The organism is Bermanella marisrubri, assembly GCF_012295615.1.
GTDB classification, from domain to species: domain Bacteria; phylum Pseudomonadota; class Gammaproteobacteria; order Pseudomonadales; family Oceanobacteraceae; genus Bermanella; species Bermanella marisrubri.
The window spans coordinates 1,205,001-1,262,671 of sequence record NZ_CP051183.1 but is presented as its reverse complement, the minus strand read 5'-3'; the positions used below and the strand labels follow the sequence as shown (position 1 = coordinate 1,262,671).

The following is a 57,671-nucleotide window of genomic DNA, read 5'->3' as shown; positions in this document are numbered from 1 at the left end:
AGATAAACGGCCACGAGTCCGATTACGCATACGTGCAGCGTGACACATCAAATGCTCTAAAGCGGGGAAAATAAAACCACTGAATTGGATTTCAGCAATAGGACGCAAACCCTGCGTCGACATACCCACCGCGAGACCACCAATCAATGCTTCCGCCAATGGCGTATCCATGACGCGTTTAAAACCAAATTTTTGTTTCAGTCCATCTGTCGCACGGAATACGCCACCGTTGCTGCCAACGTCTTCACCCAGCACAACAACATTCTCATCGTGCTGCATTTCCCAATGGATTGCCAAGTTCACCGCCTCTAGTAAAACGGTGTCCACTAATTCATGAGTATCTTGAATTGCTTCGGCCATAACGAGACCTCCTTAAGGGCATCTCTAATGCGATGAAGACATGCGATCGATTTTATCGATAAGCAAATCCAGTTGTTCGTTCATAACCTCTGGCCATTGCTCGTATAAATAATCGAACATAGCCGCAGGTTGTTGAGGTTCTCGTGCGAGATACCGTTTCACTGCAGCATCGACAGATTTGGCACATTGCTTTTGCCAATCCTGTTCCCGCTGTTCATCCCATAGATTTAAACTTGCAAGCAAACTCTGCAAACGTTTAACCGGGTCTTTTAGCCACGCTTCTTTCACTTCATCATTGCTACGATAACGCGTCGCATCATCAGCCGTAGTATGGTCACCCAAGCGATAAGTCACGGCTTCGATGAGTGTTGCCCCTTTGTGCTGTTGAATGCGCTGACGAGCTTCTAACAAGGCTTGATACAACGCCATAGGGTCATTGCCATCAACTTGTACACCATGAATCCCTGCACCAATCGCTTTTTGCGCTAAGGTCTTAGCACCACATTGAATTTCTCGTGGAACAGAGATGGCGTATTGATTGTTGTTCACCACTACGATCAACGGCAATTGCCAAGCACCAGCAACATTTAAGCTCTCAAAGAAATCTCCTTTGCTGGTACCGCCATCTCCAATTGTGGTAATCACTAGATTATCTTGTGCTTTAATTTTCAGCGCTGCTGCTGCGCCAGCTGCATGGGTTATTTGAGTAGCGATAGGCACACAAAGTGGCAAATCTTGCTTAGGACCAGTTGTACTTCCTCGCTCATCTCCTCCCCAATACGCAAGAATATCGCTCATATCATAGCCACGCATAAGTAGCGTGCCATGATCACGATAATAAGGAACAAAAACATCTTCATTTTGTAAGGCAATGCCAATTGCTGTTGCAAAGGCTTCTTGGCCCAAACTTGAGGGATAAGTTCCCATTTGACCTGTACGCTGAAGTGCTATGGCTTTTTGATCAAACACACGAGTCATCACCATGTGTTTGTACATATCACGGAGCCATTCGTCCGTGGCAAAATCTGGGCGAGGCTGAGTCCATTCTCCGTGTTCATTTAAGAATTGAATCCAATCAATTACAAAACGAGCAAGTGGTACATGCCCCTGCTCGGTAACTCTCGATTGCGATAGTTTCATATGGCCTCCTGCATAGTGGTGTCATTGCCATACAAAACATGTTCCGCCATCTCATCAGCAATCACCTGTGTCGGGATATTTTTTTGTTTAGACAAGATGAATATTTTGTTCAGTGTGTCTTTTAATTTTAAAACTTGATGATCAATTTTATCCAGTGATAATCCACGAAAATTTGAAGACGCATAAATTAGTCCACCGCTGTTAATCACATAATCTGGGGTATAGAGAATCCCTAGGTCATGCAATTGCTGACCGAGGCCATCATGAGCCAATTGATTGTTAGCACAGCCCGCTATGACCTTACATTTTAATTGCTTGATCGTATTATCATTAATAGACAAGCCCAAACCACAAGGGCTAAACACATCGCATTGCTGGGAATAAATTTCATTTACCGATACCGCTTTCGCATCAAAGTGCTTAACTGCGTAATCGACTTTTTGCTCATCCACATCACAAACAATGATTTTCGCACCTTGCTGATGTAGAGATTCTGCTAACACCATACCGACATGGCCAAGGCCTTGAATAGCAACGGTTAAACCTTGAACAGATTGATTAAACGCTTGTTCTACTGCTTCTGCCAGACCCAAAACAATACCTTTAGCAGTAGTCGGACTTGGGTCACCAATATTACTGGAACTAGCAACGAACGGTGTTTGACGACGAATGATATCCATATCACTGACACTGGTACCAGAGTCCATGGCGGTTATGTAACTACCGTTTAAACTATTAATAAATTTTCCAAAAAGAGAGAATAACTCGGCTCTATCAAAATCTCCTTCAGGCATCATGATGACAGACTTACCACCACCTTGCGGTACACCAGCCAACGCTGCTTTATAACTCATACCTTTTGCCAAACGGATTGCATCATCAATGGCTTGTGTTTCATTTTGATATCGAATGAAACGACAGCCACCCAGTGCTGGGCCTTGACGTAAATTATGTAGGGCGATGATGGCCTTTAACGGACCATTACTACTAAAGTGCAGCTCTTGCACCTTGTCTTGGGACATGAGATCGAACATAGCGTACTCCTTTTTGAGGCTTCGCCACGACTATGATTTCCCTTTTGGGGATACTATGAGTCTAGTTCTAATCTACATTTTTTTAGGGAATTGGCTACTGTGAGAGTAACTTTTTTAGTGCATATAAAAATTGGATATATCAGACATGGTACTTATCTATATCTTATTGGACTCTAGGGGCAGACTCACGAATACACAAAGCCCACTTGGTTTATTTCTTTTAAAACTCAGAGATCCATGATGGAACTCTACAATGGATTGTACAAGTGACAGACCTAGGCCGGCACCAAACCCTTCTTTATGGTTTTGTCGATAGAAGCGCTCTTTCAACTTACTCATATCCTCTTCCGGAACTCCGGGTCCGTTATCAGAAATACTAATTTCAACCAAGTCTTTTTCGGTACTTAGGGTTACGTTTATCTTCCCGTTTGTTTGCGTGTAGTTAATTGCATTATCGACCAAGTTACGCATAAGAATCTCCAATAAAAACTCACTTCCTTGAATAGAGAGTCTACGATACTCACTAACGAGCTCGATATCTTGAGCTTTATTTTCAATTTTCGGCAACATTTCAGATAAAACATTTTCTGCAATACTGACTAAATTAACAGGTCCGATGGGGATAGACTCTGGGTTAATTTTAGAAAGCGTTAATAGCTGCTCCAATAACCGAGATATACGTTTTATACCCGACTCCAAATTTCGTAATGCATGAGAACGTTGGTCCTCGTCATTGGCTTCTAGTGCGTTCTGAGCATGAATCATAATTACAGATAAAGGCGTACGTAACTCATGGGCTGCATCTGCTGTTAGGCGTTGTTCACGGTCTATAGCGTCTTGCAACCGTGAGAAAACCTGATTAACTGCCGTTAGAACAGGTTGTATCTCCGACGGTATATGCAGAAGCTGTATTGGCGAAAGGTTTTTAGGGTCACGCTTGCCTATATGCTGCGCCAATAATTTGAGTGGATTTAAACCCACAATAACAATCAAAATTATTAATAAGAGTAAAATAGGCAAACTGATCACACCCGGAAGTAACGTTTGCCTCGCTATATTATAGGAAAGCTCATCACGAATAATTTCACTTTCGCCAACATGCAACCAAAAATCCCAATCGCTATCATATAGACTGAAAACCCGCCAGCTTTCACCGTCCAAGTCTGTTCGACTGAACCCAGCATCTTGAGGTGCCATTGGTTCGAGTGGTGCAGAATTTGACTTTATTAACAACTTACCCTCTAAATTGAATATTTGATAAGCAATCTTACGCTGATAAAACAGCGCCTTGACATCGTCTGGATCTACTTGACTACTCAATGCTTCTTCTAGGCCATGATAAACAATAGGTAGGTGACTATTGTTTTGATCAATAGTAGAAACACTTTCCCCTAACAGGTTAAACAATATATTTGAGCTATGGGCTAATTGTGCATCAAATAATTCTTCGATTTCGTGAATAGCCTGATCACGACTCGACCAATACACAACGCCATGATAAATAACCAACACACTAAGAATGGCAATAACAAGAAATCGACTAATGGAGCGAAATGGCATTCATTGCTCCTCGCTCTTTTTAATCATATAACCCACACCACGGACGGTTTTGATTATCGCGACAGGTAGCTTCTTACGTAAATTGTGAATATGCACCTCTAAAGCGTTACTTTCAATCTCGTCATCCCAGCTATAAAGACTGTGTTCAAGCTGGCTACGAGTCATCACTTTATCTTGGTGTGTCGCAAGCGCCTCAAGGAGATTAAATTCTCGACGGGAAAGACTGATATCTCTATTTTCGAAACTTAAAGTGCGTGCCTGTAGGTTAATGTTGAGTCCCTGAACTGTAATGTTATTACTACTCTCTCCCACACTACGTCGTAAGAGAGCCCGCATCCTTGCTAACAATTCGTTTACATCGAATGGCTTGGGCATGTAATCATCGGCCCCTAGATCCAAACCTTTGATTTTATCTTCGATTTGATCTCGAGCCGTGAGGATCATCACGGGCGTTGCAGATTTTTTGCGAACATGCTGAAGAAAATTTAGACCGTCACCATCGCTTAAACCCAAGTCTAATAAAACTAGGTCATAGCTTTCTTGTTCGAAGGCACTCATACCGGCTTTTATCGTATCAAATTGATCACAAGCATAATTATGATTTTTGAGAGACTGCTTTAAACCATCAGCTAACGCTTGATCATCTTCTAGCAATAGAATTCGCATGAATTTTTTCTACTCCTGAACCCAATAATCAATCTCTTGCTCTTTAAGAAAATGCGTCGCATCGGCACCTTGCAACATTGCTAACGTTGAAAATAACCCGGCTTCTACACAAGTATTGGCTGCAACCGTGATGCTTTTGGGCGCTGACGTAAAACTTTGACCCGTTTTAGGATTTAGGATATGGCTGTAGCGAATGCCATCTTTCAACAAATAACGGCGAGCATCACCGCTGGTTGCGAGTGCCCCACGAGAAAGACGAATCACGGCAGAAGCACCGCCTCCGACTTTTTCTATTCCGACCTGCCAAGGAACAGGCTTGCCTTTTTTTAACGACGACTCTTCAACTATACGTGGACCATTACATGCCAAATCACCACCAAAGTTAACTAGTATTGGCGCGTTGACTTGTTCGCGGGCTAACTGTAAGCAACGATCCACTGCATATTCCTTCCCGATACCACCCAGATCGATTTCCATCCCATCAGGAACAGTTAGGAAGTCTCCGTCAAACTTTAGCTTTTTGAATCCGATAAATGGCAATAGCTTTTGGATTTCATCATCACTGGGGACTCGATCACCGCCATCAAATGACCAAACACGGCGTAAAACTCCAGAGGTAATATCAAATAAGCCGTCACTGAGTTCATTGCATTGCTGCGCAAATTGTATTAGACGTTTGAATTCATCATCTAGCTTTACGGTTTGATGCTGATTAATTTGATAAAGCAGATTATCATCGCGATAACGACTAAATTTGTGTTCAATACGCCAAGCTTCTTCAGCAACCTTATCGATAACGGATTGGGCCAGAATGCGATCGAGAGTTTCTACATGTACTTCACAGGGACTGGCCATGGCTTGAAAGCGACCAATAAAACCAGTGGACGTTTGCTCGATATTGATTGCTTTATCCGATACAGCCATATAAAGATTTTCCTTAAGGGCACCTCTAATAAGTCAATTTGACTCTGCAAGACGCCTGTAGTGCTTTCATTCAAGGAAGGCTTCGCCGCGTAATGACGAGTCCTTTCCCAGAAGCCTGACACCGGAGGAAAGTGCTACAGGCCTTGCCCTTTGGGGCCTTACTCGTGTTCCAATCTCTGTGTTGTGGTATTTTGATTTAACCCGTTAGACCTTCAATACCACGCCTTGATCTTGAAACACGATCAAGGCCAGAGCTTAAAGTGACTTATTAGAGGTGCCCTTTAATCAAAAGCCATGGCTCGAACCAAGTGACGCCATGGCTTTTCAATTTACTACAAGGATGAAATCACATCAAAACTTATAGTTGTATTGCAAGATAAAGGCATCCACTGAGGACGCATCATTGTCACCGCTTTGCTGATACAGTTCTGCGCGAATACTATTTTGATTACCACCAGGTGTAGTAAAGCCATACTTCAAGCCAACGGTGGTGGCTGTCATATCCGCTAGGCGATAATCCGCACTGACTTCAGCTGGCAAGGCTTCGTTTTCAGACAAACTATAGCGATAGAAGTCGGCCTCGCCCTGCTGATAATAACGAACATGCGGTTCCCAATAATTGGCTGAAGTCATATTGAAACGATAGCGCACATCAAAGGTATGACTAGTAATACCCCAATCATCATTCAAGATGCGATACGACACATCCAGTACATCTCCACTGATATCACGCTTAACACGAGCAAATAAGGTTTGCTTGCTGCGAGCATCCGGACGATTCTCATAGATGTAACGGCCATTCAAACCATTTGTAGCAATCAAGTCACCATTACTATCCAATACCGATACAATTTTATATGGATCATTGTGATACCCGTCACTCTGTGAGAAGCCTAAATTCACTTGCGCCAAGGTATAACGATCAATCACCTGGGTCACACCAAATAAGACTTCTGCCATGGTGCGGGTTTCTGAATCACCGTCTCGTAGCTGTGTCATGCTATTACTGCGCATATCGGTTAATGCTACCGGTGTACCGCCAACAGGCTTAATTTGGTTAGACTCAAACGACAAGCCCAAGCTCAATGTGGTATTGCGCTGGTTCAAATCCGTCAGCCACGTACCACTGCCACCCAAGGAGAAAAAATCATATTCATTGGAGACATTGGCCGTCCACATTAGGCGATTCAAGCGATTAATAGGCTGCAAATAATTAGCACTAAAGTTGATGCGAGTATCTCTAAACGTATCGTCTAAAGGTACTTCACCCACACCTGTGGTATAGCTACCATTGCCACTAGGGCGAGAAAAGGTTTGTATCTCATCTGACTGAGCAGCGCCGTTATGACTGGCGCCCGTTAGACTGTCTAAAACCAGTTTAAAACCCACGGCACTTTCATCATCAAATTCTTTCTTAATGCTGATGGCAGGTTCAATGGCACTGACTCGGTCTTGCTCATTGTAAATTAGAATTGCCACATCTGTATCCCAACCAGCAATACCAGGTGAAGCCTGCGCTAAACTCGTTGCCCCTAATAAACAACCTGTGGCGGTTTTAAGAGCGGTCTGAATATTCTTAAATTTCTTTGACATAATTTCGATCCTATCATTCACCCATTAGTTGCAACCGCAACCGCCGCCGCCAAATGTCTGGCCACCAGAACTGGCCTCTTTACTAAAGTAAATATGATCATCAAAGGCCGCATCCATGGGCGCTGAATCCAGTGCCATATCTTCGCGGGCAAGTACATCCCTTTCCCATGGTTTAACACCCATTGACGAACAGGCCGACAATAGAGTGAATAAGGAAAGAACTAATATAACTTTTGAGCTGCGTTTATTCATACCGTCCACTCCTAAGAGGCTTCTTTCAGCAATTCTTGAATACTGGTTTCATAGCTATCAATATCCGATTTCTTAAAACCAACATGGCGATGGCGTACTTCTCCATTACGATCAATGACAAACGAGCTAGGCATACCAATCAATTTGTATTGATCAGCCAACTCTCCATCAGGGTCAGAAAATACGCGAAAGTCAGCGGGTACATTTTTTAAGAAACGCTTTGCGGCTTCTATATCACTATCCAAGTTAACACCAACGATGATTAGGCCATCTTTTTTGTAACGATCTTCCATTTCATTTAACCAAGGAAATGACTTACGACAAGGGCCACACCAAGACGCCCAAAAATCCAGATACACGACTTGCCCCTGATATTGCTGCAGATCGAATTTCGAAAGCCACTCTTCTGCCTGGCTGGATAATGAAAGCGTAAGCAGCAAGGCTACGCTAAAAATTTTTTGCCGAAGAAGCATTTTGTTTTCCTCTACTGGATGCTCTGATTTCAGTATGGCTATGCAATCTTAAGGTTTCCTTAACATTCGCTGATTTATCCTGAAAAAACTGAAAAAGTGAGGACAGGACATGAAGCGGTTTCTGCTATTAATTATGATTCTTATTTCGGGCCTAGCTATTAATAGTCATGGGACCGAAAGTGAGTTTTTACCGGTAGAGCAAGCCTTTGCTTATGAGTATTCCATTGAGAACAATACCATTAGTATCCAATGGGATATTGAGGATGGTTATTATTTATATCTTGAGCGCATCCAACTTAAACAAGGCGAGACGCCTCTCAATATCCGTTTTCAGCAGACACCTAAAACGAAAGTGGACGATTACTTTGGAAAAACAGAGGTGTTCCATCACCAGTTAAATGCTAACGCTAGTCTAACAGGGGCTGAACCGCTTAAACTCAGATTTCAAGGCTGCGCCGAAGCAGGTTTGTGCTATCCGCCAGTCAAAGTGAACATGCCAGTTTCTAACTTTCATTCAAGCGATAGCTTGGCAAAAAATAGCGCAACGATCAGTGCCTCAGACGCAGGTTCTGAAATGGATCAAATTTCTCAAATTCTTTCGGGCAATAGTTTGCTTTGGCAAATTCTTGTATTTTTTGCGCTAGGAATTGGCTTGGCATTTACGCCTTGTGTCTTTCCGATGATCCCTATCCTTTCCAGTATCATCGTAGGTCAGGGTGAATCCATTACCACCCGTCGAGCCTTTTTCATGTCGCTCACGTATGTCATTGCTATGGCCTCGACTTATGCCATAGCCGGTACTGCCATGGGTTATTTTGGTGCTGAAGCCAATGTGCAAATGTATCTGCAAAACCCATGGGTCATTACAAGTTTCGCCGCAGTATTTGTTGCTCTGTCTTTGAGTATGTTTGGTTTATACGAGATCGTCTTGCCTCGCTTTATTCAGGACCGCTTGACCAATGTTCAGAACGCCCAACAAGGTGGCAGCTTAGTCGGTGTTGGCATTATGGGGATGTTATCAGCATTGGTGGTGAGTCCATGCGTGAGTGCGCCTTTAGCTGGCACTTTGGTTTATATCTCAACCACGGGTGATGCCCTGCTTGGCGGGCTCGCACTACTTGCTTTGGGTTTAGGCATGGGCGTACCGCTTTTAGTGATCGGAACCGGTGGCGGTCGATTTATGCCGAAATCTGGTGTATGGATGAATACTGTGAAAAGCCTATTTGGCATTGCTCTTTTAGCGATTGCCATTTGGCTGTTAGGACGAGTGATCAGTGCGCAATTCGTACTTTTACTATGGGGTATTCTATTGATCGCTACCGCGGTGTACTTCGGCGCACTATCTAAAAGTACCGACAATGGTTCCCGCACTCGCCAAGGAATTTTCCTAGGGCTTCTAATATATGGTTCAACTATGGTGGTTGGTTCGGCTATGGGCAATAGCGATGTATTTCAGCCATTAAAAATGCATCTACACGCTGATACAGCTTCGACCAAAGTTGAGAGCCTCATCGTCAAAACCGATGATGTAAATAAAGTTAACCAGGTCGTTAATGGCAACAATGGTAAGTGGGTTGTTATTGATCTTTACGCAGACTGGTGTGCCTCTTGTAAGATCATGGATAAAGAGATTTTTAAGCATCCAGAGACACAATCACTGTTACAAGAACTTGCTGTGGTCAAACTGGACATCACCAGCAATCAAGAAGCACATCGACAGTTTTTAAATGAACATGGCATCTATGGGCCCCCTGCCATCGTTTTGTATAAAGATGGCCTCGCCCAACCAAAGCAGAATTTAATTGGCGAAGTTTCTCGCCAAACATTTATGGTTCATATGCAAACATTGCTGTAACAAAGCCTTGTTAATATGACGTTTCAGTAGGAGGGAGTTTTATGTCGAAACAACATTATTCAACGACACTCAAAGCTATACATTGGGGCACATTGTTATTGGTCATCGCGGCATTCTTAAGCATTGAGTTTCGTGAGTTTTATGAAAAAGGCACGGAAACCCGTGAGCTATTTAAGTTCGTACACTTTCAAATTGGTGGTTTGCTTCTATTACTCACCATAGCTCGCTTGGTGATTCGTAAAGTGCAAGGAGTGCCTGATATGGTCAGCATGCCTAAATGGCAAACAGCTGTGGCCCATGGTGTGCATATTGCTCTTTATGCATGCTTAATCGCCATGCCCATTTTAGGTGTATTAACGTTAGTATTTGCAGGGAAAGATACCACGGTTCTGGGTATGGAAATGCAAGGTTGGGTTGCGGCCAATAAAGACTTTGCTCACGATTTAGAAGAAATTCATGAGTCCATCGGCGAAGCCTTTATGTGGATTATCTTTTTGCACGCCGCCGGTGCATTAGTGCATCACTTTGTGCAAAAGGACGATACCCTCGTAAAAATGAAGTTCTCAGGACGTTAATTTTCAGCTGTGATAATATGCTGCCATGATCAAGCAACTACCCCGTTGGGTTGAACATGGCGCTTTCCTATTAAGCCTGATGGCAGGACTGATTAATGCCATCGGCTTTATGGGTTTTAAACATCAAGCCATTACGCACGTGTCTGGATTGGCCACACAATTCAGCCTGTCGGTTGCGTCCCATAATCCTTCTATACATTTATTATTGATCTTGGTGAGCTTCCTAATCGGCGCGTTAATCAGTGGCCTACTCATCAAGCACACGTATTTCGAACAACACCAAAACTACAGTATTCCGCTACTCTTAGAAGCCATTCTATTGGCCTTAGCCATGTTTGCGCTGCTGGATCATTGGGTCATCGGATATTACTTTGCATCCATGGCCTGTGGTTTACAAAACGCCATGGTGACTACTTTTAGCGGTGCGATTGTGCGTACCACACACCTAACCGGCATTATGACGGACTTAGGTATCATGCTAGGACATGCTCTGCGAGGAAAAAATCTCGATAGGCGCAAGCTGAGATTATTTAGTTTGATTATCTTAGGTTTTATAGCGGGTGGAATTATTGGTGTTTACGCCTTTCAGGTAATGGCCCTTTGGAGCTTTAGCATCGCCATCGTACTCGCTTGTACCATGGCGATGGTGTATCACTTTACCATTCACGTTAAGCAGAAATCGGCTTAGCGTCTGCCTCATCTTTCACCTGCTTATTTTTTGGCGTAAACAAGGTGTAAAGAACGGGAACGACAAATAGAGTAAGCAAGGTGGAAACCACAAGGCCGCCAATAATCGCCCAGCCCATAGGTGACCACATACTCGAACCACTCAGAGTTAACGGTAACAGACCACCAATAGTGGTTAGCGTGGTTAAAAGAATCGGCGTCATACGGGTTTGCGCACTTTTTAAAATCGCATCATGAATATTGGCGCCGTTGGCTTGCTCTTGGTTCGCATAATCCACCAATATAATGGCGTTATTCACGACAATCCCCACCAGCGATGTTAAACCAACAAACGCGGTAAACGAGAATGTATAGCCCGTTAAAAACAACGCAAAGAATGCCCCCGTCGCTGCGAAAGGAATCGCCGTAAATACAATCAGCGGCTGCATAAATGAACGGAACTGAATGACTAACACCGCAAAGATACCCAATAGCGCAATGATCAAAGCTTTTGCCATACCGCCAAAGCTTTCTTCACGGTTTTCTTGCTCACCACCCACACTGATAGATACGCCCGATGGCAGATTTAATTCACCCACTTGCTGCAACACTTCTTGCGTCAATGCGGCTGTATTGAATCCACTTTTCACATCGGATGTAACCCGCGCCATGCGGCGAGTATTATGATGCTGAAAACGCGCCATACCACTTTGCATTTGCAGATTCGCGATTTGTTTTAACGGCACCAACGCACCCGAGCCACTGGTGACTTTTAATTGTTCAAACACCGATAATAAAGGTCGATCACTTTCTGATGAGCGCAAAACAATATCGTATTCATCGCCCTGCTCATCTTTATAGATACCCATATAACTGCCCACTAGCGCGGCTCGAATATCTTGGTCTAGCTGACTCAAGGAAATCCCCAACATGGCGGCTTTGTCGCGATTGATATTGAGTTTTAGATCCAGCTTTTCTTTGCCAATGGGATTATCGACGTTCACCGTACCTTGCGTATTGCGCATGATGGATTCAACTTGAGCCGCGCCTTGACGAACACTTTGCCAATCGTGCCCGACGACGCGAATACTGATGGGCGCTTCCGATGGTGGGCCTTGATGAAATTCTTTAACAAAGACACGGACGCCCGCTGTGCGATTCAAGTCTTTCCTTAGCTGCTCTACAAAGGGTTCGACTTCAGATAAGTCAGCCTTGCTTAAATGCACAAATAACTGTGCAAAGTTCGGCGTTTGACGGTCAGGCGATACATTATAATAAATCCGAGGATTACCACGCCCCACATTCACCACCACATCTTCAATCAGCGCATAGCCAGCCAATTGATCTTCAATATCAAACGCTGCTTGTTCGGTTTGATAGAAACTCGCTCCCTCAGGTAATTCGATATTGACGAGAATCATAGGCTTCTCGGCTTTCGGGAATAAACTGACACCAATGAACGGAAAGAGCATTAGAGCAAACACAAAGGTCGCAATCGCAATACCAATCACTGTTTTAGGACGAGCCAATGCGGTTTTCAATTTTGTGGCATACATGCCTTTGGCGACACCATCAAGAAAGTCGCTGGCTTTGGTAGTTTTTACGCTGTTTAGATCACCTTGCTTGCTTAAGACTTTTTTCATAATCAATGGCGTTAAAGTCAAAGCCACCAATAGCGAAGCCAGTAACGTCAAAACTACGGTCACAGGCATGGATCGAATAAAGGTACCCGAACCATTTTGCATCAATAACATAGGCACAAAAGACAGGATCGTTGTAAGCGTACCACTGGCAATAGCCATGGAGACTTGATCACTGCCCAGTGCTGAGGCTTGTTGTGCACTATAGCCATCACGTTTTAAGCGCAGAATATTTTCCACCACCACAATGGCATTATCCACCAGCAAACCAAGGGCGATAACCAAACCCACGATGGACATTTGCTGAAGCGCATAGCCCGTAAAATCCAACCAGCCAATGGCAATGAAAATGGAGATGGGAATAGCCAATACCACCACGACGCTGGGTCCACGACCTAATACCCAAAGACAAGCCGCTGCCACCAAAACCAAACCTTGAATCAGGTTACTGAAAAAACCATTCACTCGGGTTTCAACACTGGTACTTTGATCGTTTACTAATGAAAGTGTTAAATCATTGGGCAGCGTGGTTTCGTATTCGGCAACATAACCTTTGATCGACTCAACCACGTTAAAGATATTCGTCCCCTGGCGTTGAATCACATTAAGAAAGACCGCAGTTTCACCTTGATAATAACCACGATAACTAGGCAGCCCATCGGTTAACTGAATACTGGCGATATTGTCTAAATAAATGTTTTTGCCATTTACCGATGCAATTAATACGCGCTCTAGTTGCTCCACACTGGAAAAATCACCGCTTGTGAGCACGCTAAAGCGTCTATCACCGGCATGCACATGACCACCAGGAATATTATAGGAAGCGGACTCCACTGCTTGCTTCACTTGAGATAAACTCAAACCCAACGCGTGCATGGTGCCCGGATTCACCGATACCTGAACTTCCAAGTCCGCCATGGCATCTAGATCCACTCGTTTAACGCCGCCTAAACGCTCTAAGGCATTTTCTAAACGCTCACCATAGCGACGCAGTTCCACATAATCGCTAGAGCGACTGCTTAGTGCATATTGCAAAATGCCTACTTCGCTGGGTGAAATCTTTTTGGTTTCTAGTTTTGCAATACTGGAAGGTAATTCATCACGCACATTATTAATGGCGGTGACGACATCATCGTATTTTTCATCAGGATCGGAGCCATATAAAAACTCTACCTGCATACGCGCCAAACCATCTTCGATATTGGTTTTGATAAACTTGATGTCTTCTAATTCATTAATAGATTCTTCAATAGGATCAACCACCAAGGATTCCATATCTTTAGGTGTCGTTCCTGGATTCACCACCAAAACAGATACAGCAGGAAAATCAAATTGAGGGTCTTCTGCCCTTGGCATCGTTAAATAAGCAACCACACCGAGCAAAACAAAAATAATAGCGAGCAACCAAGTAAATTGATGATTACGTAAAAAGAATTGAGATACTTTCATGGCTTAAACTCACTCTTTCACTAAAAAAGATTGGGTTTGCTCGATCTGTTTAATCGCTAAAGCATCACCAGGATTAATAAACGAACCGCCTTTCACCACGAGCAAGTCACCTTTATCTAAACCACTGCGCACAAAGCCGTAATCACCTTGTAGGTACGCAAGCTGAATATTCTTCAACACGGGCTTTTGATCTTTTACAACGTAGACTTTTGCATCCATGCCCGAAGCTGAAATAAGTGACTCTAGCGGTATTTTCACTAAGGCCTCATTCTGACTTGGGGTAATCACAGCATGGGCAATCAAACCACTGTACAAGGGTTTATCGGTAAGAATCTGTAACTGAACTTCAAAGGTTTGTGTACGCACATCTGCACGGCCAGCCATTTCGCGAACACGCCCTTCAAAGCGTTGGCTAGGGTAAGCGTCTAAACGAATTTCGGCTGAATCATTCAGCGATAAACGCATACGGTCACGATCAGTGACATTCAGTTTTAACATCCAACCCTTTTTGTCATCTGCAAATACAAAAGCGGCAACGCCTGGGTTAATGTATTCATTGACCTCTAGGCTTCGTTGCAAAATTCGACCATCGGCTGGAGCTTTGATTTGAGCATGCCGACGATTAAAGTTAGCTAAACGTAAATCCGCTTGTGCGACAGAAACTTGCGTCTCCGCTTGGCGAACTTGTTCATCCGAAGCAAGGCTATCCTTACGTAAAGAGTTAATGCGATCTCGTTGGCGCTGGGCATCGGCTAACACACTTTGCGCCTTGCTCACTTGCGCATCCATCTCTTCCAAGGTCAGCGATGCTAGTACTTGACCTCTTTTCACTGACTGCCCTGCTTTTACGCGTACCTTTTCAACATAACCAGGCACTTTAAACGCAAGCGTTTGTTCAGATACCGGCCTCACAACACCACTACCGTATATGGCTTTTGCAGTCGCCACATATTCGACCGGCTTAATCAATACCGGAGTGCCCAACGTTGGCACTGATGGATCATTGGTGCTTGCCTCTTGCGACACAGTTTGTTCGGCCTTAACCGCCAGAGTTGTCGCCTGCTCAGAATTCTCATCACTTAAGCTGGCCGCGGAAACACCAGATAACAAAGAAAAGATAACGGTATAAATTGAAGATTGCATATTCATGGCTCGCTCAGCCTACTTATTTATTATGTTTACACTGAACACATACTAGAATCAGATGTTTACAGTGTCAACAATTCGTTTATTATATGTACTATGAATGACGTAAAGAAGATCTCTTCCAGCTGCCGAATATTTGGCAAAAAACAAAATTACCATCATGGTGATCTCGCCTTCTCCCTCATGCAAGCGGCATTACAACGCATTGCAAAAGAAGGCGTCGATAAGCTGAGCTTGCGCGCTGTAGCGCGTGACTTGGGTGTTTCGCAAACCGCTCCCTATCGTCACTTCAAAGATAAGCAAGCATTGTTAGTTGCATTGGCCAAGCAAGGCTTTGAGGAATTAACACAGACCACACTACAAGCAACGCAATACGGACAAAAAGACAGCTTAAAAACCTTAATGGCTATTGGCATGGCCTATGTGAACTTTGCCCGACGCCATCCTGAGCAATATAAACTCATGTTCGGCCCTTCGATTTCAAACCGCGCCGAACAATTAGAAATGATGGAAGCCGGGAATCAATCATTTAACGTCATTTTGAATGCAACTGAAAAAGCCGTGGAAGAAGGTGTACTCATAGATGATGATTATCAGCTATTAGCAAGAAGCTGCTGGTCAAAAGTGCACGGCATGGCCATGCTTTGTATCGACGGCTTTTACAAAAAACGCAGTGAAAAGGATCTTCAAAATCTTTTTATGAAAATGCAGTGGATTAACTTACGAGGGATCAGTAAACACCCCCTCTCCATTAACCCACCTGAAGAGTGGGTCGCACTCACCGAGCAGTATTTGAAATTGGCGAGTGCCTAATTCGGTTTGTGTGAAAGCTGTTTAAACTTTCACACACAAGGTTAATCCATCTGCGATGGGCAAATGGCTTAACTGAATGCGGTTGTCCTGCTGACGTTTTTTATTGAACGCACGAATGGCCAAAGTATCCTCATCGTTTTTCTGATGATCAATCACACTGCCACCCCACAGAGTATTGTCTACGAGTATCAAGCCCCCTGGGCGTAGTAAGCGCAAACATTTCTCAAAATAATCATCATAATTGGCTTTATCCGCATCAATAAACGCCAAATCATAACTGCCCTGCTCGCCGCTTTTTAGCAGCTCATCCAATGTGTCGTTAGCGGGTGCCAAACGTAAATCACAAATGTCATCTACACCGGCTTTCTGCCAATAATCCTTTGCCATGTTGGTCCATTTTTCATCCATATCACAGCACACCATTTGCGCAGGACGCTGCATATTCATGGCCATGATAATCGAGCTATAACCGGTGAACGTGCCTACTTCGATGATTTTACGTGCATTCATGAGCTTGACTAACAAACTCATAAATTGGCCCTGCTCTGGGGCGATCTGCATGCGCGCCATTTCATCTTTAGCGGTTTCTTCGCGTAGCTGCTTGAGCAACTCCGGTTCACGCAAACTGGTATCGAGCAAATATTGATACAAATCTGACGTCATTGAGAGCGTTTGATTCGACATGGATCACCCGTACATTTTGACAAAGGGATTGCTGCGTTTTTCATGACCAATAGTACTCATAGGGCCATGACCCGGAATAAACTGCGTTTCTTCTGGCAAAGCAAAAAGCTTTTGCTGAATAGCGTTGATTAAGGTTTGATGATCGCCCATAGGGAAGTCCGTACGACCTATGCCACCCATGAACAAAACATCACCCACAATAGCGAGCTGCGAGTTTGCATTGTAGAAAACCACGTGTCCCGGCGTATGACCAGGGCAATGCAAAACGCTTAAGGTTTCATTGCCGACTTTGACTTCATCACCCTCTTCTAGCCAGCGGTCTGGGCTAAAGCTTTTTGCTTGCGGAAAATTAAACATAGCCGCCTGCTGCGGCAACATATCAATCCAAAACTGCTCTTCCTTTTGCGGACCCACGATAGGCACCTGGTGCTTTTCTGACACATCTTGTGTCATACCCGCATGGTCAATATGGCAATGGGTTAACAGAACTTGCTTTACTTGCACACCTAAATCGTCAACGGCTTGCTCGATTAAGTGCAAGTCACCGCCTGGGTCCACCACGGCGGCTTCTTTGGTTTCACTGCACCAAATAATGCTGCAGTTTTGCTGGAAGGGAGTAACAGGAACAATGCGATATTCTAAAGCCATAAGTACAACGAATCTGAGATTAAGTTGCACTTATGGTAGCAGCTTCTTTTATGCCACCCCAAACTTTGCGTTAGGGGTGTTTGAAGCAGCATAAAAGCCTAGCCCATTAAACAAATAGTGATTCCATTTGCTGCTTAGCTTCATCCAAACCTTTCGCTTTGGCTTCATCACCCATGTTAAGGCCTTCTGCATAGATGATCTCTACATTCTTAAGGCCAATAAAACCAAGAATCGTTTTAATGAAACCCGTTTGTGTATCCGTTGGTTGGTCTTTATGAATACCACCACGGGCGGCTAAAACATAAACTGGTTTATCAGCTAGCAAACCTTGCGGGCCATTCTCGGTATAGCTGAAGGTGATACCCGCACGGGCAATGTGATCGAAGTACGCTTTAAGCTGAGATGGCACCGCAAAGTTATACATGGGTACGCCCATCACGATAGCATCTGCGCTCTTTAGCTCTTCAATTAAAGCCATGCTGTTTTCATGTACTTGGGTTTGCTCTGCTGTGCGCTGATCCGCTTCTGTAGCAAACGCCGTGATGATGTTGGCATCCAAGTGCGGCACAGGATCAGCAATTAGGTCACGTACAATGCGCTCACTGCCTGGATTCTGAGCCAACCACTGCTGTGCGAACTTGTCTGCAAGCTGAGTTGATTGGCTGTTTTCGGTGAAGATACCGCTGTTGATTTGTAGAAGTTTCATATTTGGCTCCAACGCTGTTCGTTTAGGTTGAAGTCATAATACATCCTATATTTCGATTGAACTTCTGAATTATTAGCTAAATTAGATCTACTTTTTTGATTATATATTCACGTCAAAGAAAAGAGGCTATTTGCATCACTTGTAGCAAGTTACTACAATTGTAGCAACATAAAGATGGAGAAGTATTTATGGCTACTACCAGCATTCGACTAGACCAAGAACTTATCGAAAAAGCTACGATTATGGCAAAAGCCCTAAACCGGACACCACCCAAGCAAATCGAGCATTGGGCAAAAATTGGCGAAATGATGGAAGACAACCCGGATTTACCCTACGAGTTTGTTCGCCAAGCGATTATTGCACAAGCAGAGCGTGATGCAGGAAAGCTAGAGGACTACGATTTTGGCTAAGGCAAAAAGCGTTTTACAAACACCGACATTTAAGAAAGCGGTGAAAAAGCTAAAGCCCAATCAAAAGAAAGACCTAGATGCGGCGGTCAGAGAATTAATCGAAGAGCCAACGCTTGGTAATCAAAAGAAAGGTGACTTGGCTTTTCTGCGAGTTTATAAATTTAAAATGAACAAACAACTCACCTTACTGGGCTATAGCTTTGATGACGGCGCGCTTGTGCTTGAGCTATTAACACTTGGTACCCATGAAAACTTTTATCGGGATATTAAACGGCAGAAGTAAAGCTCGCCTCCCCCAGAAAAACACTCAAGTAAACATTCTCAAGAAAACACACAACACATCCTACCTTTCGCAATAAGCCTAAGAATTTATAATTAATTCTTCTACCAATCTTGGCACTATATTCTTACTAATTTTTTGACCACGACTGTTTTTTCACTATAACCCCTAATATCCAATCGTTTGCTGGGTAAATCCATTGTTTACGGATTGATCAAAAACTGAACCCTGCTAGGATTACAGGCCATCAGATTCTGATGTACTGATGACTCGTTGATGCTGCACTTAGGTTCTCTTCAGAGTTCGTATCATTAGAATTAAGTACAAGAGTGACTGAGTGTTTCATCCTTCATTTTTTATAAGGACATACTCATGAAACGACCACTACACTCCATTTTATTATGTCTGATATTTCTGTTTTCGATACAGGCACAAGCAGCGTATTGGCCTTGTACCGATACAGTAAAATATCGCATCGATAACTATCACCCTTCCATTTTCCCTTCTGTACAACAAGCCATCATCGCGCAAGCTCTCAACAAATGGGCACCGTATTTTCGCGTTAACTTCCAGCAAGTATCCTCTGGTCCAGCACGCTTGGTTTTTCGCTGGGATACCTCAGGGTTTTATGGTTCAGCGGGACAAATGACTCAGTTGGTCAGAGGGGATGACATTAACGACAGTAACCCAGGGTTAATAAAACTAAACCTAACCAAATCCTGGAGCATTAGTTCTGGTTCCACCCCTTATCATCACTTAGAAAGTGTACTCTTATTTGGAATTGGCCAAGCCATGGGCTTGCCAACACGTACCTTTCCTGGCCCTGTGATGTATTACAATTACCAAGGTGTGAATAACGTACTCACGCTTAACGATATCCATTGGTCTCAATACCTTCAGGCGAAATTAGCTAAGTGCAACCCTTACTGGGAATATGATCAAGGTAATGACGGTCAACACTTTACTCAAACCAACGCAAACTCAACATCGCTAAACAATTGGAGCATCAGCAATACTGATGTATACCTTTCAGGAAACTTCACAAACGATTTTGGCCAAGAGCTATTAATGATCAAACCTGGCGTACAAGCTGTTTTGGCAAACCGTTATATCAGCTCAGGATTAAACCAATGGACCGAGATCTATACGCAGAATTATCCGTTTGGCAGTCACTGGTGGGGGAATGCTCAAGACCAACACGTAGCAGGGGATTTTAATGGCGATGGTTTTGACGAAATATTATTAGCCAATCCAAACGGGCAATACAAAACCTTTCAATATACCAATGGCTATTGGCAACAAATTCAAGCAGCCGTAAACGGCGACATTGATAATGGAGATCGTCTGTTAAGTGGCGACTTTAATGGCGACGGTGTCGATGAGCTGATGCAAATCAAACCCAGTCAGGGCAAACATGCCACCATGCGTTACAACTCACAAACACAAAACTGGGACATCATTAATCAAGGACAATCAGGTTCGATTTATTGGTGGACTCTCAGCCCAAGCGATCAATATCTCACAGGTGACTTCAATGGCGACGGCCGTGATGAATTACTGGCATTGAATCCAAATGGTTGGCATCACACCATGTATTGGACTGGATCCCAATGGGCCTATTTAGAAGGCGATGGATCAGGCACCATTGCATGGTGGCAAATTTCTTCGAGTGACAAGTATGCGGTTGTGGATGTACAAAACGATGGCTACGATGAGCTGGTGGCGATCAATTCAAATAACGGTTGGTCACACACAATAAAATACCAAAACGGTCAATGGCAATTCATGTCAGGTAATGATGGCGATAGCGCTATTGGCTATTGGGATATTTCAGCTAATGATTTGATTGTGCCAAACGTTCCTAGAGATGGAGAACTCATGATACTGAACTCATCCGGTTGGTGGAAAATTGTTGGGTATTAATAAATTACAGCTAACAAATCATAACCCGTAACACAAAGCCCCCAATTATTTTCGGGGGCTTTGTGTTAGCAAATGGCTATGCACTGACTTCTCTTCTTTCATGTTTGATATCTAATACCACTGCCAATATCGACAACAGCACCACACACAAAGCAACAAACGCGGCAAGCTGCAATCCGAAAACAGTGGTAGCAGTATTACCAGACAACAAACTACCGCAATAGCTATCTTCAATTACATGGGCAACCAAAACGCCACCCATTACCGCGATGGAAATCGCTGCCGCCAACCGAATAGATTCCTTAAACCAAGTTAGCCATAACGCTATTAAGCCCAAGGTTATATTGGTGGTCAGTTGCCATACCTCGTGCAGGCGTGCATGGGCGGGCCATTCCGGGTTAAACACATGAGAATACAATTGTGTTTTTATGGAGACATCTTACTTTGGCATGCAGACACCTTTAAGTTTTCTAAAGGCATTCGCATTATCGGGAGAGATCCACCCAAAACCTATGATAAAACCCACTATTGGATAAGCTGAATTTCTGAAATACATATATCCTCGAACCGCTTCCCTTTATAGACATCAATAATGTTGAAATCCAAGCCCTTCCTTATATCAATCGGCTCTTCAAACATCACTACTTGAGGCTGATCTGTATCTTTCAATCTGAAGGCTTGCTTCCATTTCACATCCTGCTCTCTATCTATCCGGTCGTCCATATAGAACTCGATATTTCGTACCCGAGCGTTGTTGGCAAACACATTGTCGTTTTTTCCGTAACCATTAATGATCTTTAATCCCTTAACCATAACTGGTTCCCCATCAATACTTTTCGCGTGACTGATTTCTTGAGGATCATATTCACCATCATCATTAAACGGCACGATTGAAAAGGTTTTGCACTCCAACATTTTTCTATTACTACACCATGCTGTTCTTCTGCTGCCATCAAAACCAAACCGCCAATGATAGTCACGGTAGTATTTTGAATCTAAACAGTCATTGTCACCGTTTTTCGAATGCATGGCTAAATCACTTCTCCAAGAGAATGCAATGTTATCCTCACTACTAGGAGACCAATTCTGCTTATTTAAGACAGCTCGACCCGTTTCATCCAACTTCCATCCAGCAGGATTTAATTCAATGCGAGAAGCAACATCCTTTGGCAAGGTAGCGACTGCTTCAAAATCTTTTACCTTTCCACCAAACCACGTGTTTGCTGTTGTGGTTATATATTCAAAAACCCTTTGATTGCTATATCTAAGACCAAATGACCAAGTTTCATCCTTATAAAACCAAGGAAAGTCATAGTAGATAGAGACTTTCTTGGTCTCATTTGCGCCAAAGGAAATGGATTTAGTTAGCCAAACCGTAGCGGTATAAACCGGGTTTGCTTCATTCAAAGCAACATGCTCTTCCACCCACTTAGCCGCCGTTTTTCTGTTTACTAGGTTAAGATCGTAAGCGCCTTTAGAATATTTAAACCCATTAAACGTTTCTGCCACATCATTTATTTCCAGATTAGGTCTAAAAACTTTGTAATCTTGCGCAACGTACCGATCAGCATCAGAATCCCAATCTGCCTTCCATCTCGTATCTTGGGGGAATGCAATCGTCACATTGTGGGGAACATCGTCGTTATTGGTCAGCCAGAAATGTCCTTTCACTTTTACTCGTTGCCCAACATCAAAGAATAACCGTTCTTTATCTAAAGAGATCGGAGCGGTCGTTTTCTTAAGGACAATGTTCCCGGATTCACTAATATCATTGCTAATATAGCCCCCAAAATTGGATACTGAGTTATGGGACACTAGCAAACAGACAATTATGAGTACTATACGCACAACCATTTTACCTTCTAATATCTTAGGGTAAGTGTAGTAACAACCAACTTACTACCTTTTTTGACGCCGCATTAAGGTGTGAGCAGCGCTTGGCTATACTTGAGCGAAGCGAAACTGCCAAGTGTTGCGAATCCCTCTTAAATGCTTTGTTAAATACTAGGAGAGCAGCCCCTATTAATTCATTAATTGGGCACTACTCTCCTGAATAATTACTAGTAACTAAGCTTATGCCAACGAAGCGTCTCCAGAATAAATCATCAATTTAATTTTTTTAGATAAAGAGGCTTGAATTATATCTTTACTTTGATAATGAACTTTCGAATACTCAGTTCTAATTGACCAACACAAAATATCTAAAATTGCGTTAGAAACCGCAATATAGTTATTCACAAACTGTGCAGAGGAATCAGCATCAAAGTAAGGAAAGTGACCTAAAGCGCCTACATTTTGCATATTTGACTCTGTTGCAGTATGAACTGAAGCACAAAGTGTAGAATATAAATCCTTCAACCTGTAGTACTTCTCTTTGATCTCTTTAGTTTTGAATACTTCAGCATCCCCTGACTTATCAATGACTTCATAAGTGTTTTTGATAGAAGTAATGTCAGAATGTACAGTACTTCCAAATGCTTTTAAGAAGTTTTCAATAGAACTTCTTAATATCTGATCACTTCCTTTATAGCACCCATGAAGCGAAACAAATAGAGAGCTTCCAAGCTCTGAAATTGACTCTCCTAGATATTTTACGAACGTTGAATCCATGTTACTTTTGAAAGGTCCCATACCTTTACATATGGAATGAAGCTCCAAAACCGAAAAATAAACCTTGTGAGTTCTTTTTAAATTGTTAAAGTACTCAACATTATCTTCATTTGGTAGTCGGTATTCACTTACAAATTCTTTTAAGCACTCAAAATCGTCTTGTATCAATCTCGTCGACATGCTTTACCTCGAAGAAAGCTCATTTATAACAGTATTCCAGTTGAAGTCATTACTATCCCGATCGCGTAATATCTGTTTTGTTTTTTCCTTATTACCAGCTAAAACAGCCAATGCCTTAACTAAAACATTTAGACCTTCATCATCTAAGTCAACTGTAGCGCAAATTACCCTACCAATAACATCTGCTCTAGAACTCCTGCTAAACCTAGTTAATTCAATACCTAGTACAGTTTTTGAAAAGTCAGCTATATCTTGATTACGCTTAAAAAGATCTATATCTAGAAATAGAGCGGGTAACGCCCCAACTAAAAAATGTTTATTAGGATTTTTAGATTCGTACTCCCCAACAGCTTTTTTAGCGTCAGACTTATCGGTAGCCAAATTTTCAATAAGAGACGCCGCATTTCTGAAATCTATTTTTGAGTAACTATCCATAAGCCATGAGAGTTCTTCTAAAAAACGTAAAAGCGTCTTTAGTTCTTTTTTGTCTTTCATCTTAGTTCTCCAAACCTAATTTCTGTAGTGCTTCTCTAGTAATATCTGCTATCGCCATTTTTAATTTTGAATCATCGGTATCCAAAATTAATTCTTGGTTACCTTGTCGTCTCGCTATTTCCGTTCGCTTCAGTAATGATTTTTTGAATCGCTTCCCTTTCCAGAAAGCAGCCGAATCAAGGTACTCTTTGGCATTTTTGTAAACCGTTTCTCTTTCATCTGAAATTGTCAACACCACACCAAGGCACTCGATTCCAAGCGAGTAATTCTCTTTAACTCGATTTATCACATTTCTTAAGAGGTCAACACCAGTAACTGATAGAGGTTCAGGTTTAACAGGAACCAAATAATAATCAGATGCGATTAAAGCAGCGGACATCCAAGTAGAAGGCGTTGGTGGAGTATCAATGATAACTAGGTCATATAGCCCTGAACTTTTAACAATGTCTATATATCTTTTTAAGCGATGCTCTCTACCTTGCCCTCCTGTCATATCCAAACGATAAAGCTCAAGTGCACCGGGAAGTAAAAACAAGTTGTTTTTGCGTACCATTGGCTTAATTTCTTCTAATGCAAGAGGTTGAGCCGGCAATTCCCCCTTCACAGAGCTAGTTTGAACTCTAGGGTTATCATCAAAGATATCAACAATCGTATGCCCACCTTTTTCTAGGTAACCGACATAATCTGAACCATGTACTAACGCCTGAGTAGCATTAAATTGAGGATCTAAATCTATAATTAGCACTCTCAATCCATGTCTAGTTGCCATACAGTCTGCAATATTTATAGACAAGGTTGTTTTTGCAACACCACCTTTCATATTTACAAAGCTGACTACCTTCATATTATTCTATATTCCTTCAAAAAAACGATGCTCAAAGCCAGTGCCAGTATCTCATAAGTATATGGAAAGCAACATGATAGAAAACAAGAATACGAGCCGTATCAATTACATAAAAATGGACAGGGATGCTTCAGAGTTTGCGCGAGTACGCATATATGAGTTTGGTACTCACGGTAGAATTAACATATACCGCCTCAGGCACCGGCGGCGAAGCCGTCCAGCCCACGAAGTGGGCGTTGGTGCCCTGACTGGTTATATGGGTTAACTGTTGATAATGCGTTCATACTCTTCTCTAGCATCATCGTCGATTTTTACATTGGTAGATTCGGCCCAGTGAGTATTTGAGCCTCTCTTTTTAATTCCGGAGACCCAATACTCTTCTCCAGTTTCTTCATCCATATGATTGCCAGAGATCCCACCTTTTTTGATGCGAGAAAGAGCCTTATCTTGGTAGTAAACAGTTTTACCTGATTTAGAAAAAGTAACCCAGCCAATATGCGCTGCAAAGTCGTCAATATATCCTTCTTTGTTTTCGATATACATGACTCGTTTACTTTGTCCTTGTGTAAGCTGGTTCGTCATTTCTTATCCATATAACAGCGTGTTATACGACCTAGGTACTGTTAATAAACTATATACGGCTTGGAGGTGGGGATGAATTTCCCTTTCTTCTCAATGACTTACCGCTATATCCATTAGCCGAGTTAATGTTATCCACAACAATAGCACGCCGGTTTTAATTTGAAAACGCCCATTCGCATAACTCATCAACAGGGCCACATAATTCTATACCCTTGTGCATAGTTATCTCTAGGGCCCATGAATCGGGGCTTCTCAGGAATCGTTCAAAATAATGATATGCGGCCTAGGTGCTGTTAACCTACTGTATAAAATTCCACTACATTTAAAATTAGTTGAAATTCGAAGCTATTTATCTCCGATTCATCAACACTCCGAAAAGAAATGGAGAGTCGATTCATTAGCTAAAGAATGCGGCATGTCACGCTCTGGCTTTTCCGCTCACTTTAAACGCTTATTAAACCCAATGGCGAGAATCTAGCTTACCAACGGTTAAAATAGCAACATGAACCATTGATTTACTTGGCGCAAGAATTGGGATATGAATCAGAAGCGGCTTTTTCACGCGCGTTTTAGCGAATTATGGGAGTGCCTCCCTGGAGGGTTTAGGTGATTGTGTCAGCTACCCATCAGAGTATTGAAGAAATAATCGAATAATTATTGCGCTCACAAGGCCAATCAAGAATAGTATGCCTAACACTAATTGCTTATTTTTTAAACAAGGCGATGGAGTGCTGTTGCCGATTCCTTTCATTGCAAATACTGTACTGTAATTATGTACAGCCAAAGGTTTACTCTGGGTCAAACGAGTGATATCGTTGAGGAAACTATATGGAACAAATAAGCATGAGCCTTCCTGACAAAACACATGATATTTTAAACAAATTGCTGGAAGTTTATGACCAGAAACAAATAGCAGAGAAACTAAACCCAATTACCGTAAATGATTGGTGTCGAGAAACTATCAACAGGGTTCTCAAAGGCAAAAGTGAAAAATGCTTTAACGAAAACGAGCTATTTTTTCTAGAGGGCTTGCTTCCCGAAAAACCACCACACTACGACAACCCTGATTTCACGTTTATAGACCTGTTTGCAGGTATTGGAGGAATTAGAAAAGGTTTCGACAATATAGGTGGAAAGTGTGTTTTTACCAGTGAATGGAACAAATATGCAATAAGAACTTACAAAGCGAATCATTTTTGTGACCCTAGAGATCACAAATTTAATGAAGATATTCGCGACGTTACTCTTTCGAACATTGATGATATTTCTGAACGAGATGCTGATGAGCATATTAGAAAGATCATACCTCATCATGAGGTTCTTCTAGCCGGCTTTCCCTGTCAGCCTTTTTCTTTAGCTGGTGTTTCAAAGAAAAACTCACTAGGTAGAAAACATGGGTTTGAATGTGATGCTCAAGGAACATTGTTTTTTGATGTGTGCAGGATTATTCGTGCCCGAAAACCAAACGCGTTTGTGTTAGAAAATGTTAAAAATCTTAAAAGTCATGATAAGGGTAAAACCTTTAAAGTCATCTTAGAGGCTTTGGATGAGTTAGGTTATGATGTAGCTGATGTAGATTACTCTGGTAAAGATCCCAAAATTATTGACGGTGCAAACTTCTTACCTCAACACCGAGAACGTATAGTTTTAGTCGGTTTTAGAAAGGATCTGAACCTAACCAATAGATTTACTCTAACTAATTTACCGAAACCAAGAGAAGTTCCATCTCTATCTTCCTTGTTAGAAAAATCTGTAGACGAAAAGTACGTACTCACACCCAGACTATGGGAATACCTGTATGAATATGCGAAAAAACACCAAGCCAAAGGCAACGGATTTGGTTATGGACTAGTTGATCCAAAAAATAGCTCGGCAGTGTGTAGAACTCTATCCGCTCGTTATCACAAAGATGGGTCCGAAATACTGATTGATCGCGGCTGGAATAAAAGAACTGGAGAAACTGATTTTTGGAACCAATCAAATCAAAAGCGTCGTCCTAGACGCTTAACCCCTAAGGAATGCGCAAGATTAATGGGATTTGAAAAGGTAGAAGAAAGCCCTTTTATCATTCCTGTTTCAGACACTCAAGCATATCGACAATTCGGTAATTCAGTTATTGTTCCTGTTTTTGAGGCCGTTGCAAAACTAATGAAACCATATATCCAAGAATCGATAAAAATAAAACCTAATAAATCTGCTGCCTAAGTCTCGCAAAAACTAAGTATTATCGTATCCATCTTTTACTCTAAAACTAAGAGTAAAAGATGGGTATTATCCCTATTCTCGTGTACTCCCCCTCTCTCGCTTTATCGTCAAAAAACGGTCTAATATTGCAAGCTTATAAAAATATCAGTAGATTGTAGTATTTTATTAAGGAAGCATGAGTAAAATGGAGTTCAGTGATTTAGATTTCTTGAACATAGAGAGCATGAATGATGTTCATGATAAATTAAAATCAAATGATTGTACGATTGCTCTAATCAAAAAGCTGCCAAAAAATAATAACGATAAAAATCAAGTCTACTTTCATCATGATACAAGTGCTTTAAACTCTGTATATGATATGACTTTCGACGAACGCGAAGCTAGCACAAGCCTCACTAAAAGAGCATCAAATCCAGGACGATTAATACCTCAGGCTATATTCAATGAATTCTATTGGCTAAAACGCGACGGCAGTCGTGAAAAAGTTAAAGAATGCAAGGCGATAACCTATCACCAATATCCCGAGACTCGCTTATCAGGGTTTCAAACCATCCATGGAAACATGCCAAAGGCGATGAGCGTCGAATACACAAAAAGCGATGCTCTCAAACCACGCTACCTAGTTTTAGGCGCAACTGACAATGGTGTAGCGATAGCAATGATGATTGTTGATCCATTAGATAAATTCTATAGCGACTTTAAGACTCTGAAATTTTTTCAAGGATCTAAAATTTGTAAGCTACTTGAGATTGAACATGTTTCCAATAACACAGAGAAACTTAAAAACCTGCTTTCTCAAAAAATTGCCAATCAGAGTCTCAAAGGTTGCCGCCTACTAAGTTCAGGGGAAACAGCCCCCTTCACTGGAACTCAAGTGCACGGGTATACACTCGAGCATGCTTTAGGGATTATACCCAATAGTAATCATGATGGTGATATTTTGGGCATTGAATTGAAGTGTTTTACCCGAACCAAACTATCACTCATTACAACAGAGGCCGATGGTGGCTTGTACCATGAAAATTTTAACAACTTCATGAAGAAATATGGCTATCTTAAAGGCGAAGAGTATAGACTTACAGGCCTTCACAGAGCCTATAAAATAAACCCAAAGACAGAATTAACCTTGAAAATCATATGCTTCCCGGTTACAAAAGGCTTAGAAGAAAAAGATATCACGAGAAAAATCTATGATCCTAGCATCCCATTTTCAAAACAAATGAATGGTATGCAGGTCATTCTTGAATACTCTAACGGCGATATTGCAGCCTCATGGTCTATTGAACACCTAATGAATAAATGGGGGGCAAAACATAATGAAGTTGTTTACGTTCCAGCAAAAGTCGTTGAAAATACTATTGCAGAAGAAAAAGAAGAAGGTTTTTTAAAGCGTGTTGTATTTCAAGACAAGGTTCTCTGGTGCTTCAGATCAACTGTAGAGAATCTAATAAAAGCAATCCATGACGGAATTATATATCTCGATCCAGCTCCAAAATATAATGAAATGGACGCTTCCAAAAATAAAAGGCGAACACAATGGCGTCTAAATAATATCTATCAAGCCTCTGAAACACTTTATGAAAAAACTGAAACTATTATGTTAAGTAATGAACGATAGGTGGGGTTTGCGGCTTTAAACATTCTTCGATTAAAGCCGCTTGTCTTTTTAATTGAGCTAGTCGTCGAGATCTTCAGAATGATCCGCCAGCTTTTCCCGCTTGATTCGATAATCACCAAACAACCAATAGGACATGGCTTGGCAGGTGAAGTAGCAAATAAACCCAGCGGTGATGATATCTGATAAGAAGTGCCCACCTTGTACGATGCGGCCCATGCTCACGATGGCGCCGATGACAAGCCCTGCTACGAATAAACGACGCTTGCGGAATACCCATGCGAAGGCAATAAACCAAAAGCCCATGGCAGCGTGGCCGCTGGCAAAACTTTTGTGGTTGCCTTCTACATCGTTCATTTTAAAGGCGGGAGCGAATTCGTGTTGGCCGCCGAAGTTTTGTGTGTTTTCTGGCCGTGGGCGATCCCAGTTATCTTTTAAGATGGGGTGCACAATAATGCCGGGGCCAATCAATAGGGTCAGCAACAAAAACGTGGTGTATTTACGGGTGCCGTGCATGGCTTTGATAAACCAAGGGGCTGCCAGCATCAGTAGAAATATTGGGATGATGAAATGCGGCATGTAACGGAATACCACATAAATGAATTGAATGATCGGGTCATGATCTAGTGGGAAGCCTACGCCTGGCTCGTAGAATAGCTCGCTAACCTTGATATCCACTTCTGGGAAGGTGACACACAATATGGCGAATACAACAAATAGGGGGATTTCCCAGTGGCGTTTTACAAATTCCATTCATCTCTCCTCAATCGGCGGCGATATTGTGCCATAAGACACGCCTAAATAAAGAGGAATCGGCTGTAAACACTATAGCGGTGCGGTAATGCCTAAAATGAAATATTGGGAGCCGGATAAATCGCCATCATTCCCAGCCACCGAAGCTTGGCCTGCTTGCTTAACGCCTGCACCCATCATCCAATCAAATGCCAATGGCGAACGACGCAATAAGCGAATGCCGATGTCCCATTGCTGGTAACTAAAGACCTGCTCGGTTTCCTCTTCGCTTAAATACACCCACTGACCGCCCTCGCGCGTGATATGAAAGCGAATGGCGTGATTGCGGTTGAGGGCAATGCGGGAATAGAAGTTGGGGAATACCCAGTGATGCTTGATGCCTTTTTTAGGTTCGCTAATCAGGCCAATTCTTGGGTACCAAGTGCGTACACCAAAACCGCTGTCTCGCGCGGCACCCAATACCCATGAGGCTCGAGATGTCACGTGATAGCGCATCTGCCAATGAAATTGTATTTCATAACGGCTTTGATCAGTTAGAGATTCATCACTGTAGTAAGTGGGTTCTAAATGCCATTGATAGGATACCTTGCCGCGTTGGCGTGGGTTATAGCGTATGGGTAAAGAAGCGAAATAAAAGCGGCGCACACCATCGGCGGTACCAGATAATTCAAACTGGTTTTGTTCGAGGCGCAAGCCTGCGTAAAGGCGGCCCGGGCGGGATTGTATATCGGCAAATGGGAAAGCCAGCACCGTGCGAGATTGCTCGAGATTTAACCCGTCGATGCCGCTGAATTCTTGTTGAGAACCTTGCTCGTAGGAAATCTCGATGGCTGACGAAGCCAGTGCGACAGGTGCAGTACTGATGAATGCGTACGAGGCAATAACCCGCAAAGTAGCCAGCAAAGCGATGCTCATCCATTTGCGCCCCTTTACTGCTCGCACCCCTAAAACCATGTCCCCCTGTTTACCCCCACCAGCCGATTCATTGCTCTACCCTATCTACTGAGTGTAGCAGTATAATTTGGGGGCACGTTTTAGCAGTTACTTAGCCAAACAAACTGATAAGGCTGAAGTTGAATACTGCCGTAGAGGTTGTCGTATTGGGTATCGCTTAGTAGGTCCACCCATGGTCCTGCTTCGGGCAAGTTTAAGCTTGCCAACGAAATGGTTTGCGGCTCAGTGGAAAAGTTATACAAGCAAAATATTTTTTGTTCGCGGTCGATGCTTTGACGCCAAAAACCAAAGACTTGATCGCAAATATGCAAAATGAATTGCTCGGCGTTGGGATGAAACGCTTTTTGTTTTTTGCGCACGGCCATAAGAGCCAGCATTTGATTAAATACTTGATGATGATGGGTTATGGGGTTGTCCAATTTTTCCACTAAATCGGGCTGCTGCCATTTGTAGCGGTTAATGGTGCGGTTGTGGTTAGTGTGCTCTACCCCTTCGTGATAATTATGCGTGCCCATCAAAGAATGAATATAAATGGCAGGCACCCCTTCAAGCGCGAGCATGACACCATGGGCACATAAGAACCGTGGGATTTGCCATTTGTCTGGTCCTTCTAACGTGCCCTGAAGTGCATCGTACAAGGTGATGTTCATTTCATAAGGGCGGTCTTGTCCGTCTGCTGTAGAGCGCCAGGAAATTAAACCACCAAAACGTTTAATGCAGTGCACCATTTCGTTGATTTCTTCATCCGCCAGCAGGCCTTCTGCTGGACGTAGACCAATGCCATCGTGGCTGGCCAAGAAATTAAAATAGAAGGTTCCCATTTGCGGTGCAGGCATGCCGATGAGCCATTCTTTCAAGTGCTGACACTGCCCGCTTAGCAAACCTTGAATTAATAATGGCGGCAATGAAAAGTTATAAACTGCATGGGCTTCGTTAGCGTTACCTAAGTAGGATAGGTTTTCTGCATTGGGCACATTGGTTTCAGTGATGATGATAGCGTCTTTACTGTAGTGCTCAATGAGCGTGCGGAATAGGCGCACCATTTCGTGGGTTTGCGGTAAGTGAATACAGTTTGTACCGGCGATCTTCCATAAAAATGCGACGGCATCCAGTCGGAAAATACGCACTCCGTTTTCTAAATATAAATGAATGGTTTTCACCATTTCTTTTAGCAGTTCTGGATTTTCGTAATTTAAATCCACTTGGTCGTGACTAAAGGTACACCAAACTTTCTTTTTACCAGACAAGGTTTGTACTTCCCGCAACAATGGCGAGATCCGTGGACGCACCACTTGGCTTACATCAAAATCTTCGTCTGGTGTGATGAAGTAATCTTTGCCGGGTGATTTATCTTGCTTAAAGTTCTCAAACCAAAGACTTCGACTTGAGCAGTGATTCACTACCAGATCCGCCATTAAGTGAAACTCTTTGGCAATAGTTCTGATGTCTTGCCAGTCCCCTAGGCTTTGGTTCACCTGAGAAAAATCGATCACGGAAAAACCATCATCAGAACTGTATGGAAAGAACGGTAAAATATGCACGCCATTGACGATGCCCGCTAGGCGGTCATGACAAAACTTACGCAAAGTTTGCAATGGCGCTTCGTCTTCTTTTTGTATGGAATCACCATAGGTGATGACCCATACGTCTTCTTCATCCCAGCGGTTGCCATGGCTATCGACATCATATTGCTTAACGTCCAGCCCCATAATGGAAATGAGATCACTAGCAAGCGCCTGTGTATCCACGTCAGGATAAATACAATCAAGATGGCCTTTTACCTTGTAAAAGAGTTCTTCGCTGGCAGACATACCACTTCCTTTATAAATACGATTTCATATCCGCTTCGACGGCCGCTTTAATGTCCCCGAGCACATCGGGCATGGCACTGGTGACACGGTTCCAACTGGGGATAAACGGTTTTTCCATTGGGTTATCTAAGAAGTTTTTACCGGCTGTAAGAATATTCTTGGCGAACATTTCTACTGCTTTTTCTTCTGCGTGAATATCCAGTTTTAAACCGTTCATCATGGCATCATTGTAGTAAGTTTCGATAAAGTCCAAAGCGATACGGAAATACGTCGCTTTAATAGAGCGGAAGGTTTCTGTATTGAACACCACACCATTGGTCGCTAGTTTACGAAACAGGGCTTTCGAAATATCGATGGACATTTTACTTAAGCCTTTTGCCGCATCTTCCGCACTGAGCTCTTGGTGTTTATGGTCATAGGTTTCAGCGATATCCGCTTGGCATAAGCGGTTATTGGCATAGTTTCGATTTAATTCACTGAGTACACCGATTTCTAAACCCCAGTCGCTGGGTATACGAATATCATTGATTACATCAGTTCTGAATGAAAACTCCCCTGCCAATGGATAACGGAAGCTATCGATGTAATCTAGGTAATCGCTTTGTCCTAGGGTTTTCTTTAACGCGCGGATCAATGGCGTTACTAATAGCCGACTCACTCGGCCATGAATTTTGTCGTTAGCAACACGTGCGTAGAACCCTTTGCAGAATTCATAATTGAAAGCTGGATTAGCAACCGGATATATCAAACGGGCTAATAGGCTGCGATCATAGGTGAGAATATCGCAATCATGTAGGGCCACGCTTTTTGCCGAGTCCGAAGCTAATACATAGCCTAAGCAATACCAGACGTTACGACCTTTACCTGCTTCCATAGGCGCTAAGCCTTCCGCCTGCAGTTTTGCGTCGATGGCGCGCAAACGTGGGCCGTCGTTCCATAAGACTTTGAATTTTTGATTCAGTGGCTGAAAAAACTCTAACGCTTTTTTGTATTGCTCTTCTGTGGCTTGGTCTAAACCAATGACGATTTCGCTTAGGTAGTCGACTTTGCTGAGTTCATTGACGATGTTCCCCAACGCTGGGCCTTCTAATTCACTGTAGAGTGATGGCAATACAAGTGTCATGGGTCGTGTTTTAGAAAAGCTTCGCAGCTCGTCTTCCATTGCCTCTAGCGGGCGCTGATTCAAATTATGCAGTGTGGTAATGATACCGTTTTGATGAAAGTCAGCCATGGGAGCCTCTTATGATTCTAATAATGATAGGTTATTCAATAAGCATTCGATTTTTTGTCGCCAACCGGCAGGACCGTATTCGTCGCTATACAGTGTTGGCTGTTGAGTATTTAAATTTGGGAAGTCATTCACCGGCGATTTAATGCAGATGGGATAATCGCTGTAATTCAGCATGGCGATGTCGTTGTGGTTATCACCCAGTGCGATGATTTTGATATCGCTTTTTTCAGGAAATAACTCATTGACGTTTTCTTTTATAAACTGCAAAGGTGTAGATTTATCGCACTGGCCTTGCAAGTGATAGAAGCGCCCGCCTTTCACTAAGTTAAAGCCCGCTTCCAAACAGGTTTGCCTTAGCTCTGTGAGCTTGGCTTCTGAATCTTGCCAAATGAATGGCTCTGAAAACGCTTTGTGAGAAGACTGTCGCGCTTTGCTTTCGTCTAGCCCGGTAAGCTCCATGATCTGCTGTAAAGACCAATCGGAGTAACCGCTAAACTGCCATGCTTTTTCAGCACGTAAACCATAAAGGAAATCGGTGACGTCTTGTCGTTCGCGACCAAAGACCAAACAGGTCTCGTCACCCATGATGCGTTTTTCAATCCCTTTCAAAGATTCGCTTGATAAGCGACGAACATATTCGTTCGGTAACACTAAGCCTGATCCATTCTCCACAATATAAATACTGGGGCGTAGTCGTAATTCGTTAACGATGGATGCGACTTCTGCTTGTGATTTACTGGTATTAACGATGATGGGAATGTGCAGTTTGGTGAGGGCTTGAATCGCGGTAAGTGCTGGAGTGTAGTCATAACTGTGATGGTCCAACAATGTGCCATCCAAATCGGTGCTGACAATGAATTGAGTGCTATTCATGCTCACCTCCTTTTTCCTGTTGCGATTGACCCAATACCTTTTTGGGCTTTTGATCCACCAGCTCGGTAAACTCGTGTTGATTATTGAGTTTTAAAATCCAGCGTGCATAATCTTTTAGATTTTGTAAGCCATGCTCGGTTAAGCGCTGATAATGACTAATAAATCGCTTTATTTGTTCAGGGCTTTGAATGCGGTCTAAACTGCGGCTTTCTGCTATAGCCGCTTTTTTCAGTTTTTCTTCTTGCAGCAAGCGCCACTCGTATACACAGTCAAAGTCAGGCGCTTGCAGCACAATGAGATCTTCAAGTAAGGCATACAATGCTTGATACTCACTCGCTAGTTTTTCATTAACATATTGGCGCCATTGATGATCAGTATCTTCTTTGGCTTCTAATTCGTTTACGTCGGTTTTTAGTTCGCTGTCGCTTTGCGCAGGCAGTCCCACACACCAGCCTTCGAATATCACAATATCAACCGCACCATGAACTTTTTCCCAATAGGTTTTGCTGCTGCGATCGTCCATAGCTTTATCAAAGTGCGGCACGTTAGTGATTTTTTCTTGCGATAAGCCGGTTAGCGTATCCATGGCGAGTTGCACATCATGTGTGCCGGGCACACCTCGGGTTTTTAAGAGAGGATGGACGCTTTCAGATAATTCAGTACGTTCTTGGTGAGTGAGGTAAAAGTCGTCAATGGACACCAATGTGACGGACAATGGGTATTGCTCTATAAGGGCTCGTAAGAATTCGGCGGTAGTACTTTTGCCACTGCCCTGTGTGCCTTGCAATCCGATATACCAGGTTTTGCCTTTGTAAAACTGTTCGTGGTGCTGACAAATAGACTGGGCGAGTGGTATTAGATATCGGCGAATTCCCTCTTGGTAATTCTTGGGTAACAGGTTGCTGGATATTAACGCTTCTATTTCTGCGTTATTCATTAATTGGTTCATGGGCCTTCCCGTCCGTTTCTATGCACTGTTTTAGAGAAGCCTTGAGCGGTTTTTATTGGTTTGCACTTTTTCTGTGCAGTTTTTAATCGTCGCTCGCGGTACTTCTCGTTTCTAACAATGCTCTACTTAGGGTTTTGCAATTTATGAACCAAAGTGAGGCAAAGCAGATGCTTTGCTTGTTATTGCTTAGCTATTTTCCTCCCATAAGCGCCCATCTTTCGCTAACAATAAGGTGGAAGCTGCTGGCCCCCAACTGCCTGCTGTATAGGTATCTGGGCGCTGATCACTGGTCTGCCAGTGGTTCAGGATGGGGTCAACCCATTGCCATGCGGTCATGAGTTCATCTTCACGCAGGAATAACGTTGGGTTGCGATTGATGGCATCCGCCAGCAACCGTTCGTAAGCTTCAGGCACGCGATTTTTATCTTGGTCGCTTTGATTCAGGCTCAATACCATTGGACGCACTTGCATGTGGTTGCCCACACGCTTTTCACATAATTGCAGACTCACGCCTTCATCAGGCTGAAGGTGGAATACCAATTTGTTGGCCATGGTCTTTTTATGCTGCATCTCAAAAATACTGTGTGGCACCTCTTTAAACTGCACCACGATTTCACAAGCGCGCTTGGCGAGTCGCTTGCCGGTACGTAGATAAAACGGTACGCCGCTCCAGCGCCAGTTATCAATTTGAGCCTTAAGGGCGACAAATGTCTCTGTGGTGGAATGGGTATCCACGCCGGGTTCATCTTTATATTTAGGGACCATTTCCCCTTCGGAGATGCCTTCACCATATTGGCCGCGCACGACGCATTCGCTGATATCGGCACCAACGATAGGTTTGAGGGCTTTTAGGACTTTTACTTTCTCTTCCCGCACGCTTTCTGCTTCCATAGACGCCGGTGGCTCCATGGCGGTCATACATAAAAGTTGAAGTAAGTGGTTTTGCAGCATGTCCCGCAAGGCGCCTGTGCCCTCATAAAAACCCGCGCGTTGCTCGACACCCACGGTCTCACTGATGGTGATTTGAATGTGATCGATATAGCGCTGATTCCATTGATGCTCGAATATACTGTTGGCAAAGCGCAAGGCCAAAAGGTTCTGCACAGTTTCTTTACCGAGATAATGGTCAATACGGTAAATTTGCGATTCTTCAAAAAACTCCGCTACGCGGCGATTGATCACCATGCCGGACTCATAGTCGTTGCCAATGGGCTTCTCAAGCACGATGGCACTATGTTCAGTGATGAGGTTATGGGCAAATAATTGCTCGCAAATCACGGGATACAGCCGCGAGTGCACCGCACAGTAATAGACCACAGGGTTACCAGAGGCGTTGAGTTTTTTCGCTAACTTGCTGTATCCCGCTGCCTTGTAAAGATCCACGCCCACCAACTTGATTCGCTGTGAGAACGCCTTCCAAGTTTTTTCGTCGAATTCTGCACCAAGTTTGCGCACCCAGTCTTTTACTTGCTCGATATAAGCACTTTGTTCCGTATTGGGGCGTGTGATTGCCCAAATATTTCCCTGTTCGCTGAGGCGACCATCGACATGCAGGTTGTATAAAGCAGGAATGAGTTTTCGGTGGGCCAAATCGCCTTTTGCACCAAATAACACCAGTTCAAAAGGCTCCGTTACGTCTGGCATGCGCATCTATGGCTGCTCCTTGTCAAAAATTCGGAATTAAAATAATTCGTGCACTTTGTGTGCCTTTCGTTCAAATATCATTCGCTTTTATTCAGGGTGGTACGTTTTTCGCTCTAGCTAATTTACAGCAAATTAATGAGTCCGCTAAATCTTAATCTGATGATGCTATGTCACAAGAGTGACAACTACGAGACTCATAATCAAGAAAACCGAAAAAGGTGCCCACTATGATTTCAAAATGCCTCTTCCCTGTTGCTGGTTATGGCTCTCGATTTTTACCTGCTACCAAGGCCATGCCCAAAGAGATGTTGCCCATCGTGAATAAACCTCTGGTGCAATACGGTGTAGAAGAGGCCGTCGAAGCAGGCCTCAATGATATGGGCTTTGTCACAGGCCGAGGCAAGCGTGCCATTGTTGATCATTTTGATATGAGCTATGAGCTAGAAAAAGAAATCGCCGGCTCAGGAAAAGAAGCCATGCTGGAACCCGTCACCAATCTCATTGAGCAAAACGATTTTGCTTTCACGCGTCAGGTGCACATGAAGGGTTTAGGGCATGCCATTCTTTCTGGTAAGAACCTCATGGGTGATAATCCGTTTGCTGTGATTCTCGCCGATGATTTGTGTATACCTGAACCAGGAGATATTGGTGTGCTTGCACAAATGGTAGAGATTTATAAACAATTCCGTTGCTCAGTAGTTGCCATTCAAGAAGTACCCATGGATGAAGTGCATAAATACGGTGTGATTGATGGTCAAGATATGGGCAATGGCATCTTTCGTGTATCCGACATGGTGGAAAAACCCGCAAAAGAGGACGCCCCCACTAACCTGGCTATCATTGGTCGCTATATCCTCACACCTGACATTTTTGATAAGATAGCCGACACTCAACCGGGCAAAAATGGCGAAGTACAGATTACTGATGCCATCATGAAACAAGCGCAACAGGGTTGCGTTATTGCCTATAAATTCCGTGGTAAGCGATTCGACTGTGGTTCCATTGATGGGTTCGTCGAAGCCACGAATTATGTTTACGATAATATTTATAAACAAGGACTCTAAACACCATGACCCAGCTTAGTTGTTTTAAAGCCTATGATGTACGCGGTCGTATTCCTGATCAGCTAAACGATGATATTGCTTATCGTATTGGCCGCGCCTATGGTGAATACCTAAAACCTAAGCAAGTGGTGGTTGGATATGACATCCGCTTAACCAGTCATGAACTCAGCCGAAAAGTTATTGAAGGCTTAACGGACGCTGGTGCCGATGTCATCGACATTGGCCAATGCGGCACCGAAGAGGTGTATTTTGCAACCAGCCACCTGAAAGCGGACGGTGGTATTTGTGTTACCGCCAGTCATAATCCTAAAGACTACAACGGCATGAAGTTCGTGCGCGAAGAGTCCAAGCCTATTAGTGGCGATACTGGTTTAAAAGACATTGAAGCGCTTGCCGCAGCCAACGAGTTTGCAGAGGTAAGCCATAAAGGCCAAGTCAGCGAACAAGATACGCGCCCTGCTTATATTGAACACTTGTTGACCTATATCGATGTTGCATCACTTAAGCCTTTGAACATTGTTTGTAATGCCGGTAACGGTGGCGCAGGTGCCGTTATTGATGCGATTGAATCTGCATTGCCTTTTACTTGGAACAAAGTACATCACGATGCCGATGGTAATTTCCCCCACGGCGTTCCAAATCCACTGCTTGAAGAAAATCGAGCACCCAGCATTGAAGCTATTCAAGCATCTGGTGCGGATATGGGTATTGCTTGGGACGGTGACTTTGATCGCTGCTTTTTCTTTGATGAGAAAGGCAACTTCATTGAAGGCTATTACATCGTCGGTCTGTTGGCCGAAGCCTTCTTGAAAAAAGAAAGCCCGAATAAAATCGTGCATGACCCTCGTTTAATTTGGAATACACAGGCGCTATGTGAAGATTTGGGCGGTGAAGCTATTCAAAGTAAAACCGGCCATGCATTCATTAAAGAACGCATGCGCAAAGAAGATGCAGTATATGGCGGCGAAATGAGTGCCCACCACTACTTCCGTGACTTTGCATACTGCGATAGCGGTATGATTCCTTGGTTGCTTGTGGCTGAGCTCATGAGCAAAACCGGTAAACCACTGTCTCAGTTAGTAGAAGAACGCATGGCAGCTTACCCTTGCAGTGGTGAAATCAATTCTCGCTTAGAAAATCCTAAGCAAGTGATTGAGGGCATCACCAAGGTTTATAGCAAAGATGCAGAAAGCACAGATTACACCGATGGCGTGAGCATTAACTTTGCTGATTGGCGCTTTAACCTACGTAGCTCCAACACCGAACCGGTTGTGCGCCTAAATGTAGAAGCACGTGGCGATAGCGCGCTTATGGAAAGTAAAACCAAAGAGCTTTTAGACAAGATTGCTCAATTTGATAAAGCGTAATTAAGCGCTTATCACATAGCTCTTTAAGCAACCAAAAAAGCGATGACAAACATATCTAACGTTTGTACATCGCTTTTTTTATGACTAATTTCTAATCATTCATTTTTCTAGTGATCATCGACTGCTCAGCCAATGAAACATACCGGCTTGCTTGCCCAATACTTTAACCGATTCATGGCTATCCGCCGCTCGCCCCGCTAAACCATAGCAAACATGCAGGGGCAACAAGTGCTCTTCTCTTGGATGACAAAATCGAGCATAAGGTGCGTCTTGCCAATTCGCTAATATTGACTCTCTTTGGCTTTCATTCAGTGACTCATCTGTACACACATCTTTGAGCCAATCTTCAAACGCGAGATTCTTTTCTTCATCTTGATGGGACAACGAAGAGAAAAACGCGCGCATATTGTGAAATGAAAAACCTGAGCCAATGAATAGAAGGTTTTGCTCAAGCAAGGGCTGTAACGCCTTTCCGATAGCAATATGTTTCGCAGCATCCAAACTATGAAGTAGTGATACTTGAATCACGGGAACATCCGCTTGCGGAAACATCAACTTCAAAGGCACAAATACGCCGTGATCGAACCCCCTTTCATGCTCTAGCTGGTTTGCAATGCCTGCCTTAGATAGTTCAGCACTCACTTGCTTTGCTAAATCCGGTGCGCCAGAGCTTGGGTATTGAATCTGATACGTTTCAGCAGGAAATCCAGAATAATCGTAGAGTAGTTCAGGCGATGACTGCGCAGTTATGCGCACGTCTTGCGATTCCCAGTGGGCGCTAAACACCACGATGGCGTCAGGCCGTTTTAATGACTGACCCAAGGTTGTGAGGTATTGAGCCAACGCTTCATGATCAGGATCTCCTAGAAGCGGCAATGGGCCGCCTCCATGAGAAAGAAATACTATGTCTGACTGTTTCATGTCATACATCCGTTATTTTGCAATGGCTTTCACAAGTTGGTTATCCAATGCGAACTTACCAGCACCTTGAATTGTAAGCGCTATAGATACCACAAATAGTGTCAGTGCGTATTCGTAACCATTATTGGACATAAATAAACCGTTCTCAAAATGTACGGCAAATATCGCAACAAGCATTGTGAAAGCAGATACCAATGCTGCTGGTCGAGTTAGCAAACCCAATACCAATGCAAGGCCGCCAAAAAACTCTGCACTACCGGCTGCCAAAGCCATCAGGAAACCCGGTTCTAGACCGATGCTCGCCATCCATTGTCCTGTGCCTTCTAGTCCATAGCCACCAAACCAAGCGAACAGCTTTTGCGCACCATGGGCTGCCAAGATTAGACCCACAGGAATACGCAATACGGTTGCTGCCAAGCCTGCGTTTGAGGTCAGTAATTGAATCATTGTTTGCTTGCTCATAATCGTTCTCCGGTTAATTCATTGTGTAAGGCGTTCGCCTCAATCAGTAAGTTCATATTACTATCAATGAAAAGACCTATTAATACGCCTATTATTTAATTATTATCAACATTTTATTGTTAATAGATTTATGCATGAATGAGGCGGGCACACGACTATGGACACTCTAGATACTATTCGCGCCTTTATTGCGGTAGCTGCGGAAGGCAGCTTTACCAAAGCCGCAGATCGACTGGATACTTCACCGCAGCTGATCAGTAAGTATATGGGGCAGCTAGAAAGTCGCTTGAATATTCGCTTGCTCAATCGCACGACTCGAAAAGTACAGCTAACAGAGGCCGGAGCCGCGTACTTAGAGCAAGCACAAGATCTTATCAATCGCTTTGATGCTATGGAGAATGAAATTGGTGATCTGCAAACTCTACCGCAAGGGAATCTGCGTATCAGTGCCCCCGTTTCGTTTGCCAACCTGCACATGGGTGCCTTGTTAAGAGAGTTTCAAAGCCTCTACCCAGATATCAGTATCGATTTGCAGCTAAACGATCGTAAAGTGGACATTGTCGAGGAAGGATATGATGTGGCACTACGCATTGGCCAACTGCAAGATTCATCGTTGATTGCCAAATACATTGCGCCGATACAGCTACGTATCTGTGCATCCAAAGATTATTTACAGAAAAATGGTATCCCCAAAACCGAAGCGGATCTCAAGCAGCATACATACCTAAGTTACAGCTACGCAGAACAAAACCAGTCCATCTTTAAAAACGCAAAAACTGTGATCACCTGCAACAACGGGGACATTCTAGTGGATCATGCGATTGCAGGCAGTGGCATTGCCATGCAACCCACATTCATTTGCGGAGAGGCATTAAAGCGCGGCGATTTAGTGAGTATTTTGGAAAATTACACACCCAAGGCTTTGGGTCTCTATGCGATGTATGCGCACCGTAAGTTTATTCCACTTAAAGTGCGCTGTTTCTTAGATTTTATAGGCGGTTACTTTGGTGAAGCACCGTATTGGGATTAAGCCGTCTGTGATTGCTTTTCAAAGAGCTCGCCATTGTGAGGGAACGTGATATTCAATAAGAATACGATGGCGGCTCCACTTTCAAATAACTCACTAGAACGCGACACATCTTTGATAATCACTTCCGCAACTACGGCTACTGCAAACCAAGCTAGAACGTGATGACCTCTCGCGATAGGTACTGAAAAATAATCAGAGAATGCTTTGAACTTTTCACTCTTGCGATAGGCAATAGAAAACACGATTAAATAAGTAAGTAATGCTAGACCCAAACCTAAGCTGAAAATCAGTTTATTAATTTTGGTTTCGCCTACAACCAAGTTATGTAGATTGGTTTCTTTTTGTGCATTGTTTTGTTCAAACCATTCTGGGCTTTCGATACCAAGAATACGCTGACCCCAAGAGATCTCTTCACCAGCACCGAAGAATACGAGCAAGGCAAGGAAACCCCAAACCAATACAAACATGGCATTCTTTTGTGAGCGCAGATCGACAATGCGCTTGATGCAAACAAAACATGCAATCAATAGTGCAATCACAGTTACCCACTCTACAGGACCATCTTCGCGCGCCCAACCTGTGGTGTAGTATTCTGGATCAACAAATGCGATCACAATCCCAACCAACATATAGATTGCCAATAATGGATATACCCATTTTTCAACATTATGCATTTGCTTGAACATAGCGAACCTTCTTAATCAAAATATTAAATGCGTGGGCTACCCATTTAGATAGATAGCTAAATATACAGGCAACTACGACCAATGGATCGAGTAAATAATTCCAGAGATTCTGTGTTTCATACAAGCCAACGCCATTGCCTATCAACACCATTGTCATCACAATGGCTAACTGCCAAGACTTTACGATAACGGCAAGCACGGCTATGGCAGCAACGACAGCAACTAAATAACCATAACCAGTATCACTTGGATAACCAAGAGAATACACATCAAACATGCCCCACCCCATTGCCGATGGATATAGAACAATAGCCAACAATAAGAAAGTAAGCTTGAATGCATTGGACATTTGATACTGGCCCTGACCTACGATTGACATCACAGCAATGGCAACAGTGGCCATACTTAAATCACTTAAGTAACCGCGACTAAATTCTACAACGAGCCAGTTTTCTAAAGGCAATACAATCACTACTGCAGCAATAATATAAGCATAGGGAAACCACTTTCCCCAACGTCGCGCTTGAATAATGTATAGGATAACGGCCATTAAAAGTAAGCCGTGCCCTAATAAACTCGCTATGGCTGTCATAATAAAGCCTCCAACCACGCCTGATTAAACTGGTGATGCACAATGCTTTCCCGATCTCGGGTATAAAACACATGATAATCACCTGATGTGGTTACCGTTACCCACGGGTAGCCATAGGTTGCATTGAGATTTAAATCTTTACCTGGGTTTTCAAAATAATGTTTGGTCGTCCAGGTTTTGCCATTATCAGTGGATACCGCAAGCGCCATGGTATTACGCGGAAACTCTACCTGACGAGTGGCTTCATTGAATAGCATCCAAAGACGATCTTTGTTGTCTTTAAAACCATAAACCGCAGAGTTTGGATTATCGACGGCAAGTTTTTCATAGTCAGACCAGGTTTTGCCGCCATCGGATGTTTTGGAGTAATGTACTTTTTCGGTATGGCGACTGCTATCACGAATTAGCGCAACCGCGTGATCAGGATCCTGCACGATAACAGTAGGTTGAATAGTGTAATCGCCATCGGTAATGCGATATTTATTGATCACTTCGCCTTGAAGATTCACGCGAATCATTTCGCTAAATTCGCCAAACAATTCGTGATAACCAGTGATACCGATAGTGCCATCCTGATAAATAACCGCATCGTTTTTTACGAGTGTACTGATATTAATGAATGGCGAAGTTACGAGGCGCTTTGATGAATGCCAACTTTGTCCATCATCATAAGATACTGCCATATTCACTTGGCTTGTAGCCCACCCGCCTAGTGAGACAGTGACATAAAATAGTACAACTGGACCTGCGGGATGTTTGACTAAAACTGGGTTGCCAACTTTTTTAATGTAGCGGTTAAGCTGTTGTGAGATGTCATAGCGATCAAGCACTTTCTCATGCCCAATCCAAGCTTGTTTTGATTGATCAAAGACCGCTTTATATAGCGACACATCGGTATGCCCTTCACGGGTACCGCCATACCACATAGCGAGTAAGTTACCATTATCTAACTCAATGGCTGTGGCACTGTGTACAGAGGCCGTTCCACCATCTGTTGCAGTCGTTTCTATTAGTTTTGGCTGGTCTGCTTCTGCTGAAACCTGTTCAGGAAAATAAAAACTAGGCTCTGAATATTGTTGCTTGTTTAGGGATAACCACACACCTAAAACAATAATAGGCAGTAATGCATATCTTTTACTGAGTGCTTTAACGGGTACTTTCACGTTCGCTCCTTCAATTGCGCCCGCATTATCCTTTGGCGATGGAATTGGTGCAAGGTTTCAATAATAGATAGGAACGATCTGCGTACCATTCATACATCGGCTGTATCCGAAGGCTTAGACTATTGTTCTGATACATACTAGATGAGCAAAGGATAAGATTGGTACAACGCCATTCTTAGCTTGGCTTCAAATTCATTTGTCGTTGTTCAGTAGTCTAGTGGGTCTCACACTGTAATAGAGAGCTTTTTAAAGTTTGAATGATGCTAACGATGTTGGTCTAACTATCAGGATACACCCCTTCTTGTTTGATATTAATTATCATTTGCAATAAAATACCCCGAATCCCAGCAGTTTTTAAGGTGAATAGTGTGAATTTGGCGACTTACTGGCTAGACATCATAGGTGGTCCAGTCGTATTACTACTCGTTTTATTTTCCATCTGTGCGTCAGCTTTGGTTTTAATTAAACTGTATCAATACTGGATGCTCGCACCCAAAGATAAAGTCGCTGCAGATGATCTTCTGCGTCTGTTTTCTGAGGACAATACCCAAGCAGTGTTAGAGCTATCGGAAAACCAGAAAAACGGCCGCATTCAATTAATTGCACAAGCTCAAGATATGATTCAAAACAACGGCTTGAATATGGATCACCTTAAAACTGAGTTGTTCCGTCGGGCTCGTTTACTTTTACGCCCACTACAAGACTATTTAAGGCCTCTGGAAATCATTGCGACCCTAGCTCCGCTACTGGGTCTTTTCGGTACTGTGCTCGGCATGATCGAAGCCTTCAAGGCGATGGAAGCCGCTGGAAGTCAAGTTGACCCGGCTGTGTTATCCGGCGGTATATGGCAGGCCCTATTAACCACTGCCGTTGGTCTAGCGGTGGCTATACCCGTCACACTTATTCATGGCGCACTAGAGAAGAGAGCCGAAAATACGGCTGCGCAAATGGAAAATGATATCGAGTTTATGCTGACTCATATCGCCATGAAGTTGAGCCCTTCTACTGAGAACTCGTTGCGTAGCGCTTAATGTCAAACTTGATCGAACACGAAGGTTTACAGCCACAACAACGTAACCGCAGTATCGGATTAACCCCGTTGATTGACGTTGTATTCATCCTACTCATGTTCTTTATGCTGACGTCCAGCTTCATTCAACAAGATGTCGCTTCTTTGCCGCTACCGTCCACCACAAAAACGAACGTCAAGGATTCAGAATCCGCCATGCTCTTCATGGCTTCTAGTCAATGTCTGCACCTATCGGTAAACCAAGCCACACCCATGCAAACTCGATATTCCATTAAAGACATAGCAGTACAGCTCGACTCTATGTCGATTACCGACAATCAGCCGTTGCTGCTATTCACTGGCGAAAGCACTACCCTACAAACCATGCTCACCGCACTAACGGAACTAGAACAAGCTCTAATTCCTACGGTTTTCGTAAAGGCGCTGAAAGACGGCGATATACCGCCTTGCGAAGCACTCCCGAGAATGTGATATGCAATCCCTGATACCCACTCCTTTACGCAACCAACGGGACGATAACTTGATCCCATTGATCAATATTGTATTTTTGCTACTCATATTTTTTATGATTGCCGGCCATGTGCGTTCACCCCTGGTGACGACGCCATCATTACCCACCAGTGAGACTCTTAGCAAGCAACCACCAGCATCACCTGACCTTCAATTGGAGGTATCGCTTCAGGGTCAATGGTATCTAAATGGCGAAACCATAAATGAAACTCAATTAAGAAAGAAACTGAGCAAAGCAACCGCAACGAAGGCTATCAACCTCTATGCGGATAAAGATTTACAAAGCCTCCACTTAAATTCGCTGCTCACATTACTGCGCCAAAGCGGGTTTCATCACGTGAATATCGTGACAGAAAAGGTCATTCATTGATGTCCCCGGTTCCCACTATCCCTATTCAGTCGCCACGCACTTTACCTAGAGGATTCCAATACGCGGCACTGACAACGGCTTTGCTCGTGCATGCCATTGTGGCCACTTGGCTCTACGCGCCCTTAGAAAAAAATGAGATGGGTAATAGCGAACACTATGGAGTGGGTGGAATAAACATTGGCAGCGGCAGCGTCGCCAATGACCAGATGATTACGCAGCGCCTAAGAGCAAAAGAAACAAAAACCAAAACGCCTAAACCAGATACGAAAACGCCACCTGTAAAACTGGACGATTCAGTTCAATCATCCTCAACGAACAAGATCGTTATCCCCAAAAAAAATCAGGAAGATAGAAAACCACTAAATGAAGAGGTCACGAAACACTCTAACGCTAAGCAGCCGCTCATTTCGACCGGCTTAGCCTCAGATACTGAAAATGGTGGTCAAGTCGGCGCTCTTGATCATTACATGAAAGAATTACTCAACTGGCTTCACCAACACAAGCGCTACCCCAAGAAAGCAAAACGTAAAAAAATTGAAGGCGTCGTGCACCTCGCCTTTACCATGAACCGGAAAGGGGAAGTTCTCGAACATCGAGTAGAACAATCATCTGGATCAAGCATTTTGGATAACGCAGCCTTAAGGGTTTTGGTTCAGGCTTCACCACTGCCACCTGTTCCGCAAGACTTTAATACGGGTAAGACCAATCTATCATTAGTCCTCCCCGTAGAATACAAAATCCAATAGACCTCTTTACAGGTAACCCCTATCGCTCAATGGACGGGTTTTGAAGTACGTCTATAGACGCTGGAGTTAATCTGGACGCAGCCGAAACGGATTTCAAAAACGCGTCTAACGCTAGCAACTCTTCGTTACTCAAGCCTAGAGGTTGTATCAAATCATCAACCACTGGAAAGAAAGGGTCGTACTTGGTGGCATACTGAGGGTAATTTGCATTACGCCCCTTAGTCATGCCCGCGTTGTACATGGCTAAGACACCGACAACCGCACCACTCTTCGTTTCCGTCGCCAGTGTAGGAAACACGCCGTTATGCATATAGGGTGCAGTGAACGCAATATCACGTAACGGGGGAACACGGAATGCCCCCATCGATTCATGACGATAATCCAGAGTAAATCGGCCTACATCTTCAAGACGACGGCCATAATATGTTAAACCAGTATTACGAAACGATTGATCGCTTAGCGTAGGCCCACTGTGACAGTTTGCACAACGAGCTTTGGTTCGAAACAAATGCAAACCCCATATTTGCTGATCTGTCATAGCCTGTTGATCGCCAGATAAAAAGCGATCAAAGTCAGAAGGCTTGCTAATCAAGCTACGCTCAAATGTCGCGACCGCCTGCTTAAAGCGATCCAATGAAATTTCAGAATCACCAAACGCCGAAGCGAACAAAGCTGGGTATTGTGAATCCGCTTTTAATCTGTCTAACAGCTCGTCCAAGGTAAGGGCCATCTCTAACTGGTCAACGATAGGATGAATAGATTGCTCCTCTAAAGATCCTACCCGCCCATCCCAAAACTGCGATGTGTTGTAAGCTACATTTAAAATCGGCATAGCATTGCGCCTGCCATTTTTACCATCGGTTCCTGGAGACAGCTTTCGGCCATCACCCCAATGTTGATCTGGTATATGGCAACTGGAACAGGCGATGTTTCGTTGTTTAGATAGATTTTTATCGAAAAAAAGCGCTTTTCCCAACCGAACTTTTTCTGGGCTGTAAGGATTGTTTTGGGGAAACGCCACTGGCGGTAGTGACGCCAATTCTTTAAATGGAACCCCTTCATCTAAAGTGGCTTTTGGCCATTTGCCAGACGGCTGCGAATACGCGTTTCGCAGTTGTACCAAATTCACTGGCGTGGTGTCTCGAACCGCAGTGGGCGGCGGCGCATCCGCGGTAAAGGCGATCGGTAAGAGCTTAGCTGCTTCAGTGCTTTCGTTTATTTCTTTCGTAACGAGGTCCAGTACCTGAGGCTCCCCCTGATCACCCTGCACCCAATACGGACCTAAGCCACTGACAGGCAAACTCAATGGAAAACGCCACGCTCCACTGTCAGAGTCAATCAAAGACATCATTTCCTGTACCGTCGGCAAACGCCAATTTGTATTACCACAGTGATTATCTCGGATTAACTCGTCAATGTTTGTCCCTGCTTGAATAAGGTTATAGTGAGATGCCAAGCTTGGATCAACGGCCCATAAACGTACACCTAATGGCCAGCGAATTCGCTTTTCGAAATAATCTACGCAGGCCCATGGTGCCTCGTTAAATTCCAAATATTGCCATCTTAATGGGCGCCCTTGAGAATCCAGTCGCAGCATCAGGGATTGCTCTATATTCAATGGGGTGTTGATATTTAATTTGTGTTTACCCTTCATAGAATGATGGCTAACCGCTAATTCATCATGGTACTTCACCTGATAGCCAATGAGGTGTTGAGGATAGCGAGATAAATGCTGTGCTAGAGACCAAGTATCAGAATATCTCGACAACAATATCGGAGATGCTTCTAATTTTTTTGGGGATGCCACTTGAGAATAAAAGACGCTATGAATTGCATTTGCTATTGCTGTTAATTTAGCCTCACTGGATGGTTTCACACCGCGAGCGTCAAGCAAACGACTGTTCGCTTCGATATCTAATGCCAAACTTGCTGTACTCATTGGGGAGACGATAATAGGCTGATCTGATAGACGACCTCTTAATATGTAGCGCTCACTAAACACCTCCACTATGCCTCTATCAGACGGAATATGGGCAAGATTATGCAACTCAAAAGACCCATCATCAATCAATGGGACGGGTAACGATACAGGCTTGTCTTCAATTAAAATTCGTGCTTCAAAACCAGACCAATCCCATGAATCATAACCTTCAAGGCTAGCTCGGCCCATGAATGAATCTGCACTACCGATAGCCGGCATAACGAGGAAAAACAACGAGATCAGAGTGCCACGCACACCATGTTTAATATTTCTGAACAACATACTCAAAACTGAACCTAAGGATTTCAGGAGATTATATACCAATAATATTGATAATGATTCGTATTTATTATTTAATGTATTTAGTGAACAAGTGTACCAATTAATAATTCTAATAAACGTGGTTGCAGTTGCACAAAGATGAGGGAGCAAAAGAAATTTATGACTTTACTGAGCTAATGCACGGGAAAACCCTATGAAAAATCTGCTGAAATCAGCATTGGGGACAGCGTTAATCGTATCAATGATCGGTGGATTAACAGCCTGTTTCGATGAATCTTCCTCCTCTCCTACTAACCCAAACTCGACAAGTACCTTGTCAGGTATCGTAACCGATCCGGCGATAAGTGGTTCTAAGGTGCGCTTAGATGATCTACAAGGTAACGCACTCGCTTCTATACTCACCACTGACAAAAATGGTGAATTCGCTTTTGACTTTGCCACTGAGAATTTACCAAGCTCTGCAATGGTTTCGGCCAGTGGTGGCCACGACACCCAAACCGGCCTAGATTTTACTGGTATTACTCTTAAAGCTGTGGTTGAAAGTAAGTACACCGTGGTCTCGCCCCTTACGACCCTTGTGGTAGAAGAAATGGAAGATTCTGACAGTGATTACTCCAGCACAGTAGAAACCATTGCCAAGCGCTTTAATCTAACTCCATCGCAAGTGGTTTCAGATCCTACTCAAGATACTTCCCTACAAAAATTAAGCATTCAATTAAGCATGCTTGCTACTGCATTGCGAACCGATGATGGTTTTGATCGCGTTGAGCAGCTCATAGAGGAAAATGGTGTCGTCTGGTCTGATATTGCAAGTGAAGTGAATAGCACCCCAGATATCTCGGTTACCGCACAAGCCCGCGTGACAGAGTTGGTGAATGAACTGCAAGCCATTGATCAGATCGAAAATACGTTGAGTGCACAAGAAAGCCTAGAGGAAGTAAACAGACTATCTATTGTGAACGGTGTTACTCGTTTTCTAGAAGAGCAGCTGGCGTTCACTGCAAATGATGACGTAACCACTGCGAACATCGTGACACTGGCGGAATCGTTATGGAAAGCCAATGATAAACAAGGCCTAGCCAGCGACAGCCTAAAGTTCGCAAACCTTGTGCGCTATGTGTTTAGCACAGCTCAGATCACGACCGCTGACTTAGAAAGTGCAGACTTCGAACTAAACGCCAGCATGCTATCCAATATTGCTGATATTGCCGCTCTCAACGTGATTGATCATACAATCCCTCTTGGGACCGAGGAAAAACTAACGTCATCGGACGCAAAGCGTGACTATTTCTATCAATCTGATCTATCACCGGCCTATCAAGCCATCAAGCTATTCAACTCAGTCAGCGATGACAACATCATAGACCCTACGTTTGTAAACATCGCTAAAACCTATGCAGAACAAGGCATGCTTGATGAAGCTAATGTCATCTTAAAAAGTCAGATTGCAATGCCGTTTTACCAAGCTAAAGCTAATCTTTTTGTGGGCAATGTTCTATTGGAACAAAAAGGCAGCGACGTCGCGAAAGCCTATTGGGATACCGCCGCAAGCATCTTATCCGATTACTTATCTAGTAAGGGCTATCTGAATATGGATCAGGCTGACGCGGCTTTAATTGACGGGCTAGCCAGTGCGTACCGTGAAGCTGGCTTCTCCTCCGAAGCGGACGCCACTATTACTCCCGTGAACAACTTCATTGCCGAAAATGCGGGTGCCTATTCTGTCGCCTATTATATTTTAACTTTCTCATTTTCAAATAAAGCAAAAGAACTGGTTGAAGCAGCTGAAGCGGCTAACTTCACTGAAGATTCAGTTCGCGCGGCCAAGGCTTCTATCGATCTATTCGCCAACATCAATGAAGGTGTAGGCGCCCAGTCCAGCGCTAATAAATGTGACGGTGCAGACTACTTTAAAGCCCGCACGTTCAATTACCCGAAAATTGCAGAATATTATATTCGCATCGGAGATACCGCCGGTGTGCAAGCGACCGTCGATAAGTTTGAAGGCATTCGTGCTGAAGAGTGCACAGCGCAACAAACCATTGCCTACGTAGACGACATGGCCTCTGTTTATGGTTACCTAGGTACCATCAGCGACTATATTGATATGGTGAATAACGATACCTCTTTAACCCAAACCTACATCGATAGATCACTCAGTGCCGCAGCCATCTATCAAGCATTGGACCTGGCTAAAACAGCCAACGAAGCGGACTCAGATAACGTAGCCGATGCCATTACCATGGTATCAGCGCTCTATCCTGACGACCAAGATGCCAGTGACCTAGCAAGCCGCATCACCTACTTAACGAACAATGGAATTAATGAAAGCGACCCAAGTTCTTACTTAGGGTTAAAACTATTAAAACAAAACTACTTAGAGGAAGGCGCTCAAGTTTTTACCGCAGCATGGGAGATCGCTACATCAGACACCTTTATCAATGGCCAATTGGATAATGGCACACAACTTACTCGATATGGCTGCAGTAAAATTGCCCGCATAACCTATCAGCGCATTGATCAGTCACTAGGCCAATCACGAATGAATGAATGCGCTACGATTCTCGCTAACTTTGAAACCGAAGGCGCTACATCAGCGGTATCTGAGGCATACACCTATCTCGCGAGCGATGCATTAACCACTGGATTAGATAGTCTAGCCCAACAGGCTTTTGAAAAAGCAATCGCGTATGCATCACTTCTCAATGATGAAGAGAGAGTGGATGCGGTACGAGCTGCCCTACTCTACCCAATCGAATCAGGCTTATTAGCAACCGGCGTTGATATCAGTGCCATCACAACTCCGTTAGACGAGTTAACGATCGCCTTCAATGACACTGCAGAATACGCAACGACACAAGAAGAAATCAAAAATGCAGCTAACTTAGGTATTCGTACATTAGGTGCATACGCAAACGTGGTTCACGGCTTACGTGCAGCTGCAACAGAAGGTGTCCTATTGACCGATCAGGCCGACACTGTGAATGCCATTCAGACCGAGGCCTCCGCCTTGCTACTCGAAGTATTTGCTTTGATACAAACGCTAGCGGATGCAGATGATCGAGAAGATGTTATGAACTATGCATTTGGAATTGGAAACACTGCGAATCTAAAGTGGATCGGCATATTCGACACCCTCGCCAGCCTGATTGAATCCATGCAGGAAACAGAATCCCAATCTTTAATCAATGGCTATCGTGCTGAGTTGGCTAATCAAATCTTGAATGCGGATGCTTTTGAAGGCGAAGACCTTGCGAAAATCGACCAAGATAATGACGGGTTACCCGACTTCTTTACCGCCAATGCTTCCGCTGAAGACATAATGAATTCACGTCTAATAGAAGACAGTAACGTAGATGGAGACAACGTTAACGACAGTATGGATTCAACTCCTTTTTACGCTGAAATATAAATAGGTTTCATTCAGTGAAGAAACACGTCCCATTTTACAAGGGGATGAACAGCAGAGCCCTTGCTCTGCTGTTTTCGTTAGCCCCAATTTACAATAACGCGGCTTCTGATGAAGCCATCATTACACCTGCCTTACAAATTATTGAAAGCAATAGTCAATCTACTAAGGTTAACACTACGAACTCAGAAGGACTCTATAGTTTAGACCAGGAGAACATTCAACGCTTTCAAGAAAGTAATGGCAGTCTGACAGAGGTGTTGGATACTGTCCCTAACGTACAGTTTAGTGACGATCATGATTCCACTGAGTCCAAGATCTCAATTAAGCCAGCTTCAGTATCCATTTCTGGAGGCCGATTCTACGACAACAATTTTTCAATCAACGGTATGTCCAATAATAGTCTTCTGGACCCTGCCGGAGCCAATACCAGTGACAACGCAATAAATGACTTATCTGGACATGAACAGGCTATCTTTCTAGATATTGATCAACTAGAGTCGATATCGATTTATGACAGTAACGTACCGGTTGAATATGGTCATTTCACTGGTGGAGTCATTGATGCTCAAATCCGCCCACCTAGTTACGAAACGAAAACGGGAGTTTCTTACTATACGACTTATTCTGATTGGAGCGACTTTCATATCATCGTCAACAATGACAATGACGACGATCCTACTTATGAAACTCCCCAAGCGCCTAAATATTCAAAACAAAGATTCAAAATTTCTCACGAACAGCCGATTAATGATGACCATTCCCTACGCCTGAGTTTAAACCAGACTCAATCTGTCACATCTGAGCTTACGTATAATCAAACTAAGTCAATCAGTTCTAATAACACAGGCTTATCTCTAACTCATGGATACGAAACTGATGAATTGTTCATAACAAATTTTTTCACCTACTCCCCCTACCAAAAATCTACGTTCCAAAAAAATGTAAAGGGAAGCGATTTCCAGATTGAAGGTGGAGGCTTCACTGCCAATAGCAAAATAGAGTTTTATCGAGGTAGACAGACTCATAATGTCTCACTTGCCACAAGTTATAGTACAAACTCCCGCAATGCACCTGCACATTTTTATAACTGGAAAAATAGCAATAGTCGGCAATGGGGTTTAGATGCAGGCTTAAGCAGCAGTAAAGAAGGAGGGTTTGGGGACCTAGATAAAAGTCAGGCTGAACTTTCTGGCAATTGGAAAGTAAGTATTCCAATTCAACACCCTAATATCAAGCAATGGCTTTATGGTGGGACACTCACCCAGAGCATGGCTCGTTTTAGTCGCCCTCAAGATACCTACATTTATAGTGGTGCCACCATAAACACCCAAGTGCAGTGCCTCGGCTATACGAGTGACTGTGTTACCAATGAGCAGTATTTTAGAGAGAGAAAAATATATCCAGAGGATTCGGCCGAAGTCAGCCTTTCCCAAGCATCTATTTACAGTGAACTAGAGGTCAACGTAAGTAAGCTTAAAACAAGTCTAGGGGTTAGGTTGGATTATGATAATTTTTTAAACAACATAAATATCGCTTGGCGCACCAGAGGGACGTATGACTGGTTTGACAATAATTCATTAATTATTGTTGGCGGTATAAATCGCTATTTCAGCGGTCCTCTGCTCACTTATAAACTACGGGAAGCGGCTAAACCGTTTTATCAAGAATATCGAGGAACAACTCAAAATATTGTCAATGATTGGGAATACGACAGTGAAACCGGTGATTATCGTTACGATACAACTAATGTACGCACGCCCTATAGCGACGAGATAACACTAAGTACAAAATTTAAAATACTTGAGGGTGCGACTGAAATCAAAGCTATTTCACGTGTAAATAATGACGAATTTGCACGTACTGTCACCGATAAACAAGATGATGGGTACAGATACTATCGCTTGAACAACCAGGGCTTTAGTCGCTATCAAAGCCTATCCATTAGCTGGGATCGCAGCAATACTTATTTTAGTTATGGTTTTAATATTTTTTGGTCCAAAACCAAGAGTAGTAATGATAGCTATGACGAGAATGTAGACGCTGCTACAAACGACGAGTTTGTTTGGTATAAAAATGAGCGGCGCACATTAAGTGAAATTAGTCAGCTTAGAGAAAACTTCGCTCGCCCTTTAATCGGCTCTGTTTATTCTTTTATTCCCTTGGGCAAACAACTATCGTTAAGTATAAAAGGACGCTATAAAAGTCGGTATACCACTGTAGTTAAAGGCAGTGGAGAAACTTACACAGGGATTGTAGATAAAAATGGAACTAGCTATGCGGAATACCTCGATAACTATGAAGAGAAAAAGCAGCGAGCGACTATGCTGTTTGACAGCACTGTTCGGTGGCTGCCATCTAGCCAGAGTGACATAGCCTTGGTAAGTGAAATCAAAAACCTAACAAACACTCGTACGTATTCGATAACTGACAGTGAGGATGGCATCGAGATCGGTCGCTCCTTTTGGTTTGGTATAGACGCCAAGTGGTGATCAGAAACTTAAACCATCAATGTTAGTATTTACTGCTCCATAGCCTACTAATAGCACGTTCATCATATTAGCCTTCGGCTGACAACTAAGGCGCTCTATTTGATCTTTATTTAGTGGTACGTTTAATCTTGCATGGATGCTCGGTGTAAGGCTACAAGGATGTATTCACGCCGTTCGCGCATGAGTTGGGGATGGTGGAAGCCGATAATTAAAAGTGCTTACGACGATGTCCTACCTGTCTCGCTACGCGAGAGCCTGCCCCGCGAACGAAGTGAGTGTATTGGGTATGCCTTCGGCACTCACCCCTGCCGTGCTTCGCACAGGCGTGGTTAGCATGCCCTTTGGGTACACATGACAGGACGGAAGAGAGATTCATACGTATTCTATCCAAAGCCCCAGTAGCAGGTTTTAGATTACTATTAGGTGTTGGTAATTTTTGAAGGTGCATAAACGAGAAAAGCCCCAGTAACATTTGCTACTGGGGCTTTGAATAGAAGCTTGATCAGCGAAGCTAACTCTACCATGACCTTTTCCTGCGAAGCAGGTAGGTCAGACCCAATACACTCGCCTCGCTCGCGGGGCCAGCTTTCGGCAAGCGCGCATGAAAAAAGCCCGATAGTATTACCTATCGGGCTTTTTGAATAAGAGCTTGACGATGACCTACTCTCACATGGGGAAGCCCCACACTACCATCGGCGATGCTGCGTTTCACTTCTGAGTTCGGAATGGGTTCAGGTGGTTCCACAGCTCTAATGTCGTCAAGCAAACTGGTATGTACAGGATGTACGGTATGTCGTGGTGGCATGGATGCCAAGGAACGACGTCACCGGTTACTACAACCTACACAAAATCGGTTGGACAATTTTCTCTTTCAAATTCTTTAGCAATCGCTTTGCGATCCATTCAAACAGCTTGATCAGTTTTGGCGTTATATAGTCAAGCCTCACGGGCAATTAGTACAAGTTAGCTCAACGCCTCACAACGCTTCCACACCTTGCCTATCAACCTTGTAGTCTTCAAGGGCCCTACAGGATACTCGAAGTATCAGAGAGATCTCATCTTGAAGGGGGCTTCCCGCTTAGATGCTTTCAGCGGTTATCCTGTCCGAACATAGCTACCCGGCAATGCCATTGGCATGACAACCGGAACACCAGAGGTTCGTTCACTCCGGTCCTCTCGTACTAGGAGCAACTCTTCTCAAATCTCTAACGCCCACGGCAGATAGGGACCGAACTGTCTCACGACGTTCTAAACCCAGCTCGCGTACCACTTTAAATGGCGAACAGCCATACCCTTGGGACCGGCTTCAGCCCCAGGATGTGATGAGCCGACATCGAGGTGCCAAACACCGCCGTCGATGTGAACTCTTGGGCGGTATCAGCCTGTTATCCCCGGAGTACCTTTTATCCGTTGAGCGATGGCCCTTCCATACAGAACCACCGGATCACTATGACCTACTTTCGTACCTGCTCGACGTGTCAGTCTCGCAGTTAAGCTGGCTTGTGCCATTACACTAACCTCATGATTTCCGACCATGATTAGCCAACCTTCGTGCTCCTCCGTTACTCTTTGGGAGGAGACCGCCCCAGTCAAACTACCCACCACACAGTGTCCTCGATCCCGATGAGGGACCTGAGTTAGAACCTCAACATTACCAGGCTGGTATTTCAAGATTGGCTCCACGCAGACTGGCGTCCACGCTTCAAAGCCTCCCAGCTATCCTACACAAGTAATGTCAAAGTCCACTGTGAAGCTATAGTAAAGGTTCACGGGGTCTTTCCGTCTAGCCGCGGGTACACAGCATCTTCACTGCGATTTCAATTTCACTGAGTCTCGGGTGGAGACAGTGTGGCCGTCGTTACGCCATTCGTGCAGGTCGGAACTTACCCGACAAGGAATTTCGCTACCTTAGGACCGTTATAGTTACGGCCGCCGTTTACCGGGGCTTCGATCAAGAGCTTCGCCGAAGCTAACCCCATCAATTAACCTTCCGGCACCGGGCAGGCGTCATACCCTATACGTC

Annotated in this window: 51 protein-coding genes and 2 rRNA genes (2 of these 53 cut by a window edge); 18 read left to right on the top strand and 35 right to left on the bottom strand. The window is 43.7% G+C overall.

Annotated features, from left to right (window positions below; genetic code table 11):
- The 9 genes from HF888_RS05790 to HF888_RS05750 form a co-directional block, all read right to left on the bottom strand.
- On the bottom strand, positions 1-360 hold the beginning of the coding sequence (locus tag HF888_RS05790) for an alpha-ketoacid dehydrogenase subunit beta (protein WP_007019292.1). The gene continues 651 nt to the left of window position 1, outside the view; 360 of the gene's 1,011 nt are visible here — the first part of the coding sequence; its start codon is at positions 358-360; its stop codon lies beyond the left edge, outside the window.
- A gap of 24 nt (positions 361-384) precedes the next feature.
- A complete protein-coding gene (gene pdhA, locus HF888_RS05785; RefSeq protein WP_007019293.1) occupies positions 385-1,500 on the bottom strand; it encodes a pyruvate dehydrogenase (acetyl-transferring) E1 component subunit alpha in 1,116 nt (371 codons plus the stop codon).
- Complete coding sequence (locus HF888_RS05780) at positions 1,497-2,534, bottom strand: Leu/Phe/Val dehydrogenase (RefSeq protein ID WP_007019294.1); 1,038 nt, start codon at positions 2,532-2,534, stop codon at positions 1,497-1,499. The genes pdhA and HF888_RS05780 overlap by 4 nt, the downstream gene beginning before the upstream one ends.
- A gap of 156 nt (positions 2,535-2,690) precedes the next feature.
- Positions 2,691-4,094, bottom strand: coding sequence for an ATP-binding protein (locus HF888_RS05775; protein ID WP_007019295.1), 1,404 nt, complete (start codon positions 4,092-4,094; stop codon positions 2,691-2,693).
- A complete protein-coding gene (locus HF888_RS05770; protein WP_007019296.1) occupies positions 4,095-4,760 on the bottom strand; it encodes a response regulator in 666 nt (221 codons plus the stop codon).
- Positions 4,761-4,769: 9 nt separating this feature from the next.
- Positions 4,770-5,684 (bottom strand): FAD:protein FMN transferase, encoded by a 915-nt coding sequence (locus tag HF888_RS05765; protein ID WP_007019297.1) that lies wholly within the window; start codon positions 5,682-5,684, stop codon positions 4,770-4,772.
- A gap of 351 nt (positions 5,685-6,035) precedes the next feature.
- On the bottom strand, positions 6,036-7,277 hold the full coding sequence (locus tag HF888_RS05760) for a DUF3570 domain-containing protein (RefSeq protein ID WP_007019298.1): 1,242 nt from the start codon (positions 7,275-7,277) through the stop codon (positions 6,036-6,038).
- Between the two features lie 24 nt (positions 7,278-7,301).
- Entirely contained in the window at positions 7,302-7,529 is a 228-nt protein-coding gene (locus HF888_RS05755) for a DUF4266 domain-containing protein (RefSeq protein ID WP_007019299.1), read from the bottom strand.
- 11 nt (positions 7,530-7,540) lie between these two features.
- Positions 7,541-8,002 carry a TlpA disulfide reductase family protein gene (locus HF888_RS05750; RefSeq protein WP_007019300.1) on the bottom strand — a complete coding sequence of 154 codons (462 nt, stop codon included), beginning with the start codon at positions 8,000-8,002 and terminating at the stop codon, positions 7,541-7,543.
- Positions 8,003-8,111: 109 nt separating this feature from the next.
- Between HF888_RS05750 and dsbD the strand changes: the two genes are divergently transcribed.
- Genes dsbD through HF888_RS05735 form a run of 3 tightly spaced genes read left to right on the top strand, consistent with a single transcriptional unit; the run spans position 8,112 to position 11,120 of the window.
- Complete coding sequence (gene dsbD, locus HF888_RS05745) at positions 8,112-9,857, top strand: protein-disulfide reductase DsbD (RefSeq protein ID WP_007019301.1); 1,746 nt, start codon at positions 8,112-8,114, stop codon at positions 9,855-9,857.
- A gap of 41 nt (positions 9,858-9,898) precedes the next feature.
- A complete protein-coding gene (locus HF888_RS05740; RefSeq protein WP_007019302.1) occupies positions 9,899-10,432 on the top strand; it encodes a cytochrome b in 534 nt (177 codons plus the stop codon).
- A 25-nt stretch (positions 10,433-10,457) separates the two neighbouring features.
- The gene (locus HF888_RS05735) at positions 10,458-11,120 is read left to right on the top strand and encodes a YoaK family protein (protein WP_007019303.1); all 663 of its coding nucleotides are present in this window, start codon (positions 10,458-10,460) and stop codon (positions 11,118-11,120) included.
- Here the strand turns inward: HF888_RS05735 and HF888_RS05730 are convergent.
- Positions 11,101-14,187, bottom strand: coding sequence for an efflux RND transporter permease subunit (locus HF888_RS05730; RefSeq protein WP_007019304.1), 3,087 nt, complete (start codon positions 14,185-14,187; stop codon positions 11,101-11,103). The two genes, HF888_RS05735 and HF888_RS05730, sit on opposite strands and share 20 nt — an antisense overlap.
- A gap of 9 nt (positions 14,188-14,196) precedes the next feature.
- Positions 14,197-15,336: an efflux RND transporter periplasmic adaptor subunit gene (locus HF888_RS05725; protein WP_007019305.1), complete on the bottom strand. Its 1,140-nt coding sequence runs from the start codon at positions 15,334-15,336 to the stop codon at positions 14,197-14,199.
- 93 nt (positions 15,337-15,429) lie between these two features.
- Between HF888_RS05725 and HF888_RS05720 the strand changes: the two genes are divergently transcribed.
- Entirely contained in the window at positions 15,430-16,146 is a 717-nt protein-coding gene (locus tag HF888_RS05720; RefSeq protein ID WP_083771955.1) for a TetR/AcrR family transcriptional regulator, read from the top strand.
- A 21-nt stretch (positions 16,147-16,167) separates the two neighbouring features.
- Here HF888_RS05720 and HF888_RS05715 read toward each other — a convergent pair whose 3' ends face one another.
- From HF888_RS05715 to HF888_RS05705, 3 genes are all read right to left on the bottom strand, one after another.
- Positions 16,168-16,830, bottom strand: a complete 663-nt coding sequence (locus HF888_RS05715) for an O-methyltransferase (RefSeq protein WP_007019307.1) — start codon at positions 16,828-16,830, stop codon at positions 16,168-16,170.
- Positions 16,831-16,833: 3 nt separating this feature from the next.
- Complete coding sequence (locus HF888_RS05710) at positions 16,834-17,478, bottom strand: MBL fold metallo-hydrolase (RefSeq protein WP_007019308.1); 645 nt, start codon at positions 17,476-17,478, stop codon at positions 16,834-16,836.
- Between the two features lie 106 nt (positions 17,479-17,584).
- Positions 17,585-18,184, bottom strand: a complete 600-nt coding sequence (locus HF888_RS05705; protein ID WP_007019309.1) for an FMN-dependent NADH-azoreductase — start codon at positions 18,182-18,184, stop codon at positions 17,585-17,587.
- Positions 18,185-18,372: 188 nt separating this feature from the next.
- On the opposite strand from HF888_RS05705, the gene HF888_RS05700 reads away from it, so the two are divergent.
- The 3 genes from HF888_RS05700 to HF888_RS05690 all read left to right on the top strand — a co-directional run bounded on the left by HF888_RS05700 (position 18,373) and on the right by HF888_RS05690 (position 20,797).
- Positions 18,373-18,594, top strand: coding sequence for a TA system antitoxin ParD family protein (locus tag HF888_RS05700; protein WP_007019310.1), 222 nt, complete (start codon positions 18,373-18,375; stop codon positions 18,592-18,594).
- Positions 18,587-18,877 carry a type II toxin-antitoxin system RelE/ParE family toxin gene (locus HF888_RS05695; protein WP_007019311.1) on the top strand — a complete coding sequence of 97 codons (291 nt, stop codon included), beginning with the start codon at positions 18,587-18,589 and terminating at the stop codon, positions 18,875-18,877. Before HF888_RS05700 ends, HF888_RS05695 begins: the two co-directional genes overlap by 8 nt.
- A 369-nt stretch (positions 18,878-19,246) precedes the next feature.
- The gene (locus HF888_RS05690; RefSeq protein WP_007019312.1) at positions 19,247-20,797 is read left to right on the top strand and encodes an FG-GAP repeat domain-containing protein; all 1,551 of its coding nucleotides are present in this window, start codon (positions 19,247-19,249) and stop codon (positions 20,795-20,797) included.
- Positions 20,798-20,873: 76 nt separating this feature from the next.
- Here HF888_RS05690 and HF888_RS05685 read toward each other — a convergent pair whose 3' ends face one another.
- From HF888_RS05685 to HF888_RS05660, 6 genes are all read right to left on the bottom strand, one after another.
- Positions 20,874-21,203 carry a hypothetical protein gene (locus HF888_RS05685; protein ID WP_007019313.1) on the bottom strand — a complete coding sequence of 110 codons (330 nt, stop codon included), beginning with the start codon at positions 21,201-21,203 and terminating at the stop codon, positions 20,874-20,876.
- A gap of 119 nt (positions 21,204-21,322) precedes the next feature.
- On the bottom strand, positions 21,323-22,645 hold the full coding sequence (locus tag HF888_RS05680; protein WP_133308541.1) for an NADase-type glycan-binding domain-containing protein: 1,323 nt from the start codon (positions 22,643-22,645) through the stop codon (positions 21,323-21,325).
- 225 nt (positions 22,646-22,870) lie between these two features.
- Positions 22,871-23,587, bottom strand: coding sequence for a hypothetical protein (locus HF888_RS05675; protein WP_007019315.1), 717 nt, complete (start codon positions 23,585-23,587; stop codon positions 22,871-22,873).
- Positions 23,588-23,590: 3 nt separating this feature from the next.
- Positions 23,591-24,082, bottom strand: coding sequence for a hypothetical protein (locus tag HF888_RS05670; RefSeq protein WP_007019316.1), 492 nt, complete (start codon positions 24,080-24,082; stop codon positions 23,591-23,593).
- 1 nt (position 24,083) lies between these two features.
- Positions 24,084-24,926, bottom strand: a complete 843-nt coding sequence (locus tag HF888_RS05665) for a ParA family protein (protein WP_007019317.1) — start codon at positions 24,924-24,926, stop codon at positions 24,084-24,086.
- A gap of 261 nt (positions 24,927-25,187) precedes the next feature.
- A complete protein-coding gene (locus tag HF888_RS05660; RefSeq protein ID WP_007019319.1) occupies positions 25,188-25,508 on the bottom strand; it encodes a hypothetical protein in 321 nt (106 codons plus the stop codon).
- A gap of 828 nt (positions 25,509-26,336) precedes the next feature.
- Between HF888_RS05660 and dcm the strand changes: the two genes are divergently transcribed.
- Together dcm and HF888_RS05650 are read left to right on the top strand one after the other, a co-directional pair.
- The gene (dcm, locus tag HF888_RS05655; protein ID WP_168367045.1) at positions 26,337-27,713 is read left to right on the top strand and encodes a DNA (cytosine-5-)-methyltransferase; all 1,377 of its coding nucleotides are present in this window, start codon (positions 26,337-26,339) and stop codon (positions 27,711-27,713) included.
- A gap of 175 nt (positions 27,714-27,888) precedes the next feature.
- Positions 27,889-29,331: an MvaI/BcnI family restriction endonuclease gene (locus HF888_RS05650; protein ID WP_207798159.1), complete on the top strand. Its 1,443-nt coding sequence runs from the start codon at positions 27,889-27,891 to the stop codon at positions 29,329-29,331.
- A gap of 57 nt (positions 29,332-29,388) precedes the next feature.
- Here the strand turns inward: HF888_RS05650 and HF888_RS05645 are convergent, their stop codons facing one another.
- From HF888_RS05645 to zwf, 7 genes are all read right to left on the bottom strand, one after another.
- Positions 29,389-30,081, bottom strand: a complete 693-nt coding sequence (locus HF888_RS05645; RefSeq protein WP_007019323.1) for a phosphatase PAP2 family protein — start codon at positions 30,079-30,081, stop codon at positions 29,389-29,391.
- A 72-nt stretch (positions 30,082-30,153) separates the two neighbouring features.
- On the bottom strand, positions 30,154-30,996 hold the full coding sequence (locus tag HF888_RS05640; protein ID WP_007019324.1) for a hypothetical protein: 843 nt from the start codon (positions 30,994-30,996) through the stop codon (positions 30,154-30,156).
- A gap of 119 nt (positions 30,997-31,115) precedes the next feature.
- Positions 31,116-32,846 carry an alpha-amylase family glycosyl hydrolase gene (locus HF888_RS05635; protein WP_007019325.1) on the bottom strand — a complete coding sequence of 577 codons (1,731 nt, stop codon included), beginning with the start codon at positions 32,844-32,846 and terminating at the stop codon, positions 31,116-31,118.
- Between the two features lie 10 nt (positions 32,847-32,856).
- A complete protein-coding gene (locus HF888_RS05630) occupies positions 32,857-34,077 on the bottom strand; it encodes a glycosyltransferase family protein (protein ID WP_007019326.1) in 1,221 nt (406 codons plus the stop codon).
- A gap of 9 nt (positions 34,078-34,086) precedes the next feature.
- Positions 34,087-34,950 (bottom strand): HAD-IIB family hydrolase, encoded by an 864-nt coding sequence (locus HF888_RS05625; RefSeq protein ID WP_007019327.1) that lies wholly within the window; start codon positions 34,948-34,950, stop codon positions 34,087-34,089.
- Positions 34,943-35,899, bottom strand: coding sequence for a hypothetical protein (locus HF888_RS05620; protein ID WP_007019328.1), 957 nt, complete (start codon positions 35,897-35,899; stop codon positions 34,943-34,945). The genes HF888_RS05625 and HF888_RS05620 overlap by 8 nt, the downstream gene beginning before the upstream one ends.
- 186 nt (positions 35,900-36,085) lie before the next feature.
- Positions 36,086-37,543, bottom strand: coding sequence for a glucose-6-phosphate dehydrogenase (zwf, locus tag HF888_RS05615; RefSeq protein ID WP_133308543.1), 1,458 nt, complete (start codon positions 37,541-37,543; stop codon positions 36,086-36,088).
- Positions 37,544-37,770: 227 nt separating this feature from the next.
- Here zwf and galU point away from each other — a divergent pair, with 227 nt between their 5' ends.
- Both galU and HF888_RS05605 read left to right on the top strand, forming a co-directional pair.
- Complete coding sequence (galU, locus tag HF888_RS05610) at positions 37,771-38,607, top strand: UTP--glucose-1-phosphate uridylyltransferase GalU (protein ID WP_007019330.1); 837 nt, start codon at positions 37,771-37,773, stop codon at positions 38,605-38,607.
- Between the two features lie 5 nt (positions 38,608-38,612).
- The gene (locus HF888_RS05605) at positions 38,613-39,974 is read left to right on the top strand and encodes a phosphohexomutase domain-containing protein (protein WP_007019331.1); all 1,362 of its coding nucleotides are present in this window, start codon (positions 38,613-38,615) and stop codon (positions 39,972-39,974) included.
- A gap of 114 nt (positions 39,975-40,088) precedes the next feature.
- On the opposite strand, the gene HF888_RS05600 is transcribed toward HF888_RS05605, so the two are convergent.
- Positions 40,089-40,895 (bottom strand): DODA-type extradiol aromatic ring-opening family dioxygenase, encoded by an 807-nt coding sequence (locus HF888_RS05600; RefSeq protein ID WP_007019332.1) that lies wholly within the window; start codon positions 40,893-40,895, stop codon positions 40,089-40,091.
- Between the two features lie 12 nt (positions 40,896-40,907).
- Positions 40,908-41,357: a DoxX family protein gene (locus HF888_RS05595; protein ID WP_007019333.1), complete on the bottom strand. Its 450-nt coding sequence runs from the start codon at positions 41,355-41,357 to the stop codon at positions 40,908-40,910.
- A gap of 157 nt (positions 41,358-41,514) precedes the next feature.
- Here HF888_RS05595 and HF888_RS05590 point away from each other — a divergent pair, with 157 nt between their 5' ends.
- Positions 41,515-42,387, top strand: a complete 873-nt coding sequence (locus HF888_RS05590) for a LysR family transcriptional regulator (protein ID WP_007019334.1) — start codon at positions 41,515-41,517, stop codon at positions 42,385-42,387.
- On the opposite strand, the gene HF888_RS05585 is transcribed toward HF888_RS05590, so the two are convergent.
- Genes HF888_RS05585 through HF888_RS05575 form a run of 3 tightly spaced genes read right to left on the bottom strand, consistent with a single transcriptional unit; the run spans position 42,384 to position 44,828 of the window.
- The gene (locus HF888_RS05585) at positions 42,384-43,073 is read right to left on the bottom strand and encodes a hypothetical protein (RefSeq protein WP_007019335.1); all 690 of its coding nucleotides are present in this window, start codon (positions 43,071-43,073) and stop codon (positions 42,384-42,386) included. The two genes, HF888_RS05590 and HF888_RS05585, sit on opposite strands and share 4 nt — an antisense overlap.
- Entirely contained in the window at positions 43,054-43,665 is a 612-nt protein-coding gene (locus HF888_RS05580) for a hypothetical protein (RefSeq protein ID WP_007019336.1), read from the bottom strand. The genes HF888_RS05585 and HF888_RS05580 overlap by 20 nt, the downstream gene beginning before the upstream one ends.
- Positions 43,662-44,828, bottom strand: coding sequence for a sialidase family protein (locus HF888_RS05575; RefSeq protein ID WP_007019337.1), 1,167 nt, complete (start codon positions 44,826-44,828; stop codon positions 43,662-43,664). Before HF888_RS05575 ends, HF888_RS05580 begins: the two co-directional genes overlap by 4 nt.
- A 368-nt stretch (positions 44,829-45,196) precedes the next feature.
- Here HF888_RS05575 and HF888_RS05570 point away from each other — a divergent pair, with 368 nt between their 5' ends.
- From HF888_RS05570 to HF888_RS05555, 4 genes are read left to right on the top strand one after another with little or no spacing between them, the layout of a single operon-like run.
- Entirely contained in the window at positions 45,197-45,859 is a 663-nt protein-coding gene (locus HF888_RS05570) for a MotA/TolQ/ExbB proton channel family protein (protein WP_007019338.1), read from the top strand.
- Positions 45,859-46,329 carry an ExbD/TolR family protein gene (locus tag HF888_RS05565; protein WP_007019339.1) on the top strand — a complete coding sequence of 157 codons (471 nt, stop codon included), beginning with the start codon at positions 45,859-45,861 and terminating at the stop codon, positions 46,327-46,329. Before HF888_RS05570 ends, HF888_RS05565 begins: the two co-directional genes overlap by 1 nt.
- A 1-nt stretch (position 46,330) precedes the next feature.
- Positions 46,331-46,738 (top strand): ExbD/TolR family protein, encoded by a 408-nt coding sequence (locus HF888_RS05560; protein ID WP_007019340.1) that lies wholly within the window; start codon positions 46,331-46,333, stop codon positions 46,736-46,738.
- On the top strand, positions 46,738-47,484 hold the full coding sequence (locus tag HF888_RS05555; protein ID WP_007019341.1) for an energy transducer TonB: 747 nt from the start codon (positions 46,738-46,740) through the stop codon (positions 47,482-47,484). The genes HF888_RS05560 and HF888_RS05555 overlap by 1 nt, the downstream gene beginning before the upstream one ends.
- A gap of 19 nt (positions 47,485-47,503) precedes the next feature.
- Here HF888_RS05555 and HF888_RS05550 read toward each other — a convergent pair whose 3' ends face one another.
- Complete coding sequence (locus HF888_RS05550; protein ID WP_007019342.1) at positions 47,504-49,747, bottom strand: cytochrome c peroxidase; 2,244 nt, start codon at positions 49,745-49,747, stop codon at positions 47,504-47,506.
- A 193-nt stretch (positions 49,748-49,940) separates the two neighbouring features.
- Between HF888_RS05550 and HF888_RS05545 the strand changes: the two genes are divergently transcribed.
- Together HF888_RS05545 and HF888_RS05540 are read left to right on the top strand one after the other, a co-directional pair.
- The gene (locus tag HF888_RS05545; RefSeq protein WP_007019343.1) at positions 49,941-53,159 is read left to right on the top strand and encodes a hypothetical protein; all 3,219 of its coding nucleotides are present in this window, start codon (positions 49,941-49,943) and stop codon (positions 53,157-53,159) included.
- Between the two features lie 14 nt (positions 53,160-53,173).
- Entirely contained in the window at positions 53,174-55,648 is a 2,475-nt protein-coding gene (locus HF888_RS05540; RefSeq protein ID WP_133308542.1) for a TonB-dependent receptor, read from the top strand.
- A gap of 647 nt (positions 55,649-56,295) precedes the next feature.
- Here the strand turns inward: HF888_RS05540 and rrf are convergent.
- Positions 56,296-56,411, bottom strand: a 5S ribosomal RNA gene (gene rrf, locus HF888_RS05535).
- Between the two features lie 169 nt (positions 56,412-56,580).
- Positions 56,581-57,671: ribosomal RNA gene (locus HF888_RS05530) — 23S ribosomal RNA — on the bottom strand; it runs 1,793 nt beyond the window's last position.

Excerpts from the sequence above, each read along its gene's own strand:
- HF888_RS05550 (WP_007019342.1), bottom strand. The coding sequence starts at position 49,747 with ATGTTGTTCAGAAATATTAAACATGGTGTGCGTGGCACTCTGATCTCG.
- HF888_RS05775 (WP_007019295.1), bottom strand. The coding sequence starts at position 4,094 with ATGCCATTTCGCTCCATTAGTCGATTTCTTGTTATTGCCATTCTTAGT.
- HF888_RS05635 (WP_007019325.1), bottom strand. The coding sequence starts at position 32,846 with ATGTCTGCCAGCGAAGAACTCTTTTACAAGGTAAAAGGCCATCTTGAT.
- HF888_RS05620 (WP_007019328.1), bottom strand. The coding sequence starts at position 35,899 with ATGAACCAATTAATGAATAACGCAGAAATAGAAGCGTTAATATCCAGC.
- HF888_RS05625 (WP_007019327.1), bottom strand. The coding sequence starts at position 34,950 with ATGAATAGCACTCAATTCATTGTCAGCACCGATTTGGATGGCACATTG.
- HF888_RS05590 (WP_007019334.1), top strand. The coding sequence starts at position 41,515 with ATGGACACTCTAGATACTATTCGCGCCTTTATTGCGGTAGCTGCGGAA.
- pdhA (WP_007019293.1), bottom strand. The coding sequence starts at position 1,500 with ATGAAACTATCGCAATCGAGAGTTACCGAGCAGGGGCATGTACCACTT.
- zwf (WP_133308543.1), bottom strand. The coding sequence starts at position 37,543 with ATGCCAGACGTAACGGAGCCTTTTGAACTGGTGTTATTTGGTGCAAAA.
- HF888_RS05700 (WP_007019310.1), top strand. The coding sequence starts at position 18,373 with ATGGCTACTACCAGCATTCGACTAGACCAAGAACTTATCGAAAAAGCT.
- HF888_RS05605 (WP_007019331.1), top strand. The coding sequence starts at position 38,613 with ATGACCCAGCTTAGTTGTTTTAAAGCCTATGATGTACGCGGTCGTATT.
- HF888_RS05600 (WP_007019332.1), bottom strand. The coding sequence starts at position 40,895 with ATGAAACAGTCAGACATAGTATTTCTTTCTCATGGAGGCGGCCCATTG.
- HF888_RS05755 (WP_007019299.1), bottom strand. The coding sequence starts at position 7,529 with ATGAATAAACGCAGCTCAAAAGTTATATTAGTTCTTTCCTTATTCACT.
- HF888_RS05670 (WP_007019316.1), bottom strand. The coding sequence starts at position 24,082 with ATGAAAGACAAAAAAGAACTAAAGACGCTTTTACGTTTTTTAGAAGAA.
- HF888_RS05735 (WP_007019303.1), top strand. The coding sequence starts at position 10,458 with ATGATCAAGCAACTACCCCGTTGGGTTGAACATGGCGCTTTCCTATTA.
- galU (WP_007019330.1), top strand. The coding sequence starts at position 37,771 with ATGATTTCAAAATGCCTCTTCCCTGTTGCTGGTTATGGCTCTCGATTT.
- HF888_RS05560 (WP_007019340.1), top strand. The coding sequence starts at position 46,331 with ATGCAATCCCTGATACCCACTCCTTTACGCAACCAACGGGACGATAAC.
- HF888_RS05730 (WP_007019304.1), bottom strand. The coding sequence starts at position 14,187 with ATGAAAGTATCTCAATTCTTTTTACGTAATCATCAATTTACTTGGTTG.
- HF888_RS05760 (WP_007019298.1), bottom strand. The coding sequence starts at position 7,277 with ATGTCAAAGAAATTTAAGAATATTCAGACCGCTCTTAAAACCGCCACA.
- HF888_RS05580 (WP_007019336.1), bottom strand. The coding sequence starts at position 43,665 with ATGACAGCCATAGCGAGTTTATTAGGGCACGGCTTACTTTTAATGGCC.
- HF888_RS05705 (WP_007019309.1), bottom strand. The coding sequence starts at position 18,184 with ATGAAACTTCTACAAATCAACAGCGGTATCTTCACCGAAAACAGCCAA.
- HF888_RS05555 (WP_007019341.1), top strand. The coding sequence starts at position 46,738 with ATGTCCCCGGTTCCCACTATCCCTATTCAGTCGCCACGCACTTTACCT.
- dcm (WP_168367045.1), top strand. The coding sequence starts at position 26,337 with ATGGAACAAATAAGCATGAGCCTTCCTGACAAAACACATGATATTTTA.
- HF888_RS05545 (WP_007019343.1), top strand. The coding sequence starts at position 49,941 with ATGAAAAATCTGCTGAAATCAGCATTGGGGACAGCGTTAATCGTATCA.
- HF888_RS05710 (WP_007019308.1), bottom strand. The coding sequence starts at position 17,478 with ATGGCTTTAGAATATCGCATTGTTCCTGTTACTCCCTTCCAGCAAAAC.
- HF888_RS05770 (WP_007019296.1), bottom strand. The coding sequence starts at position 4,760 with ATGCGAATTCTATTGCTAGAAGATGATCAAGCGTTAGCTGATGGTTTA.
- HF888_RS05630 (WP_007019326.1), bottom strand. The coding sequence starts at position 34,077 with ATGGCTGACTTTCATCAAAACGGTATCATTACCACACTGCATAATTTG.
- HF888_RS05690 (WP_007019312.1), top strand. The coding sequence starts at position 19,247 with ATGAAACGACCACTACACTCCATTTTATTATGTCTGATATTTCTGTTT.
- HF888_RS05645 (WP_007019323.1), bottom strand. The coding sequence starts at position 30,081 with ATGGAATTTGTAAAACGCCACTGGGAAATCCCCCTATTTGTTGTATTC.
- HF888_RS05765 (WP_007019297.1), bottom strand. The coding sequence starts at position 5,684 with ATGGCTGTATCGGATAAAGCAATCAATATCGAGCAAACGTCCACTGGT.
- dsbD (WP_007019301.1), top strand. The coding sequence starts at position 8,112 with ATGAAGCGGTTTCTGCTATTAATTATGATTCTTATTTCGGGCCTAGCT.
- HF888_RS05780 (WP_007019294.1), bottom strand. The coding sequence starts at position 2,534 with ATGTTCGATCTCATGTCCCAAGACAAGGTGCAAGAGCTGCACTTTAGT.
- HF888_RS05715 (WP_007019307.1), bottom strand. The coding sequence starts at position 16,830 with ATGTCGAATCAAACGCTCTCAATGACGTCAGATTTGTATCAATATTTG.
- HF888_RS05740 (WP_007019302.1), top strand. The coding sequence starts at position 9,899 with ATGTCGAAACAACATTATTCAACGACACTCAAAGCTATACATTGGGGC.
- HF888_RS05565 (WP_007019339.1), top strand. The coding sequence starts at position 45,859 with ATGTCAAACTTGATCGAACACGAAGGTTTACAGCCACAACAACGTAAC.
- HF888_RS05595 (WP_007019333.1), bottom strand. The coding sequence starts at position 41,357 with ATGAGCAAGCAAACAATGATTCAATTACTGACCTCAAACGCAGGCTTG.
- HF888_RS05650 (WP_207798159.1), top strand. The coding sequence starts at position 27,889 with ATGAGTAAAATGGAGTTCAGTGATTTAGATTTCTTGAACATAGAGAGC.
- HF888_RS05750 (WP_007019300.1), bottom strand. The coding sequence starts at position 8,002 with ATGCTTCTTCGGCAAAAAATTTTTAGCGTAGCCTTGCTGCTTACGCTT.
- HF888_RS05720 (WP_083771955.1), top strand. The coding sequence starts at position 15,430 with ATGAATGACGTAAAGAAGATCTCTTCCAGCTGCCGAATATTTGGCAAA.
- HF888_RS05725 (WP_007019305.1), bottom strand. The coding sequence starts at position 15,336 with ATGAATATGCAATCTTCAATTTATACCGTTATCTTTTCTTTGTTATCT.
- HF888_RS05665 (WP_007019317.1), bottom strand. The coding sequence starts at position 24,926 with ATGAAGGTAGTCAGCTTTGTAAATATGAAAGGTGGTGTTGCAAAAACA.
- HF888_RS05660 (WP_007019319.1), bottom strand. The coding sequence starts at position 25,508 with ATGACGAACCAGCTTACACAAGGACAAAGTAAACGAGTCATGTATATC.
- HF888_RS05585 (WP_007019335.1), bottom strand. The coding sequence starts at position 43,073 with ATGTTCAAGCAAATGCATAATGTTGAAAAATGGGTATATCCATTATTG.
- HF888_RS05675 (WP_007019315.1), bottom strand. The coding sequence starts at position 23,587 with ATGTCGACGAGATTGATACAAGACGATTTTGAGTGCTTAAAAGAATTT.
- HF888_RS05640 (WP_007019324.1), bottom strand. The coding sequence starts at position 30,996 with ATGAGCATCGCTTTGCTGGCTACTTTGCGGGTTATTGCCTCGTACGCA.